Source organism: Streptomyces sp. NPDC029836 (assembly GCF_055574495.1).
Genome location: NZ_JBVHZI010000002.1, coordinates 54,792 through 110,001 on the forward strand (window position 1 = coordinate 54,792; position 55,210 = coordinate 110,001).

Genomic DNA, 55,210 nt, shown 5'->3' on the forward strand with positions numbered 1-55,210 from the left:
CACGCCGCCGGTGTGGACCTGGAAGGCCGCCCGGCGGACTGCTTTGGCCAGGGCCGGGTCGGGGTGGGCGGCGGCCAGCGCCACCAGGACCTGCACGGCGCGCGGTTCCCTCCCGCACGTCCCGGCCGTCGGCCGGTCACACGCCGCCGGTGTGGACCTGGAAGGCCGCCCGGCGGACTGCTTTGGCCAGGGCCGGGTCGGGGTGGGCGGCGGCCAGCGCCACCAGGACCTGCACGGTGCGGGGGTGCCCCACCGCGCGGACCTCGTCGAGCAGTCGGGGGACGGTCGTGCGGACGGCCGAGTCGAGGTGGCGGGCCAGCAGGTCCGCCTCGCCGTGGTCGGCGATGGCGGCCGCCGTGTCCACCCAGAGCCAGGTCGACTCCTCGGCGGTCAGGACGTCCTGGGCCTCGTCGGGGTCGACCCCGTCGTGCTCGGCGAGCCACAGCAGGACGTAGGGGCGCAGGGCGGGTTCGCGTACGGCGGCGCGGACCTCGCGCTCGGCGGGGGCGCCGACCACGCGCAGCGCCTCGAAGGCCAGGCCGCGCAGGAGGGCGTCCTCCCCCCGGGCCGCGTGCAGCAGCTCGCTGACGGCGTGGCCGACGGGCCGGGCGGCGAGCCAGGCCTGGTACTCGGCGCGGGCCGGTCCCGGGGTGAGCCGGGCGCAGCCGTGGAGCATGGCGGCGGCGGACTGCTCGATGTTCCCGGCCGGGCTCTGCGCGGCGACGCAGATCTGCTCCAGCTTGACCCAGACGGCCCAGCTGCCGAGCGGAGTGAGGGTGGCCCGGGCGGGGCCGAGGGTGACGGCGTCGACGGCGGCGAGGCCGCCGAGCGCCCAGCGCAGCAGCCGGGCGAGGGGCAGGGGCCGGGACTCGGCGGGGGCGGCCTCGCCGGCCGCTTCCCGGGATCCGGCGGGCTCCCCCGCGTACGGCACCTCGCAGCGCTCGTCGCGCAGTTCGGTGACGCGCTGGTCGAGGAGGTCCAGCAGGTCGGGGACGGTGACGGGACCGGCCGACAGCTGGAGGAGGGACAGCAGCTGGGGCATCGCCTCGACGACCTCGGCGACGGATCCGGGGGCGATGTCGGCGGGGGCGGGGTGGACGAGGGACCAGGCGTCGAAGAGGGCCACCCAGCCGCGCAGGACGGCGGTGTCGTCCCGGTCCCAGGCGCGCAGGCGCCAGCCGGGTCGGGCGTGGCCGCCGTGCACCTCGACGAGGCCGGAGAGTCGGGCGCGGTCCCAGCCGACCCGGATCTGGCCGTGCGTCAGGCCCAGTTCCGCGGCGGCCCGTTCCACGTCGGAGGCGGGCAGCGCGCCCGCTGTCGCGGGGCGTCCGCCGTCGCCCGCCCCGAGGTTCAGCTCGGCCCAGCGGGCGAGCCGTACCGCGTCGGCGAGGGAGGCGCGGGCCCGGTTCGCCAGGTCCGCCGTGGCGGGGGTTCCCGCCGGTGGCCGGGGGGCCGGCCGGGTTCGCCGGTCGGTCACCGCCTTGCGCGCCGTGGCGACGGAGCGCGGGGAGACGAGTCGGAGTCTGGAGTCGCGAGCCAACTGCTCATCAGGCTTTCGGGACGTCACGGATGCAGTCTCGCCCGTCACTGGCCGAAAGCCCAAACGGAACCGGTCGTTTCCACAGGTCAAGCGATGGATGAACCGGGACAATCCGCCCGACGGGTCTCGTCCGGCACCCCCCTCATGTGACCGACGCCCGGCCGACCGTCAGACGAGGGGGGTGAGGAAGCGGCGCAGCGCCTCCTCGTACCCGGCGGGGTCGACGTTCCACATCGCCCCGTGCGGGGCGCCCCGCACGGTGTGCAGGGTGACCAGGTCGGGGCGGGCGGCGGCCAGTCGCCGGGAGGGCTCCCAGGGGGCGAGGGTGTCGTCGGGCCCGTGGAGGATCAGTACGGGGACGCGCAGGGCCGCCGGGTCCGCGCCCGGGGGACGGCGGTCGGCGCGCAGGCCCGCCCGGCCCTCGGCGGCCCGAACCGCGAGGGGGAGCAGCGGGCCGGGGGTGCCGCGGGCGGCGGCGAGGGCGCGCAGGGTGGTGCGCCAGTCCAGGACGGGCGAGTCCAGCACCAGTCCGGAGATCCGGTCGGCCAGGGCGGAGCGTTCGACGGCGTGCAGGGCCATGGTGGCCCCGGTGGACCAGCCGTGCAGGACGACCCGTCGGGCTCCGTAGCGCAGGGCGTAGCGGATGGCGGCGTCCAGGTCCCGCCACTCCGATTCGCCGAGGTGGCCGAGGCCGTCCGGGGCGGCGGGGGCGCCGAGGTCGCCGCGGTAGGCGAGGTCGAGGACGGGGAGGTGGTGGCGGTGCAGGAACGGCATGACCACCATCGGGTGCTCCCGGCCGGCGCCGAGCCCGTGGACGGTGATGACCCAGGTGTCCCGGGCGGCGGGCACGAACCAGGCGGGCAGCGCCCCGAGCTCGCCCGGCACGTCCACGTCGGCGTGGTCGAGGCCCAGGGCGGTGCGCGGGTTGCCCAGGTGCACCTGGGGGGTGAGCGTGACCCGGGCGCGCGGGGCGAGGCTGCCGTGGGTGACGGCGAGGAGGCCGCGCACGACGACGTCCGGTTCGTGCGGGACGTCGGGCAGGACCGGGCCGACCACGGCGTGCACGCCGGGCGCGGACAGGCCCCAGGTGCCGGGGAGCAGGGAGGCGAGCGATCGGGTGAGCGTCACCCGGCCCTCGCTGGTGGAATGGACGCTCAGCCGGGGCCCGCCGGGCAGCGGGCGCCCGGGTTCGGGCCGCAGGGCGGCGTCGGCGGCGTACCGGCCGGCCGCGACCGCGGCTGCTCCGGCACCGATCAGGGTCGTCGTGACGGCCGCTGCCGTCGCTGTCGCGGTACGCACGCCTTCAGTCTCGGGGCGTACCGGCGGGCGGGCCACCGGAGGTGATCCTTTCGCGCCGTCGTCCGGCAGGACCGGAACGCGAACGGGACTCCACCGGAACCCGGTCGCGGCGGTGGCCGGAGCGGATCCGACGGGCGCCGGAGAGGGGGCCCCGGCGCGTGATCTGAGTCTCTTCACCGCCCCGCCGGGCATGGACCGCCGGCGGAAATCCTTCCGGAAGAGGCGTGTTCGCCCCGCTCTGACGTGCATGAATCGCTATATTCGCGGAGGAACCGGGAGGTAGGTCCCGATCGTGACCCGCACCGAGACACCGCACCGCCCAACTCAGTTCACCTTCCGTTCATCCAGGTTGCCTACGGTCGCCGAGCCAATGACGTCAAACAGAAGCCTGGGTAAATGGAGCACATAACGCTTCTCCTCGGGATCGTGATCATCACCGCTCTCGTGTTCGACTTCACGAACGGTTTCCACGACACGGCCAACGCGATGGCCACCACCATCTCGACCGGCGCCCTCAAGCCCAAGACCGCGGTCGCCATGTCCGCCGTGCTGAACCTCGTCGGCGCTTTCATGTCCGTGGAGGTCGCCAAGACGATCTCCAAGGGCCTGGTCAACGAGGAAGGCATTCAGCCGGAGGTGATCTACGCCGCCCTGGTCGGCGCGATCCTCTGGAACCTCGTCACCTGGCTGGTCGGACTGCCCTCCAGCTCCTCCCACGCCCTCATGGGTGGCCTCATCGGCGCCGCGGTCGCTTCCGCCGGCCTCGACGCGGTCAACGGCAGCGTCGTCGTGACGAAGGTGCTGATCCCCGCGATCGCCGCCCCGCTCGTCGCCGGTGTGGCCGCCATGCTGGCCGCGAAGCTGACGTACAAGCTGGGCAACCAGGTCGGCGAGAAGACCTCCGCCAAGGGGTACCGCGCCGGTCAGATCGCCTCGGCCGGTCTCGTCTCCCTCGCGCACGGCACCAACGACGCGCAGAAGACGATGGGCATCATCACCCTGGCGCTGATCGCCGGCAACGCCCTGCCCGCCGGCGCCAACCCGCCGGTCTGGGTCATCGTCTCCGCCGGTCTGGCCATCGCGATGGGCACCTACCTGGGCGGCTGGCGCATCATCCGCACCATGGGCAAGGGCCTCACCGACCTCCAGCCGCAGCAGGGCTTCGCCGCCCAGACCTCGGCCGCGAGCGTCATCCTGGCCTCCTCCACCCTCGGTTTCTCCCTCTCCACCACCCACGCCTGCTCCGGCGCCGTCATGGGTGCGGGCCTGGGACGCAAGGGCGGCGTGGTCCGCTGGTCCACCGCCACCCGCATGTTCATCGCCTGGGGCCTGACCCTGCCGGCCGCCGCGCTCGTCGCGTCCGTCGCCGAACTGGTCATGCGCACCGGTGACATCGGGATCGCCGCCGTCACGGTCTTCCTGGTCGCCTCCTGCTTCGCCATCTGGGTCATCTCCCGCCGTCAGGTCGTCGACCACACCAACGTCAACGAGCTGGAGACCCCCGGCGCGACGGACGAGCCCGGTGTCGTCACCACGGCCATGGCCGCCGTCACCGTCCCGCCGACCACCGCCGCGGCCGGTACCACCGCCGCCGTGACCGACGAGGACCTCAAGGCCACCATCCCGGCCTCGACCACGACCCCCGCGGCTCCGGCCGCGGCGGTCTGACCCCGAGAACGACAGAGGAATCAGCGGTATGAAGATCGACTGGGCATCACTGGGCTCCGTCTTCGGAGTCAGCCTCACCGCCACGGTCGCCCTCGTGGCCCTGTTCACCCTGGGCCTGGTGGGCCTGTCCAAGCACGAGGCCGCCACCGAGCGCGGTGGCGCCGCGGTCATGGCCCGCAGCGGTGCCTACGCCTGCTTCGCGCTCTGCGCGGCCGCCGTGTCGTACGGGATCTACCTGATCGTCGCCTGAGACGGTGCGTCCGAAGCTCCCTCCGGTCTCCGGGGGGAGCTTTCGCATGCCCCGGCGCACACCCCGCCCCGCCCCCCGTCCCGCACCCGCCCCAGGTCAACGGCAAGTTGACGGGCGTTCGCGGTGCGTGGTGGACTGCGCGAGCCAATACGGCGGCATGGAAGAGGAAGTCCGGTGCGAATCCGGCGCGGTCCCGCCACTGTCACCGGGGCGCACACACCGTGCGCGCCCCGGGAGCCAGGAACTCTCGCCGCCGGACACGTCGAACCAGGGCGCGGACCCTGAGTGAGGACATACCTGCCACCATGCGTGCCGATCGCGTCTTCGCGTACGGCGCCACGGCGGGCCTGATCGGCGACCGGATCCTCGGGGATCCGCGCCGAGGGCACCCCGTGGCCGCCTTCGGGAGAGCCGCCGCCGCCGTCGAACGCGCCCTGTGGCGCGACGACCGCGCCCGCGGCGTCCTCCACACCCTGGTGTGCGCCGGAGGCGCGACCGCCGTCGGCGCACTGGCCGCCCGCGCCGTGCGCGCGCGGCCCGCGGCCGCCCGCGTCGCCCTGACCGCCGCGGCCACCTGGGCCGTCGTCGGGGGCACCTCGCTGGGGCGGGAGGCCCGTGCCATCGGCGGGGCGCTCGCCGTCGGGGACACCGACGTCGCCCGCGAGCGGCTGCCCCACCTGTGCGGCCGCGACCCCCAGTCCCTGGACGGGCAGCAGATGGCCCGGGCCGTCGTGGAGTCCGTCGCCGAGAACACCTCCGACGCGGTCGTCGGGGCACTGGTGTGGGGAGCCGTCGCCGGGGTCCCCGGGCTGCTGGCCTTCCGCGCCGTGAACACCCTGGACGCCATGGTGGGCCACAAGTCGCCCCGCCACCTGCGCTACGGCTGGGCCTCCGCCCGCCTCGACGACGTGGCCGGCTGGCCCGGGGCCCGCTTGACCGCGCTCGCCGCCGTCGTGGCCGGTCCCGACCGGCGGGGAGCCGTCCGCGCCTGGCGCGCCGACGCCGCCGCCCACCCCAGCCCCAACGCCGGACCGGTGGAGGCCTCCTTCGCGGGGGCGCTCGGCGTCCGGCTCGGCGGAACCCTGTCCTACGGCGGCCGGACCGAGCACCGCGCCGTGCTCAACGGGGAGACCGGGCGGCCCGTGGAGGTCGCCGACATCGAACGGGCCGTGCGCCTGTCGCGGCGGGTGACCTGGCTGGCGCTGGGCGCCTGCGTCGCGGCCCGGCTGCTGGTGGCCCGTACCGGGCGGAAGGGGCGGCGCGGATGAGCGGCGCGAGGCGCGGCGGCGGAATGCTGGTCGCCGGCACCACATCGGACGCGGGCAAGAGCGTGGTCACGGCGGGCATCTGCCGGTGGCTGGTCCGCCAGGGGGTGAAGGTGGCCCCCTTCAAGGCGCAGAACATGTCGCTGAACTCGTTCGTGACCCGTGAGGGCGCCGAGATCGGCCGGGCCCAGGCCATGCAGGCCCAGGCGGCCCGGGTGGAGCCGACGGCCCTGATGAACCCGGTGCTGCTCAAGCCCGGCAGCGACCGCAGCAGCCAGGTCGTGCTGCTCGGCAAGCCGGTGGGCGAGATGAGCGCGCGCGGGTTCTTCGGCACGGCGGGCCCCGACCGGCTCCCCGGGTCGCCCGTGTCCGGCGGTCACCGGGAGCAGCTCCTCGGCGTCGTCACGGACTGCCTGGAGCAGCTGCGGGGCACGTATGACGCCGTGATCTGCGAGGGGGCGGGGAGTCCGGCCGAGATCAACCTGCGCCGGACCGACATCGTGAACATGGGCATCGCGCGGGCCGCGCGGTTCCCCGTCGTCGTGGTCGGCGACATCGACCGGGGCGGCGTGTTCGCGTCCTTCTTCGGGACCACCGCGCTGCTGTCCCCCGAGGACCAGTCGCTGATCGCCGGCTACCTGGTCAACAAGTTCCGGGGTGACGTATCCCTGCTGGAGCCCGGCCTGGAGATGCTGCGCGGGCTCACCGGGCGGGCGACGTACGGGGTGTTGCCGTTCCGGCACGGGCTGGGCATCGACGAGGAGGACGGGCTGCGGGTGTCGCTGCGCGGCACCGTGCGGGAGTCCGTGGTGGCCCCGCCGGTCGGTGAGGACGTGCTGCGGGTCGCGGTGTGCGCGGTGCCGCTCATGTCGAACTTCACCGACGTCGACGCCCTCGCCGCCGAACCGGGCGTGGTCGTACGGTTCGTGGACCGGGCCGAGGAGCTGGCCGACGCCGACCTGGTCGTCGTACCGGGCACGCGCGGCACCGTGAAGGCGCTCGCCTGGCTGCGGGAACGGGGGCTCGCCGACGCGCTGCTGCGGCGGGCCGCCGAGGGTCGGCCGGTGCTCGGCATCTGCGGCGGCTTCCAACTGCTCGGCGAGCACATCGAGGACGAGGTCGAGTCGAAGGCCGGCGCGGTGGACGGCCTCGGGCTGTTGCCCGTACGGGTCCGCTTCGCCCGGGAGAAGACCCTGGCCCGGCCGGTCGGCTCGGCGTTGGGCGAGCCCGTCGAGGGGTACGAGATCCACCACGGCGTGGCCGAGGTGCTGGGCGGGGATCCGTTCCTCGACGGCTGTCGCGTCGGCGCCGTGTGGGGCACCCACTGGCACGGCTCGCTGGAGTCGGACGGCTTCCGGCGGGCCTTCCTGCGCGAGGTGGCCGCGGCCGCCGGGCGCCGGTTCGTGCCCGCCCCGGACACCTCGTTCGGGCTGCTCCGCGAGGAACAGCTCGACCTGCTGGGCGACCTGATCGAGGAACACGCCGACACCGCCGAGCTGTTGCGGCTCGTCGAGTCGGGCGTCCCGGACGGGCTGCCGTTCCTGCCGCCGGGTGCGCCGTGACGGCCCCGCGCCGGGACCGGCCCCGGACGCACCGGGAACACAAGACCCCCATGGCCGACGGCCGGCGCGGCGCGACGGGCGACCGGCACAGTCCACTCGAAGGAGTGATCAGCGGATGAGCAGCACCCACTTCCCGTTCACGGCGGTGGTCGGGCAGGACGACCTGCGGTTGGCGCTCCTGCTGAACGCCGTCAGCCCGGCGGTCGGCGGCGTGCTCGTGCGCGGTGAGAAGGGGACCGCCAAGTCCACCGCCGTGCGCGCGCTCTCCGCGCTGCTGCCGCAGGTGGACGTCGTGCCCGGCTGCCGGTTCTCGTGCGCGCCCGCCGCCCCCGATGCGGCCTGCCCGGACGGCCCGCACGAGCCCGGACCCGGCAGCGCCCGTCCCGCGCGGATGGTGGAGCTTCCGGTCGGCGCCTCGGAGGACCGGCTCGTCGGCGCCCTCGACATCGAACGGGCCCTGTCCGAGGGCGTGAAGGCCTTCGAGCCGGGCCTGCTCGCCGACGCGCACCGGGGAATCCTCTACGTCGACGAGGTCAACCTCCTGCACGACCACCTCGTGGACGTTCTGCTGGACGCCGCCGCGATGGGCGCCTCGTACGTGGAGCGCGAGGGCGTCTCGGTGCGCCACGACGCCCGGTTCCTGCTCGTCGGCACCATGAACCCCGAGGAGGGCGAGCTGCGCCCGCAGCTCCTGGACCGGTTCGGGCTGACCGTGGAGGTCGCGGCGTCCCGCGAACCCGCCCTGCGCGTCGAGGTGGTCCGCCGCCGGCTCGCGTACGAGGACGATCCCGCGGGCTTCGCCGGCCGCTGGGCCGGGGACGAGCGCGAGGTCCGGGCCCGGGTGGTGGCCGCGCGGGCCCTGCTCCCGAAGGTGGTGCTGGACGACACGGCGCTGCTGCGGATCGCCGCCACCTGCGCCGGCTTCGAGGTCGACGGCATGCGCGCCGACATCGTGATGGCCCGTACGGCGACCGCCCTGGCGGCGTGGGCGGGGCGCACGGTCGTGCGCAAGGAGGACGTCCGGCAGGCGGCCCTGCTGGCGCTCCCGCACCGGCGCCGCCGCAACCCGTTCGACGCGCCCGGCCTGGACGAGGACATGCTCGACGAGATCCTGGACCGCTTCCCCAACGAGGAGCCGGACCAGGAGCCCGAGCCCGACCCGGAGCCCGGGGGCCCGGACGACGACGGCCCCGAGGGCGGTCCGGACGGCGGTCCCGACGGCGGGGGCGCTCCCCCGCAGGACGAGGGTCCGGGTCCGTCGCGGGAGCCTGCTCCGCCCGCGCCCGAGGACGCCGCGGACCCCGGGTCCCCCGACGCCGAGCCGGCGGAGCAGCAGCCGTCGGAGCCGCAGCCCGCGCGGGGCGACGCCGGCCCGGACGGGCCCGAGCAGGCCGCCGTACGGGCCTCCGAGCCGTTCCGCACCCGGATGCTCAGCGTGCCCGGCCTCGGCGAGGGCGGCGCGGCCGGGCGGCGCTCGCGCGCCCGTACCGCGCACGGCCGGACCACCGGCGCCCGGCGGCCCCGGGGGCAGCTGACGAAGCTGCACCTGGCGGCGACCGTGCAGGCCGCGGCCCCGCACCAGCGGACGCGCGGGCGCAGCGGCACCGGTCTGGTGGTCCGCAAGGACGACCTGCGGCAGGCGACCCGGGAGGGCCGCGAGGGCAACCTCGTGCTGTTCGTGGTCGACGCCTCCGGTTCGATGGCCGCCCGGCAGCGGATGAGCGCGGTCAAGGGTGCGGTCCTGTCGCTGCTGCTCGACGCCTACCAGCGCCGCGACAAGGTCGGTCTGGTCACCTTCCGGGGCGCGGCTGCCGATCTGGTGCTGCCTCCGACCTCCTCCGTGGACGCCGCGGCGACCCGGCTGGAGCGGCTGCCCACCGGGGGTCGTACCCCGCTGGCCGCCGGGCTGTTGAAGGCGCGTGAGGTGTTGCGGATCGAGCGGCTGCGCGATCCCTCGCGGCGACCGCTGCTCGTGGTCGTCACCGACGGCCGGGCCACCTCGTCCGGCGGCGTCGGCGGTTCGGTCGGGGGGACGCCCCGCGAGCTGTCCGAGCGGGCCGCGCTGCTGCTGCGCGCGGAGGGGGTCACCTCGGTCGTCGTGGACTGCGAGGCCGGCCCGGTCCGGCTGGGGCTGGCCGGGGTGCTGGCCGCGGACCTCGGTGGTCCGTCGGTCACCCTCGACGGGCTGCGGGCCGACGCGCTGGCCGGGCTCGTGAAGAACGTACGTACCTCGGTGGCGTCCAGCGCCGGGCACAGCAGCAACAGGAGGGTCGCGTAATGCCCCAGGGACAGCCGTCCGTCGTTCCGGACGACGGGCTCACGACGCGTCAGCGCCGCAACCGGCCGCTCGTCTTCGTCCACACCGGCCCGGGCAAGGGCAAGTCGACGGCCGCCTTCGGGCTGGCGCTGCGCGCCTGGAACCAGGGCTGGCCGATCGGGGTGTTCCAGTTCGTCAAGTCGGCGAAGTGGAAGGTCGGCGAGGAGAACGCGCTGAAGGCGCTCGGGGAGACCGGCAAGGGCGGCAGCGTCGTCTGGCACAAGATGGGCGAGGGCTGGTCCTGGGTCCAGCGCGACGCCCAGCTCGACAACGAGCAGGCGGCCAAGGAGGGGTGGGAGCAGGTCAAGCGCGATCTGGCCGCCGAGACCCACAAGCTGTACGTGCTCGACGAGTTCGCCTACCCGATGCACTGGGGTTGGATCGACGTCGAGGAGGTCATCGAGGTGCTGCGGAACCGGCCCGGGACCCAGCACGTGGTCATCACGGGCCGCAACGCCCCGGAGAAGCTGGTCGGGTTCGCGGACCTGGTCACCGAGATGACGAAGGTCAAGCACCCGATGGACACCGGTCAGAAGGGCCAGAGGGGCATCGAGTGGTGATGTCCGTGAACGTGCCCCGGCTGGTCATCGCCGCGCCGGCCTCCGGCAGCGGCAAGACCACCGTGGCGACGGGCCTGATGGCGGCCTTCGCGGAGCACGGCCTGGCCGTGTCCCCGCACAAGGCCGGGCCCGACTACATAGACCCGGGGTACCACGCGCTGGCCACCGGCCGGCCGGGCCGCAACCTCGACGCCTTCATGTGCGGGCCGGAGCTGGTGGCGCCGCTGTTCGCGCACGGTTCCGCCGGTTGTGACCTGGCCGTGGTCGAGGGCGTGATGGGGCTGTACGACGGGGCCGCGGGGCGGGGCGAGCTGGCTTCGACGGCGCAGGTCGCGAAGCTGCTGCGGGCGCCGGTGGTGCTGGTGGTGGACGCCTCCTCGCAGTCGCGTTCGGTGGCGGCGCTGGTCCACGGCTTCGCCTCCTTCGACCCGCTGGTCCGCCTCGGCGGGGTGATCCTCAACAAGGTGGGTTCCGACCGGCACGAGGTGATGCTGCGGGAGGCGCTGGAGGAGGCCGGGATGCCGGTCCTCGGCGTCCTGCGGCGCGCCCCCCAGGTGGCGACCCCGTCCCGGCACCTGGGCCTGGTCCCGGTCGCCGAGCGGCGTACGGACGCCCTGGCCGCGGTGGCGGCGCTGGCCGAGCAGGTCCGGGCGGGCTGCGACCTGGAGGCGCTGATGGCGCTGGCCCGGACGGCGCCGCCCTTGGAGTGCGAGCCCTGGTCGCCCGCGGCGGCCCTGGCCGAGGAGACCGGCGCCGCGGACGCGGCGGCTCCCGACGCGCTCGACGGGCGGCCCGTGGTGGCCGTCGCGGGCGGGGCGGCGTTCACGTTCTCGTACGCCGAGCACACGGAGTTGCTCACCGCGGCGGGCGCGCGCGTGGTCACCTTCGACCCGCTGCGGGACGAGGCGCTGCCGGACGGCACGGCCGGCCTGGTGATCGGGGGCGGTTTCCCCGAGGTGTACGCGCCGGAGCTGTCGGCCAACGAGCCGCTGAGGAAGGCCGTCGCCGCGTTCGCCGGGGCGGGCGGGCCGGTCGCCGCCGAGTGCGCCGGGCTGCTGTACCTGGCCCGGACCCTGGACGGGAAGCCGATGTGCGGGGTCCTGGACGCGGACGCCCGGATGTCGGAGCGGCTCACGCTGGGCTACCGCGAGGCGGTCGCGGTGTCGGACAGCGCCCTCGCCGCCGCCGGCACCCGGCTGCGCGGGCACGAGTTCCACCGGACGGTGATCGAGCCGGGCGCCGGCTCCGCCCCGGCATGGGGGTTCACCCATCCGGAGCGCCGCGTCGAGGGCTTCGTCCTGGACGGGGTGCACGCCAGCTACCTGCACACCCACTGGGCGGCCCGGCCGTCGGTGGCCCGCCGGTTCGCGGAAGCCGCGGCGCGGCGCCGGTGACCGGCAGGTGAGTTCACTCCGCGAGGCCCACGACGAGCCAGATCCCCGCCACCCCGCCCACCGTGCACATCAGTGTCGACAGGGCGGGGTGCTCGTGGTGCGCCTCGGGCAGGATCTCGGCCGCCGCGAGGTACAGCAGGACCCCGCCGAAGAAGCCGAGGTACGCCCCCAGAGGTTCCTCCGGAAGGGTGAACAGCAGGGTGGACGCGGCGCCCACGACGGGTGCGGCGGCGTCCGCGAAGAGCATCAGCACGGCCTTGCGGCGGGCGTTCCCGTACAGCCGGGTCAGCGTGTACGTGTTGAACCCGTCGGCGAAGTCGTGGGTGATGACGGCCAGTGCGACGGCGACGCCCATGCCGCCGCCGACCTGGAACGCGGCGCCCAGCGCCACCCCGTCGGCGAGGCTGTGGCCGACCATCGCGGCGGCCGCGGTGAGCCCGACCTGGGGGACCCGGGCGCCGTCCTCGGCGCCGTGCGCGGCCTGACGTACGGCCAGCAGGCGTTCCACGACGTGGCCGACGAGGAAGCCCGCGACGAACAGCAGCAGCGCGAGGGGCACGCCGAACACCTCGCTGCCCGCCGCGTGCATCGCCTCGGGGAGCAGGTCGAGGCCGACGACGCCGAGCATCAGCCCGCCGGCCAGGCCCAGCACGAGGTGGCGGCGGTCGGTGACGCGTTGCGCCGTCCAGCCGCCCGCCAGCGTCATCAGGAACGCGCCCAACGCCACGATCACCGCCATGTGCCCCTGCATACCGATTGCGGGGGGCGGGCGCACGTCCGGGCGCGGGTGGCGGATGACGCCGTGTTGACGTGGGAACCCGGTCGTCGGCGAGGGTCGACGGGCGTACGGACGGACGGCCGACGGGTGACCGCGGCCGTGACGAAGGAGGCAGGATCCCGGTGGGCGACTACGTGACGCGGCTGGTGGTCGGGGTCGGCGGACGCGCGGGGGTTTCCGTGGCGGAGGTCTGCGCGCTGATCGAGGAGACCTTGCGGGGGGCCGGACTCACCGCGGAGGCGGTGGCGGCGCTGGCGACCGTGGAGGCGAAGGCGGCGGAGCCGGGCCTCGTCGGTGCGGCGGAACGTTTCGGCGTGCCGTTGGTGGGCCACCCCGCCGCGGAACTCGCGCTGATCTCCGTACCGCACCCGTCGGGGGCCGTGCGCGAGGCCGTCGGGACCGGGTCCGTCGCGGAGGCGGCGGCGCTGGCGGGCGGCGGGGAACTCCTGGTGCCCAAGCGCCGGTCGATGGCGGCGACCTGCGCCGTGGCCACCCTCCGGGCGCACGACCTGCGCCACCACGGGGACGCGGAGGTGCTGGACGCGGACGACGCGCTGGTCGACCTGGCGGTCAACGTACGAGCGGACACGCCGCCGGCGTGGCTCAAGGAGCGGATCGCGGCCTGCCTCGGGGACCTCGCCGCGTACCCGGACGGCCGGACGGCCCGCGCGGCCGTGGCCCGACGGCACGGGCTGCCGGCGGAGCGGGTACTGCTGACGGCGGGGGCGGCGGAGGCGTTCGTACTGATCGCGCGCGCCTTGGACGCGGTGCGGCCCGTGGTGGTGCACCCGCAGTTCACCGAGCCGGAGGCGGCCCTGCGGGACGCCGGGCACCGGGTGGAACGGGTGGTGCTGCGGGCCGCCGACGGCTTCCGGCTGGACCCGGCGGCGGTGCCCGAGGACGCGGACCTCGTGGTGATCGGGAACCCGACCAACCCGACGTCCGTCCTGCATCCGGCGGCGACCCTGGCCGCGCTGGCCCGGCCGGGCCGGATCCTGGTGGTCGACGAGGCGTTCATGGACGCCGTCCCGGGCGAGCGGGAGGCCCTGGCCGGGCGGCTCGACGTGCCGGGTCTGGTGGTGTTGCGCAGCCTGACCAAGACGTGGGGGCTGGCGGGGCTGCGGATCGGCTACGTCCTGGCGGAGCCGGAGGTGATCGCGAAGCTGGCGGCCGCGCAGCCGCTGTGGCCGGTGTCGACCCCGGCGCTGGTCGCGGCCGAGGCCTGCCTGGAGCCGGCCGCGCTGGCCGAGGCGGAGGCGGCCGCCGGGCGGATCGCCGTGGACCGGGCGCACCTGCTGGCCGGGCTCGCCGAGTTCGACGAGGTCACCGTCGTCGGCGAGGCCGAGGGGCCGTTCGTGCTGATCCGGGTGGAGGGGGCGATGGAGGTGCGGACGCGGCTGCGCGCCCTCGGCTTCGCCGTCCGGCGCGGGGACACCTTCCCGGGCCTCGACGGATCCTGGCTGCGCCTGGCCGTCCGCGACCGCACCACGACGGGCCGCCTCCTCCAGGCCCTGGACCACGCGCTGGCCCTGGTCGGGCGGTAGCCGGGGGCCCGGAACCGGCTGCGGACCCTGGGGGCTCGGGCCGGGCGGCGGGGGTGGTGGGGGACGCCTACGATGGCGGCCTCGGCGGGTGTGGCGACAAGGTGCGACGACAAGGGGGGCGGCGGCCGTGAAGGCTTCCATACGGATAGGCGTGGTGCTGGCGGGGCTGGTGGTGGCGGGCGGCGCTACCGTGTACGCGGTGCCCGGCCTGCTGGACAGGGGCGGCGACGCCGCGACCGACCAGCGTTTCCAGGGTCGACCCGGCGAGACCGGATCCGACGCGCCGGAGGGCGGCGGCGGCTCCGGAAAGCCGTTCACGCTGGTGGCGACGGGCGACATCATCCCGTACCCGTCGATCATCCAGCGGTCGGCGACCGACGCGGGCAAGGCCGGCGAGTACGACTTCCGGAAGATACTCGCGGGGGTCAAGCCCCTGGTGTCCGCCGCCGACCTGGCGATCTGCCACCACGAGATACCGTACGGGCGGCCCGGCGGCCCCTACACCGGGTACCCCACCTTCAAGGCCCCCCACCAGCTGGCCGACGCCCTCAAGGACGCCGGGTACGACAGCTGCTCGACCGCCTCGAACCACACCCTGGACGACGGCTGGGACGGCCTCGTCCGCACCCTCGACCACCTCGACCGGGTCGGGATCCCCCACGTCGGTTCCGCCCGCAGCGCCGAGGAGGCCAAGGCCCCCGCCCTACTCTCGGCGGGCGGCGCGAAGGTCGCCCAGCTGTCGTACACGTACGGCACCAACGGCATCCCGCTGCCCGCGGGCAAGCCCTGGGCGGTCAACCTCATCGACCAGCAGCGGATCATCGCCGACGCCCGGGCGGCCCGGGCCGCCGGGGCGCACGTGGTGGTGCTCAGCATCCACTGGGGCACGGAGTGGCAGACCGCGCCCGACCAGCAGCAGCGCGATCTCGCGCAGGCGTTGACCGCCTCCCGTTCGGCCGACGGCCTCGCCGACATCGATCTGATCATCGGCACGCACAACCACGTGCCCCAGCCGTACGAGAAGATCAACGGCACCTGGGTGGTCTTCGGCATGGGCGACCAGGTCGCCAGCTTCGTACCGGCCGACAAGCTGCGCGGCAACCAGTCCTCGATCCCCCGCTTCACCTTCTCCCCCTCGGCTGCGCACAAGGGCCGCTGGGAGGTGGTGAAGGCCGAGTACCTCACCCAGTACTCGGACATGGGTCCCCCGTTCCGGGTGGTCTGCGCCTCCTGCGCGGCCTCCGACACCGCGCTCCCCGCGGCCAAGCGCGCGGAGTACGGGCGCATCGACCGCCAGGTCACCGAGGCCGTCACCTCGCGCGGGGCGAGCGCCCAGGGCCTGGAGCACGCGGGCCGCTGAGCCGGTCGCGGGAGGGGCTCCGCACCGCCCCGCCGCGGAACCCCGTAGCCACGGGTTACGAACCCTGCGGGGCCCTGCCGCGCCGGGTGACGACGAGCGCGCCCCCGCCGATGCCGAGCAGGAGCAGCGCGCCGCCCGCCACGTACGGGGTCACCGAACCGGCGCCGGTCTCGGCGAGGTTGGCCTGGGCGGCGGGCTTGCCGCCCGTCGCGGTCTGCGGCTTGACGTCGGCGACGGCCGCCGGCTTGGTCTCCGGCTTCGTCACCGGCTCGGCGCTCGGGGCGGGGCCCGCCGGGGCGGTGCAGTGCGCCTCGGCGAGCACGATCTCGCCGTTGACCTCCGCGACGTTCAACTTGGCCGGGTTGACCGCCACCTTGAGCCGCAGCGCGGTCGCGGCGGCCGTGGTGGAGGTGGTCCCGGTGGCGGACAGCTGAAGGGTGACCGCGCCGACTCCGGGCACGTCCACCACGGTGGGTCCGGCGGCGGACAGGGTGGTCCTCTTGCCCAGGGCGGTCACCGAGCCGAGGACGTTGGAGGTGGCCACGGGCTTCTTGCCGGCTTCGCAGACGGCCTTCGAGGTGACCTTCTCGACCTCGATGAGGGAGAGTCCGGGCAGCCCCGGGACGTGCACGCGGGCCTTGGCGAGGTTGGCCTCGGCCTCGGCCCGGTTCTTGTCGGCGCTCGCCTTGGAGGTGGCGACGTCCGCCTTGAGGATGCTGACCGGCTGCCCCTGCTCGACTCCGTCAAGGGTCACGGTGAGAGCCGTCTTCTGAGCCGTCGCGGGCGCGCTGACCTCGTTGAGCGAGGTCCGCACCGGTACGTTCACGGTCTTGTTGAGCAGGCTCACGTCCAGTCCGGCCCGTAGGACGACGGCGCCGGAACTGCCCTCGCGGCCACCGCCGGCGGCGCCCGTGGCGAGGGCGGGCGGAGCGGCGAGCAGGGCGACCGCTCCCGCGGCGAGCAGGGTGGCCGCGGGCATGCGGAAGGTGTTGCTGTTCAAGGTGGTGGAACCCCCGGGGAGATGGGAGCCGTCGCGCCGCCAATGGGGGACATTGCGCGCGCCGACGGCCTCGACCCTGGGAATTTTTACGCACTCCGAGTGAACGGGTGGAAACCTGGAGTGAGTTCACCCCAACGGGTGGTTTCCACGCACACATTCGATTCATTGCGCCCCGCGCGGCCCACGCGTTCCCTTTCGTCCCGCCCGCCGGGCCCCGCACCCCTTTGACAGGGCGTTTCAAACGACGGACGGGCCGTGACGTCACGGCCCGTCAACCCGGAGCGCGCGGGTACCGGGACTCGTCAGGCGCGGACCGTCCCGTTCACGATCACCCGCTCCGGCTGCGCCAACACCCGTACGTCGGCTCGCGGATCGGTGCCGTAGACCACGAGGTCCGCCGGCGCGCCCTCGGTCAGACCGGGTCTGCCGAGCCACTCGCGTGCCGCCCAAGCCGTCGCCGAGAGCGCGTCCCGGGCCGGGATCCCGGCCTTGACGAGTTCCATGACCTCGGCGGCGACCAGGCCGTGCGGCAAGGAACCCCCCGCGTCGGTGCCGACGTACACCGGGACGCCCGCGTCCCAGGCCGCCCGGACGGTGTCGTACCGCCGCTCGTGCAGCCGCCGCATGTGCGCCGACCAGCGGGGGAACTTGGCCTCGCCGCCCGCGGCCATCTTCGGGAACGTGGCGATGTTGACGAGGGTCGGCACGATGGCCACGCCGCGCTCCGCGAACAGCGGGATGGTGTCCTCGGTGAGCCCGGTGGCGTGTTCCACGCAGTCGATGCCCGCCTCGACGAGGTCCCGCAGGGAGTCCTCGGCGAAACAGTGCGCGGTGACCCGGGCGCCCAAGCGGTGGGCCTCGGCGATGGCCGCCTCGACCTCGGCGCGCGGCCAGCAGGCCGTCAGGTCGCCGACCTCGCGGTCGATCCAGTCCCCCACCAGCTTGACCCAGCCGTCGCCGCGCAGCGCCTCGCGGCCGACGTACGCGACGAGGTCGGCCGGTTCGATCTCGTGGGCGTAGTTGCGGATGTAGCGCCGGGTGCGGGCGATGTGCCGGCCGGCCCGGATGACCTTCGGGAGGTCGTCGCGGTCGTCGATCCAGCGGGTGTCGGAGGGGGAACCGGCGTCGCGGATGAGGAGGGTGCCGGCGTCCCGGTCGGTGAGGGCCTGCCGTTCGGCGGTCGGCGCGTCGACGGCGCCGTGTCCGTCCAGGCCCACGTGGCAGTGCGCGTCGACCAGGCCCGGCAGCGCCCAGCCCGTGACCGTGGTGACCTCGCGGGCGGTGCGCGGCCGCTCGTAGGAGATCCGGCCGCCGACGACCCAGAGTTCGTCGCGCACCTCGTGGGGCCCGACGAGCACGCGTCCCTTCACATGCATGACTGCGCCGTCATGCATGGCCATTGCATCGGTCATGTCGGCACTGTACGTGCGTGCTGGGTACGCTCGACCGGTAACCCCGGACGAAGAGAGCACCCCTGTGACGCACCCCCTCCTGGACCTTCCGCCGCTCACCGCCGAGCACTTCGCGTCGATCGAGCGGGGGGTCGCGCGGCTCCTCGACACCCGGCAGGACGTGGTGATCACCCAGGGCGAGGCGCTGCTCCCGCTGGAGGGCTGCATCCGGTCGGGGGCGCGGCCCGGCTCTACGGCGCTGAACATCGTCACCGGCCCGTACGGGACCACGTTCGGCAACTGGCTGCGCGACTGCGGGGCGAGCGTGGTGGACCTGGCGGTGCCGTTCGACACGGCGGTGACGGGCGCGCAGGTGGCCGAGGCGCTGGCCGCGCATCCGGAGATCGACTTCGTGTCGCTGGTGCACGCCGAGGCGGCCACCGGCAACACGAACCCGGTCGCCGAGATCGGCGAGGCCGTACGGGCCCACGGGGCGCTGTTCATGCTGGACGCGGTCGCTTCGGTGGGCGCCGAGCCGCTGCTGCCGGACGCGTGGGGCGTCGACCTGTGCGTGATCGGCGCGCAGAAGGCGATGGGCGGTCCGGCGGGCGTCTCGGCGGTGGCGGTGTCGGAGCGCGCGTGGACGCGGTTCGCGGAGAACCCGGCGGCTCCGCGCCGCTCGTACCTCTCGCTCCTGGACTGGAAGGACCGCTGGATCGACGGGGGCCGCACGACGCTGCTGCACGCGCCCGCGCAGTTGGAGATGTTGGCCCTGGAGGCCTGCCTGGAGCGGATCGGGGCGGAGGGCCTGGACGGGGTGCTGGCCCGGCACCAGGGCGCGGCCCGGGCGACGCGGGCGGGCGCCGCCGCGCTGGGCCTCTCCCCCTGGGTGCGGGAGGCCGCGCAGGCCGCTCCGGTGGCGACGACGCTGCGGGTGGCGGACGCCTCGTCACTGGTGGCGAAGGCCTTGGCGGCGGACCCGACGGTCCCGCTCGCGGCCGGCGGCGGGGCGCTGGCCTCGGAGATGATCCGGGTCAACCACTACGGCCCGGCGGCCTCGCCGGAAGCGGTCGACGCCTCGCTGCGCGCCTTGGCCGCGGCCCTCACCGCCGACCCGACCCCGGCCCTGACGGCCGCGGCGGCGGCCTGGCGGTAGGGGCGGGGCGGGCCGAAGGGGCGGGGGCGGGCGGTAGGGCGGGGGCGGGCCGAAGGGGTGGGGGTCGGGCGGTAGGAGCGGGGGCCCGGGGCACGCCTGACCGCGGACGCCGTCGCCGACGGGCCCGGGCCGCGGGTGGGGCAGCGGTCGGTGCGGGCTCGTGTCGGCGGTGGTGGTCAGCCGGCCAGTACGTCCAGCAGGCGGTCCACTTCCGCCTCCGTGTTGTAGAGGTGGAAGGAAGCCCGCAGGGCGCCCGCGCGGGCGGCGGTGGACACGCCGGCGGCGAGCAGTTCGGGCTGGCGGTGGGCCAGGCCGGGGACGGAGACGATCGGGGCGGTGCCCGGCACGGGTTCGTGGCCGAGGCGGGCCAGGCCGGCCCGGTAGCGGTCGGCCAGGGCGGTGTCGTGGGCGTGGACGACCTCGATGCCGATCCGCTCCAGCAGCGCCAACGAGGGCTCGGCGGCGTGGTAGGAGAGGAAGGCCGGTGACTCGTCGAAGCGGCGCGCGTCGTGGGCGAGTTCCGGCATCGGCCCGTAGGTGGCGTCCCACATGGACTCCGCCGCCACCCACCCGGCGTGCAGCGGCGTCAGGTCCCGCTGGGCCTCCTCGGACACCGTGAGGTACGAGGCGCCGCGCGTGCCGAGCAGCCATTTGTAGCCGGCGGTCACGGTGTACTCGTACGGCGCGGCGTCGAACGGCAGCCAGCCCGCCGCCTGGGTCGCGTCGACGAGCATGCGCGCTCCGTGGGCGCGCGTCGCCTCGCGGACGGCGGCGAGGTCGGCCGTTCGCCCGTCGGCGGACTGTACGGCGCTCAGAGCCACGAGGGTCGTCTCCGGACCGACGGCGGCGGCCATCGCTTCGAGGGGCGCGTAGCGGACCTTGAGGTCGCCGCGCAGGACGAAGGGGTTGATGACGGAGGCGAACTCGTTCTCGGGGCACAGGACTTCGGCGCCGGGTGCGAGCGAGGCGGCGACCAGCCCGACGTGGGTGGCGACTGCGGAGCCGACGGCGACCCGGGCCGGGGCGACGCCGACCAGTCGGGCGAAGGAGGACCGTACCCGGTTCACCCGGTCGAAGTCGCCGAAGCCGGCGGGCTCCGCGGCTCCGGCCGCGTCGGCCATGGCCCGTACCTCGGCGACGGCCGCCCGCGGGAGGATCCCGCAGGTGGCGGTGTTCAAGTAGGTGGTGGAATGCGCGAACTCGGCGCGGGACACGTCGGAGAGCGAATGATCCATGGCGTCAACTCTGCGCCAGGATCAACCCACAGTCCATTGCCTGGTTCTACGCGTCCGCCCCAAGGTTTCCTTATATGCAAGGGGGGCGGGCAGTCGGGGGCCCCGGCCGGCCCGCCTCCTCGTACCTCAGGACCGCTACCGCGGGACTCCTACCGCGGGACGGCGCAGGAACCGTCGGGCTCGCACGCGTCGGCCGCGGCCGGCTCGGTGACCTCGCGGCCGGCCCAGGCCTGCTCCAGGGCCCGGGTGAAGACCTCGGCCGGCTGCCCGCCGGAGATGCCGTAGCGGCGGTCCAGGACGAAGAACGGCACGGCGTTGGCGCCGAGTTCGGACGCCTCCCGCTCGTCGGCCCGCACCTCGTCGGCGTAGGCGGAGTCGTCGGCGAGGACCGTGCGGGCCTCGGCCTCGTCCAGTCCGGCCTCCACGGCGAGGGCCACCAGGACCTCGGGGTCGAACACGGAGCGTTCCTGGCCGAAGTTGGCGAGGTAGGCCAGGTCGAGCAGTTCCTCCTGCCGGCCGCGGGCGGCGGCCAGGTGCAGGAGGCGGTGGATGTCGAAGGTGTTGCCGTGGTCGCGGCCCTCGGTCAGGTACGTCAGCCCCTCGGCGCGGGCGGCGGAGGCCACCTGCTCCTCCATGCCGCGGGCCTCTTCGAGGGTCCGGCCGTACTTGCGGGCGAGCATCTCCACGACGGGGGCGGTGACGCCCTTGGCGGCGCCCGGGTCGAGCTCGAAGGACCGGAAGGCGACCTCCACCTCGTCACGGTGCGCGAACTCGGCCAGGCCCTTGGTGAAACGGGCCTTTCCGATGTAGCACCACGGGCAGGCGATGTCGCTCCAGATCTCGACGCGCATGTTCCTTCTTCTCTCCGGGTCCGGGGGTGAACGGTTTGAGCTTCAACCGTTCGCCGGGCCGTCTCATTCCCCGGACACCGACCCCGGAGGCACGCGCAGCCTGAGGGTGAGGTGGGAGCCGGAGCGGCCGGACTGCGGCTCCGGCCGCCAGCCGTGGGCCGCGTAGAAAGCCTGGGCGCGGAGGTTGGGCCCGAAGACCTCCAGGCGGACCTGTTCGATCCCGACCCGGCGCCAGGCGTCGAGGCAGGCCTCGTGGAGGGCGGCGCCGGTGCCCCGGCGCCAGTGGTCGGGGTCGACGTGGAGCTGGGTGAGGGTGGTCTCGCCGTCGGCGGTGCGGAACGCGGCGACTCCGGTGACCTTCCCGTCCCGCTCGGCGCACAGGACCTCGCCCTCCGGCGCGGTCCGGGCCACGGCGCGCGACCAGGCCTCGCGGGCCCGGGCGAGCGCGAGGTCGCCCGCGTAGGTCTCCTCCGGTACCCGGCCTTCGTAGTAGGTGGCCCGGGCCCGGACGTGCAGGGCGGCTATGGCGTGGACGTCTGCGGCGCGCGCGTTCCTGATCACGGCAGGGAAAACGCGTCGCGAAGCAGGTCGGTTCCCGACGCGTGGACGATACCGGTGGGTGCACCGCTGCCGCCCGCCCGGCGCCTGCCGCGGCGGCGACGCCACCCGGCGGGGCGGCGCTCCCGCAGTGGTGACGCCCCGGCGGGTGGTGCCGCCCGGCCGGGCGGCACCACCCGAAGCCGTGGCTGTACTCGGTCGGGCGGACGCGCGAGGGGCCGTCGGGCCCGGCGGGCTGCGCTCCCGGCCGGGGCGTCGTGCCCGAGGTGGTCATGCCCGAGGCGGTCACCCACGGGGCGGTCGTGACCGGGCTACTTCTTCACCCAGGCCGCCATCATCTTCTGGGCGATGGGCGCGGCCAGCTTGCCGCCGCCGATCTCGGTGCGGTCCGTGTCCGAGTTCTCGATCATCACGGCCACCGCGATCTGCTTGTCCCCGGCCTTGGCGTACGAGGTGAACCAGGCGAGCGGCGGGATGCTGTTGTTCACGCCGCGCTGGGCGGTGCCGGTCTTGCCGCCCACCTCGGCGCCCGCCACCTGGGCGGGCTTGCCGCCGCCCTCGGTGGCGACCGTGCGCATCGCGTCCGCGAGCATCGACGCCGTCTTGCCGCTCATGACCTCTTCGGACTTGGGGTCCTTGAAGCTCTCCAGGACGTTGCCGTCCGCGTCGGTCACCTCGGAGACCATGTGCGGGGCGACCAGCTTGCCGCCGTTCTGGATCGCGGCGGTCACCATGGCCATCTGCAGCGGGGTGGCCTGCACGTCGAACTGGCCGATGCCGGTCTGCGCGACCTGGTCGACGGACATCTTCTTCGACGGGTACTTGCTGGGCGGGTTCGTCCGGACCGGGGTGTCGATCTGGACGTTGAAGCCCAGCTTCTCCGCCATCGCGAGCATCTTGTCCTGGCCCAGCTTGGAGGCCAGTTCCGCGAAGACGTTGTTGCAGGACAGCTTGAGCGCGGTGCGTGCGGAAACGTTGTTGCAGGCCGCGTCCCCCGCCTCGCTGGGCAGGTTCGTGCGGGTGCCGGGGATCGTGTACGGGGCCTGGATCCCGGTCGGCTGGTCGATGCCGGTGATCAGACCGTTCTCGATCGCCGCGGCGAGGGTGACCAGCTTGAAGGTGGAGCCGGGGGCCTGCGGCTTGCGCAGGGCGACGTTCTCCATGGCCTTGCCCTTGTCGGCCGAGAGTTCCTGCCAGGCGGCCGAGTCGTTGGCACCGGCGATGCGCCCCGGGTCGAAGGACGGGTTGTTGACGACGGCGAGGATCGCACCGGTCGCCGGGTCGATCGCGACGGCCGAACCCTGCTTGCCGTTGAGGGCGTCGTACGCGGCTTTCTGGACGCCCTTGTCGATCGTGGTCAGGACGTTGCCCGGGTCGGCCCGCTTGTTGGTGAGCATGTCCATCACGGTCTTCAGCCGGGTGTCCGAGCCGTTCAGTATGTTCTTGTAGACACCCTCCAACATGCTCGTGCCGTAGGCCTGCGAGCTGTAGCCGGTGACCGGGGCGTAGAGGGGGCCGTCGACGTAGGTCCGCTTGTAGGCGAAGTCCTTGCCGCCCGTCTTCTCCGAGCCGGTGATCGCCTCCCCGCCCACGATGATGTTCCCCAACGGGTTCTCGTACTGCCCGATGAGGTTGCGCCGGTTGTGTTTGTCGTCTGCGAGGGCCTGGCCTTGGTACGCCTGCACCCAGGTGACCCGCACCAAAAGGGCCAGCACCAGAAGCAGACAGAAGACCGACGCACGCCTGATCGTCTTGTTCATCCCCCAAAAGGACGTACCAAGGGCCTCGGACGTTCCACTCTGCCCCGATTGTGGCGGGGTTCTCAGCCTTTCTTCATGATGAATCCCCCTTCGTACGCCGCGATGACCGCCTGGGTCCGGTCACGGGAGCCGGTCTTGGCGAGGACGGACGCCACGTGCGTCTTGACGGTCTGCGCTCCCACCCCGAGCCGCTCGCTCAGCTCGTGGTTGGACAGGCCGGTGGCCATCAGGCGCAGTACGTCGGCCTCCCGCTCCGTCAACCGGCCCGCCCAACCCGGAACGGCCGACGGGACGGTCGCCGCGTGCGCGGCGGCCAGGCTGCGGACGGCCGCCGGGAAGAGCAGCGAGTCCCCCCGGGCGACGAGCCGGACGGCGCCGATCAGCTCGTCCGGATCGGCCCGCTTGAGCAGGAACCCGGCGGCGCCCGCGCGCAGCGCGTCGTACACGTAGGCGTCGTTCTCGAAGGTGGTGACCACCACGATCCTGGGCGGCCGTTCCATGGTCCGCAAGATCTGTTCGGTGGCCCTGATCCCGTCGATCTCGGGCATCCGGACGTCCATCAGCACCACGTCGGGGGCCAGCGAGCGGACCTGCGCGACGGCCTCGGCGCCGGAGGCCGCCTCGCCGACGACCTCCAGGTCCGGTTCGGCCTCCAGGATGACCCGCAGGGCGGTGCGGACCATGCGCTCGTCGTCGGCGAGGACGATGCGCAGCGGGGCCCGGCTCATCGCGCGGCCCCGTCGAGCGGCAGGACGGCCCGCAGCCGCCAGCCGCCCTCGTACGGACCGGCCTCGATGAGGCCGCCGAGGAGCGCGGCGCGCTCGGCGGAGCCGCGCAGTCCGCGTCCGCCGCCCGTGCGCGGCTCCGCCTGCGCCGCCCCGTGCGGGGAGGGGAGGGCGGCCGGTGGATTGGTCATGGTGATCTCCAGTTCACGGTGTGCGTCGCGGACGCGGACGACGATCGACAGGACGACGGGGCCCGCGCCGTGGCGCAGGGCGTTGCTGAGGCCCTCCTGGACGATGCGGTACGCCTCCCGGGAGGTGATGGCGGGCAGGTGCGCCCAGTCGCAGATCGGCCCCGGGTCCTGGTGGGCGGTGACGGTGGTGCCGCCGGCCCGGGTACGGGCCAGCAGCCCGGCGAGGTCACGGGCCAGGGTGGGGGCGGGGACGGACTCGGCCCGGGCCGGGTCGCCGTCCCGCAGCAGGCCGAGGACCGCGTCCAGCTCGCCGACCGTGCGCCGGGTGGTGTCCTCGATCGCGGCGAGCGCCTCCCGGACGAAATCCGGATCGCGGTCGAGCACCCGGCGGGCCGCGCTCGCCTGGAGGGTGACGGCGCTCAGCGCGTGCCCGACGGCGTCGTGCAGTTCCCGGGCCAGCCGGTTGCGCACCGCCAGGTCGGCGGCCCGTTCCTCGGCGGCGGCCAGCCGGTCCGCCGCGGTCGGCCCGAGCAACAGGGGTGCGCACCGGGCCAGCAGCGCCCCCGACCAGGCGGCGCACAGGACGAGCCCGATCAGGGTTCCCGCCCCGAGCAGGGGCGCGGCGTGGGCCACGTCCCCGAGCCAGGACCAACTGCCTGCGGTCGATTCCCGCAGCCGCCGCGAGAACGGCATCAGCAACAGCAGCACCGCCATCGGCGGTATCGCGAGGCTGAGCCCGCTGACCAGCGCGCCGACCCCCAGGTGCAGGGTCCACCAGGCCGAGGCCCGCCACCGCGCGGCCCAGGACCGGGCCGGCCCGTCGGCCAGCCGCTCTCCCGACACCCCGCACAGGGCCCGTACGGCGGCCACCGACAGCGGCCGGACCGGCCCGAACAGCGCCGTGGCGGCGGCTGCCGGAAGCGCGATGGCGTAGGAGAGCAGGGCCTGCGGCAGGGAGCGCAACATCCGGCCCTCTCCGAAAGCCGTGCTGACGCCCACCTCGGCGAGGAGGAAATAGGGCATCAGCATGGCGCCACCGAGGATCAGGTGCACCCACCGCAGCCGAAACCACGCCCCCTGCGCTCCCCGAGGCCCCGAGCCGCTCGCACCCGCGCCCCGACCACCCCGCTCCCGCCGCCCGTCCGGACCGGCCGCCGCGGCTCGGTGCTCGTCCCTGCCATCCCCGGCCGTCCCGGTACGCTGCCCGTCCCTGCCGCCCCCGGCCGTCCCCGTGCGGTGCCCGCCCCCGCCGTCCCCGGTCATCGGTCCCTCCCCTATCAAGCCGCGCGGTTCGAGCCGAGGTACCGGACGAGGACCGCGGCGGCGAGCAAGCCGGTGAGTGTCTGGCCGGCAAGGGTCAACATGATCATGACGGTGGGCGGATCGGTCGGGCCGAAGTCCAGCCCCAGGTGCATGGTCAGCATCCAGCAGCCCCAGGCCGCGGCCGCGGAGCCGCCGACCCAGGTCAGGGCGAGCGGCCACCGCGCCCGGTGGCTCGCTCCCCTCGCCAGCAGCGCCGCGCCCACCCCGGCAGCCGACGCGCACACCCCGTGGACCGCCGACACCACGCCCGCCTCCGCGGAGTACTCCGCGATGCGCCCCGCGGACAGCCCGGCCGTCCCCCCGAAGGCCCAGTACAGGTACACCGCGCCGACCACGACACCGAGCGCCGCGGCGGCCCCCGCCACCACCCCCGTGGGTGAGGGGAGCCGCCGCCCCGGCGCACCCAGCCCTCGCCCACCCCAACGCTCCCGCGCATAGGGGACGAACAGCCCGGCCAGCGCGAGCCCTTGGACCGTGAAGCCGCCGTAGACCACGGTGAACACCCACGGGTCGAGGAAGGGCTCCCGCGCCGCCCTCACCGCCTCCCCCGCCCCGAACCCCAGCGCTCGGAGCAGCATCTGGCCCGGGAAACCGATGAGGATCGGGGTGAGCAGACCGGTCGCGACGAACACCGGGACCGTCAGCAGCCATCCCGGTACGCGCATGCCCCAGGGTCGGGTGAGCACCAGTACGAGCACGATCAGGCAGGCGTCCATGGCCAGGGTCGCGGTGTTCGCCACGACGACGACCGGCCCGGATTCCCGCAGCACACTGCCCTCGGGTATCCCGAAATGACTCCCCGCCACCCAGGCGGTTTTGAGGGCCAGGTAGGGCACGATCGCGGCCAGGGCGACGGCCCGCAGGATCCGCCGGCCGGCCCCAAGGGCGGGCACCGGTGGCCGTGTCGCGTGCGTGGGGAGAACAGCTCGTGTGGTCATGCGCCAACGATCCCGCCTCCCGCCGCCCCGCCACCTCCCCCACGAAGGTGAACCCCCTCCCCCACGTGGGGGAGACGAGCCCACCCGCCCCACCCCGACGCGGCGCCCGAGCCACCCCCGCCCCCTCACACGCGCTGCACCCCTCCCACGCGCCGAACCCTCCCACGCGCCGCCCCTCACATGCGCCGCGTCACCACCGACAGCCGGTCCCGGGCCTCGAAGAGCGCGGCCTTGATCACCTGCTCGTGACCCGCCGTCAGCCGGGCCACCGGCACCGAGCAACTCACCGCGTCCCGTGCCGGCGTGCGGTACGGCACCGCCACCCCGAAGCAGCGCAGTCCGAGCGTGTTCTCCTCGCGGTCCACCGCGTACCCCTGCTCCCGCACCAGCGCCAACTCCTCCACCAGCCGCTCCCGGTCGGTGATGGTGTGCTGCGTGACCGCCTCCAACCGCCGCGGCAGCAACCGGCGCACCTCCTCGTCGGTGTGCGTGGCCAGCAACGCCTTGCCCAGCGCCGTCGAGTGGACCGGCAGCCGCCGTCCGACCCGGGTGAAGGGCCGCAGGTAGTGCTGCGACTGACGGGTGGCGAGGTAGACCACGCTCGTCCCGTCCATCCGGGCCAGGTGGATGGTCTCGGTGGTGTCGTCGGAGAGCCGGTCCAGGCTGGGCCTGGCCGCCGCGACGACCTCGTCCCCGTCGATGTACGAGCTGCCGACCAGCAGGGCCCGGACGCCGATCCCGTACCGGGTGCCGGTGGCGTCCGTCTCCACCCACCCCAGGCTCACCAGGGTGCGCAGCAGCATGTAGAGGCTCGACTTCGGCAGGCCGAGGTCGTTCTGGATGTCGGCGAGGCTGTGCAGGCCCGGTCGCGCCGCGAAGTGTTCCAGCAGCAAGACGGTACGGACCGCCGACTTCACCGGCGTCGCCTGGCCGGCACCGGACCCACCCGGCCCCTCCGCGCCCCCGGCGCCCCCGGTGCCCCCGGTGCCCTCCCCGCGCCCCGCTCCCGCCGTGTCCTGCGCACCCTCCGCCGCGGCAGGGTCCTCCGTCTCGGCTGTGGTCATGCGCCACGTTCCCCTCTGGTCGGCTCTGATCGCCTCTTGTCACGCGGTGGACGCGGAAATAGGCTCCGCGGCAGAAGTGATCATTCATCCACCGGAACGGCGTTCAGAATACTGAACGATCCAGGAGGTAGCGGGCGATGGCAGCGACACCAGTCTGGAGTGTGGACCCCCGCACCGGGAAGCAGCGCGAACGGGTTGCGGTGGAAGCCACACCCCGCGCGGTGGACGACGCCGTGCGCGCGGCGCACGCCGGCCTCCGCGCCCTGGCCGACGCCGCCGTCCGCGCCGCCTTCCTGCGCGGCGCCGCCGACCTGCTCGACGGCGCCGCCGCCGACGTCGTCGGGGCCGCCGACGCCGAGACCGCGCTGGGCACCGCCCGGCTCACCGGCGAGCTGGCCCGTACCACCGGTCAGCTACGGGCGTTCGCCGACGCCGTCGACGAGGGGGCGTACCTCGACGTACGCATCGACCGGGCCGATCCTTCGCTCACCCCGCCCCGCCCCGAACTGCGCCGCTACAAGGTGCCGCTGGGCGTGGTCGCCGTCTTCGCCGCCTCCAACTTCCCGCTGGCCTTCTCCGTGCCCGGCGGGGACACCGCGAGCGCCCTGGCCGCCGGGTGCCCCGTCGTCGTCAAGGCGCACCCCGACCACCCCGCCACCTCCGAACTGTGCGCCTCGCTGCTGCGCCGGGCGGCGGTGGCGGCCGGGCTGCCCGCCGACGTGGTCGGCCTGGTCCACGGTTTCGACGCCGGTCCGGAGCTCGTCCGCCACCCGCTGGTCTCCGCCGCCGGGTTCACGGGCTCCCTCCGGGGCGGCCGGGCCCTGTTCGACGCGGCCGCGGCGCGCCCCGTACCGATCCCCTTCCACGGCGAACTGGGTTCCCTCAATCCCGTCGTCGTCACCGCGGCGGCCGCCGCGGAACGGGCCGAGGAGATCGGTGCCGGGCTCGCGGGGGCCGTCACCCTGGGCGTGGGCCAGTTCTGCGTCAAACCCGGACTGGTCCTGGTGCCCGGGGGCCCGGAGGGCGACCGGCTCACCGACGCGCTCGCCGAGGCCCTCGGGCAGAGCGCGCCGGGCGTACTGCTCGACCACCGGATGCGGGAGAACTTCCTCGCCGGGGTCCGCGACCGCGCCGCCCTGCCCGGGGTCACCGCCCCGGTGACCCCGGGCCCCGACGGCGACCACGCCGTCGTGGCGGGCTTCCTCGGCGTCGACGCCCGCACGCTGCTGGCGGGCGCGGAGCACGAGCTGCTGCTGGAGGAGTGCTTCGGCCCGGTCACCGTCGTCGTCCGGTACGCCGGGCAGCGCGAGGCGGTCGACGTGCTGGGGCGCCTCGGCGGGAACCTGAGCGCCACCCTCCAGCTGTCCCGCGCCGAGGGCGAGGGCGCGCCGGGTCCGGCCGCCGAGCTGATCGAGCGGGTCACCCGGCTCGCGGGCCGGATCGTGGTGAACGGTTGGCCCACCGGGGTGGCCGTGGCCCCGGCCCAGCACCACGGCGGCCCCTACCCGGCCGCCACCTCCCACTCCACCTCGGTCGGCGGCACCGCCATCGAGCGCTGGCTGCGCCCGGTGGCCTACCAGGCGGTCCCGGACGCCCTGCTGCCCCCGGAACTGCGCGAGGCCAACCCCCTCGGCGTCCCCCGCCGCGGGACCGGGGCCTGAACCGGAACCGGCACGACGGCCCGCCGGTCGGCCGGGAGCGGCCGCCGACCGGCCGCCGACCGGCCGGAAACCGCCCGCCGACCGGCCCGCAACGGCGGCCCTCGGCCCGCCCCATCCCGGCCCCCGGCCCCCGGCCCGGCGCCGGAAATTGCGTTGCCGCCCCGCCCGCGCCCCGGCAGGCTGCCCCTCATGCCGAAGCCACAGGGATTCACGTACGAGACGCACCGCGACGGCGCCGTCGTCATCACGCACCGGGGCCGTGACGCGGGCACCCTGCGCGGGGGTCGGGCCGCCAAGTTCCTGGCAGAGGTGGAGTCCGGTGACGCGCAGCTGGTGATGGCCCGCTGGACCGGCGCGTACAAGTTCGGCAACGAGCGCACGGCGAAGAACCACCCGCGCAACCGGCACTGAAATTGGCCCCGAGGGTAAGGGAACGGCAAAGCCCCTCCGGTCGTTCACCCGGCATGACCGCTATGACCCCTGGTTCCAACCTGCCGCTCAATACCGCCCGTGTGACGGTCGACGTGGCTGCCCCGGTGCGGCTCGACGTGTCGGGACTCCTCCTCACGGCGGACGGCAAGGTGCGTTCCGACGCCGATTTCATCTTCTACAACCAGCCCTCCGGCCCCGGTGTCACCTACCGGTCCGGCGGCGGGTCGGCGCCCGACTCCATCACGGTGGACACCGCCGCGGTGCCGCCGGGCATCGAGCGCATCGTGGTCACGGCCAGCCCCGACGCCGCCGGGCAGACCTTCCAGGGCGTCGAGCCCACCGCCACCGTGCGGGACGCGGTCGGTGGCGCGGTGATCGCCACCTTCACCCCGCCGCAGCTCGGCTCCGAGACGGCGCTCGTGGTCGTCGAGGTGTACCAGCGGGGCGGCGCGTGGAAGGTCCGCGCGGTAGGCCAGGGGTACGCCGACGGCCTCGCCGGCATCGCGACCGACTTCGGCGTCTCGGTGGAGGACGAGCCGGCCGCGGTGGCCGCTCCCGCGCCCGTCGCGCCGCCCGCTCCCCCGGCACCCCCGGCTCCCCCGACCCAGCACGCCCCCTCCCCCTGGCTCGGCGGTCCCACCACGCCCGCGGCCCCTCCCGTGCCGCAGGCCGCCCCGTCCGCCCCGCCGGTCGCCGCGCCGGGCGCCGGGAAGATCAACCTCGACAAGGGCCGGGTCAACCTCCAGAAGAACCAGACGGTGTCCCTCGTCAAGGGCGGCCGTCCGCTGTTGTCGCAGGTCAAGATGGGTCTGGGCTGGGAGCCCGCGTTCCGCGGCCGGGACATCGACCTCGACGCGTCCGTCATCGCGTACGGCCCGCAGCGCAACCACCTCGACAGCTGCTACTTCGGCAAGCTGTCCATTCTGAACGGCTCCATCAAGCACTCGGGCGACAACCTGACCGGCGAGGGCGCCGGGGACGACGAGGTCATCGTCGTGGACCTCGGCCGGCTCCCGGCCGACGCCACCGGTCTCGTCTTCACGGTCAACTCCTTCTCCGGACAGAAGTTCAGCGAGGTCGCCAAGGCCTACTGCCGGCTGATCGACGCGGCGAGCGGCGAAGAGCTGGTGCGCTTCGACCTGACCGGCGCCGAACCGCAAACCGGCGTCATGATGGCCAAGTTGATCAAGCAGTTCACCGGCGAATGGGAGATGACCGCCATCGGAGACTTTGTGAAGTCCCGCACAGTGCGCGGCATGGTGAAGCCCGGTTCGCAGGCACTCTGAGCAGGTGGGCGGGCACATGGCGCTACGGACGGCCGTACCGGGTGATCGACCACACCCGTAATACGGAAGTCTGCGCCGGTGCCCGCCCGTAGCCTTGACCCATGCAGAAGACACTCCGGCCCGCGGGTCCCGAGCGCCCGTCCGCCGCCGAGGCGAACGAGGCGATCCGGCACCTCGTCGAGACCAGGGTGGACGGCGAGTGGCCCTCGGACGCGTACGAGTTCCTGCTGGAGGAGTGGGCCACGGCCGCCCGCGCCGAGGGAACCGCGGCCCCGTAGCCGCCCCGACCCACGTCCGGCCCGCCGTCCCCGCCCACGCTCCGTTCGCCGTCCCGACCCACCCTCATCCGCCGCGCGGGCCCCGGGCCCGCGCCGCCACGATCCTCAGCGCCCGCGCCGCCACGGTCCGGTGACGGCCAGCATGATGCCCGGGTCCTGGATGTTCGCGTACAGGGTGCGGCCGTCCGGGGAGAAGCACACCCCGGTGAACTCCGCGTACTCGGGCTCCTCGGCCGATCCGATGTTCAGCTCGTTGCGCGCCAGCGGGTAGGTCCGGCCCGATTCGGTGGCGCCGAACAGGTGCTGGAGCCCGCTGCCGTCCTCGGCGATGACCAGCCCGCCGTACGGCGAGACGGTGATGTTGTCCGGGCCGTCGTACCCGCCCTCGACCGACGGGTCGGCGTTCACCCCGATGAGGACGGTCAGTCGCACCGTCCGCCGCTTGGGGTCGTAGAACCACACCTGGCCGTCGTGCGCGGCGCCCGGGCTCTCCTCCCGCGCGTACGAGGAGACGAAGTAGGCGCCGCCGTCGGCCCACCACATGCCCTCCAGCTTGCGCCCCCGGGTCACGGCGCCGTCGGTGAACTGCTTGCGGACCGGTACCGTCCGGGCGTCGCGATCGGCCACCGGCACCCAGTCGACCCCGTACACCGTGCCGATCCGCGTCGCGCGTGAGAGGTCGTCCACGAAACGGCCGGAGCTGTCGAAGCACTTGGCGGCGGCGAGGACGCCGGCGTCGGCGGCGAGCGTACGCAGCCTGCCGCGCCCGTGCCGGAAGCCGCGCGGCGGAGTCCAGCGGTAGAGCAGCCCGTTGGGCCCGGAGGCGTCCTCGGTGAGGTAGGCGTGGCCTTGGCGCGGGTCGATGACCACGGCCTCGTGGTCGTACCGGCCGAAGGCCTTGACCGGGCGCGGGTCGCGGTTGGCCCGACGGTCGTGGGGGTCGACCTCGAAGACGTAGCCGTGGTCCTTCGTCATGCCGTTCTTGCCTGCGAGGTCCGAGTTCTCCTCGCAGGTGAGCCAGGTGTCCCAGGGGGTTGAGCCGCCCGCGCAGTTGGTGGAGGTACCGGCGATGCCCACCCATTCGGCGACCTCGCCGCCGCGTCGGACCTCGACGACCGTGCAGCCGCCCGCGGCGGCCGGGTCGTAGACGAGGCCCTCGGTGAGCGGTACGGGATGCTTCCAGCCCGTACGGGGGCCCTTCAGCTCGTGGTTGTTGACGAGGAGGAGGGTGACCCCTCGGTGGCCGGCGAAGGCGGCCGTGCCGTCGTGGTTCGAGGGGGTGCTCTCGCCGGAGTCGAGGCGGGTGACACCGCTGTGGGTGATCACCCGGTAGCTGAACCCGGCGGGCAGCGCGAGCAGTCCGGCCGGGTCCGGCAGGAGCGGTCCGTAGCCGGGGCCGTGCGGCCGGCCCTGCTCGTCGGGTCGCGAACCGTCACCGGCCGCCAGCGCTCCGGGGGCGGTGGCGAGCGCGCTGACCGTGCCGGTCAGGGCGACGCCCGCCCCGGCGAGGGCGGTTCGGGCGGTGAAGTCTCTACGGCTGAGGGGCATCGGGTCTCCAGGGTGGGGAGGTGGCGTGCCTGACGTACGGTCGTCGGCGCACACGCTCCCGCCCGTACGTGAACGGCCGCTGAACTACCCAGAAATGCGGCACGTGCCCTTGGAAGGGCCCGCAATGGCGGACTCCGACCCGGGAAAGGCCTGTTGTGCATCCCCGGTCGGTGTCCCCATCGGCGTCTCCCATCGGAGTCCCCGATCGCGACCGCCCGGTGTCAGGGCTGCCGCGAGCGCGCCTTGAACGCGGCCTTGCGGGCCTCCTTCGAGGCCTTCTTGTCCGGGTGCAGCCGGCCCATGGCCTCCAGGACGTACGCCGTCGCGGGGTGCTCCACCCGCCAGACCTGGTCGAAGAAGCCCGTGTGGTGTTCCGTCAACGACTGCATGAGCAGCGGCAGTTCCTCGGTCTCGCCGTCCGCCGCCAGTTGCGCCGCGATCGTGTCGACCGTCAGCCAGAACACCATGGCCCCGTCCGGCGCCGGTACGTCGGCCACCCCGCGCTCCGCCAGCCAGACCCGGGCGAGTCCGCCGAGCTCCGGGTCGTCGAGCACGGCCCGGACCGCCTCCTCGGCCTCCGGTCCGGCGGCGGGGGCGAGGGCCTGCTGGCAGCGCAGCCGGCGCAGCGGGCCGCCCTCGTCCACCCCGCGGGCCGCGGCGAGCAGTTCGGTGACCGCCGCGGCCGACTCGCGCCCGGCCAGCCACTGCTCGATCTCGGCCTGGGCGGCGCTCTCCGGGTAGAAGGAGACCGCCTCGAGCAGGGTGTCCGCGCCCTTGTCGGCGAGGTCCCCGATCGCGGGGGCCTCCACTCCGGCCTCCAGCATGCGGGCGCGCACGCCGTACAGGCCGAGCGGCGTCAGCCGGACCATCCCGTACCGGGACACGTCCTCGTCATCGTCGTCCCAGCTCCCGGTGTCCGCGCCCGGCGCCTGCGCCCCGTCGCCGTCGGCCCCGGGGAAGTCCTCCGCCTCCACCATGAGGGCCTCGTCGACCGGCCGGAACTCGACCAGCCCGATCGGTTCCAGCTGCCGGAACTGGTCGTCGAGGCGCATCATCGCGTCCGACACCTGCTCCAGCACGGCGTCGCTGGGCTCGCCCATGTCGTCGGGCACGATCATCGACGCGGCGAGCACCGGCAGCGGCACCGGCGCCTCGCCCGCGCCGCCCTCGGCGACGCTGAGCAGGTACAGGTTGGCGAGGACGCCGTCGAGGAAGTCGGCCTCGCGCTGCGGGTTCCAGTCCAGCCGGTCGAAGTCGATCTCGCCGCCCGCGTCCATGGCGTCGACGAGGTCGTCCAGGTCGGGCACGGCCGCGTCCGCGAGGACGGTGTCCAGGGCCGCAAGCCACAGGTCGAGCACGTCGCCGGGGGCCCCGCCGGTCAACAGCGCGAGGTCCTCGCCCGGGGCGGCGGCGCCGTACTCGGGCTCCCCGCCCTCGGCGCCGGCGCCGTCACCGTTGTCCTCCTCGGGCTCGGTCACGTCGACCAGCCCGGTGTCCACGGCCACGCGCCAGGCCTGACTCGCGTGGACGGGTCCGTCCTCGTCGGCGGCGTCGAGGCCGAGCACGGCCGCGGCCTCGGGCAGTTGGTCGGCGACGAGTTCACCGCCGACGTCGACGCGGGTGTCGGGCCCGGCCCAGCGGGCCAGCCGGACGGCGCGGGCGAACAGCGGGGCGACGAGGGCGTCGCGGGCCAGCTCCGCATCGGAGTGCAGCCGTACCGGCGGCAGCGTGGGGTGCGGCTCTGCGGACATGGGGTGGTTCTCCTCGGACACGACGGGACGGTGGGGCGGGTGACGCGGTGGGGCGGTGACGCGGTGGGGCGGGTGACTCGACCGGACGACGGGACGGTGACGCGCTGACGCGGCGCGACGGTGGGGCGGGTGACTCGACGGGGCGGCGGCCCGACGGGACGCCCTCGCGCGGGCGAGCCCCCCGCGGGGAACCCGGCCCCAAAGCCGGTGCCGGGTCGTCAGGCCTCGTACGGCGACCCAGCGTAGACGCAATCCGGGCAGCTTCGGGGGGCCATCGCCTTTGGTTCATCCCACAGTCAGCTGCCGTATCCCCTGGAGGCCTTGACAACGTCGATGGTCACCCAGGAAATTGACGCGCGTAGATGTATCGGGACCCTCAGGGTTCACCCTCCACCTCCTCCACACACCGGAGTTCCCGCCCATGCGCTCCTCGCATCCCCGTTCCGCCGCCGTCGCGGCCCTCGTCGCCACCGCGCTGGCCACCGGCCTGCTCGTCGGTACCGCCGACGCGGCCGAAGGCGCCGTGTCCGCCGATCCGATACGCATTCACGACATCCAGGGCACGACCCGGATATCCCCGCTCAACGGCAAGGCCGTCGCCGACGTCGAGGGCATCGTCACGGGCGTGCGCACGTACGGTTCGCGCGGCTTCTGGATCCAGTCCGCCGACGCCGACGACGACGCCGCGACCAGCGAGGGCGTCTTCGTCTTCACCAGTTCGGTCCCGACCGTCGCGGTCGGCGACGCGGTCAAGGTCTCGGGCACGGTCGGCGAGTACGTCCCCGGTGGCGTCAACTCCGGCAACCAGTCGGCCACCCAGATCTCGAAGCCGACGGTCACCGTGGTCTCCTCGGGCAACGCGCTGCCCCAGGCCACCGCCATCAACGAGTACACGGTCCCCGCCGAGTACGCCCCGGCCGGCGACACCGCCGCCGGTGGCAGCATCAACGGCCTGGCCCTGGAGCCCTCGCGCTACGCGCTCGACTTCTACGAGTCGCTGGAGGGTATGAACGTCAAGATCGGCACCTCCCGTGTCGTCGGCGCCACCGACCCGTACTCCGAGCTGTGGGTCACGGTGAAGGGCTGGGAGAACGCCGCCAAGCGCGGCGGGACGGTCTACGGCTCGTACGAGTCCCAGAACACCGGCCGCCTCCAGATCCAGCAGCTCGCGCCCGTCGCACAGCAGCCCTTCCCGGTCGCCAACGTCGGCGACAAGCTGACCGGCACCACCGAGGGCCCCCTGGACTTCAACCAGTTCGGCGGCTACACGCTGGTGGCCCGCACCCTGGGCACCGTGAAGGCGGGCACCCTCGCCCCCGAGAAGACCAAGGCGCAGGCGGCGAACGAGCTCGCGGTGGCCACGTACAACGTGGAGAACCTCGACCCGAGCGACCCGCAGGAGAAGTTCGACGCGCTGGCCAAGGCGGTCGTGGAGAACCTGGCCTCCCCGGACATCCTGGCCCTGGAGGAGATCCAGGACGACAACGGCGCCAAGAACGACGGCGTCGTCTCGGCCGAGCAGACGCTGACGAAGTTCACGGCGGCGATCGCGGCGGCCGGCGGCCCGGCCTACCAGTGGCGGACCGTCGACCCGGAGAACAACAAGGACGGCGGCGAGCCCGGCGGCAACATCCGCCAGGTGTTCCTCTTCAACCCGGCGCGGGTCTCCTTCACCGAGCGCGCCCCGGGCGACGCGGTGACGGCGACCGGCGTGACCTCGGTGAACGGCAAGGCCGCGCTGACCCGCTCCCCCGGTCGCGTCGATCCGGCGAACCCGGCGTGGGCCGACAGCCGCAAGCCGCTCGCGGGCGAGTTCTCCTTCAAGGGCAAGCCGGTCATCGTGATCGCCAACCACTTCGGCTCGAAGGGCGGCGACGAGGGCCTGACCTCGCACCACCAGCCGCCGGTGCGCTCCTCGGAGGCCAAGCGACTGCTCCAGGCCCAGGCGGTGAACGGTTTCGTCAAGGACGTCCTGGCGGTCCAGAAGAACGCCAACGTGCTCGTCCTCGGTGACATCAACGACTTCGAGTTCTCGGCCACGACCGAGGCGCTCGCCGACGGCGGCGCGCTGTACCCGGCGATCAAGTCGCTGCCGAAGGCGGAACGGTACTCCTACGTGTACCAGGGCAACGCGCAGGTGCTGGACCAGATCCTGACCAGCCCGGCGATCAAGACCTTCACGTACGACAGCGTCCACATCAACGCGGAGTTCGCGGCGCAGAACAGCGACCACGACCCGCAGGTGCTGCGCTTCCGCCCGTAACACCCGCGGACCGCGGGGGGCCCGGGCGCCGTCCCGCCCGGGCCCCCCGCCCCGTTTCCGGCCGCGGCCGGGGCCGTCGGGTCGGGGCGGTTGCGCGGGCACGACCGGACAAGTAGGGACTTTCGACCCTGGCGTGACGCTCGCCACATCTCTCCCGAATGGGCCGGTTGTGGTGGTTGAGTATCCGCACGCCCGATCTTTGACCCGTGTTCGTACCGGCTCGTCCCGCTCGCACCCCGCGGAGGACCGCGTGTTCCCCTCCATCTCGCCCGCCCAGGAAATCGGCCTCGCGGTGCTGTTCGTGGCCGCGCTGGTCTGGATCGTCGGCCTCGGCCACATGCTGTGGGACAGCCGTTTCCACCACCCCGAGCCGGCCGCGTACGAGGGCCTGCCGATCATCCCGGCCCAACGCGGCCCCCAGGGGCACCCGATGGAGTCGGTGGAGTTGACGGAGGCCGAGCAGCAGGCCTTCGCGGGCCTGATCCGCACGATCGCGCCGCGCTGACACCGAAGCGCCGGAGCACCGCAAAAGCACCGGGCCACGCGCGACGGCGCCCCCCACCCGTCGGGTGGGGGGCGCCGTTCGTACCGGCCCGCGCGGGTCAGTTGTGGCTGTGCAGGACCTCGTTGAGGCCGCCCCAGGCCGCCTTGTACGGGCGGGCCTCGACGGCGCCGGTGACCGAGTTGCGGCGGAAGAGGATGTTGTCGGCGCCGGAGAGCTCCAGGGCCTTGACGATCTGGCCGTCCGGCAGGGTGACGCGGGTGCCCGCGGTCACGTACAGGCCCGCCTCGACGACGCACTCGTCGCCCAGCGCGATGCCGATGCCCGCCTCGGCGCCGACCAGGGTGCGCTCGCCGATCGAGATGATCTGCTTGCCGCCGCCAGAGAGGGTGCCCATCGTGGACGCGCCGCCGCCGATGTCGGAGCCGTCGCCGACGACGACGCCCGCGGAGATGCGGCCCTCGACCATGGACGTGCCGAGGGTGCCGGCGTTGAAGTTGACGAAGCCCTCGTGCATGACGGTGGTGCCCTCGGCGAGGTGCGCGCCGAGGCGGACCCGGTCCGCGTCGGCGATGCGCACGCCCTTGGGGGCGACGTAGTCGGTCATCCGGGGGAACTTGTCGATCGAGGTGACCTGGAGGTGCAGGCCCTCGGCGCGGGCGTTCAGGCGGACGGTCTCGACCTGGTCGACGGCGACCGGGCCCAGCGAGGTCCAGGCGACGTTGGTCAGCAGGCCGAAGACGCCGTCCAGGTTCTGGCCGTGCGGCTTGACCAGGCGGTGGCTCAGCAGGTGCAGGCGCAGGTACGCGTCGTGCGCGTCGAGCGGCTTGTCGTCCAGGGAGGCGATGACGGTGCGGACGGCTACGACCTCGACGCCGCGGACGGCGTCCGAGCGGATGGCCTTGGCCGCGGCGGCGCCGAGGAGTTCCACGGCCTGCTCGGCGGTGAGGCGCTCGGTTCCGGCCGGGCCCGGCTCGGCGGACAGCTCGGGGGCGGGGAACCAGGTGTCGAGGACGGTGCCGTCGGCGGTGAGGGTGGCAAGTCCGGCGGCGACGGCGCCGGTGGTACGCGTAGCAGTCATGCCCGAAACCTAACCGGCGACGGCCCGCGGTCGCGAACCGGTCTCATGTGACGGTCGCGCGGCGCGTCGGGCCTGTCGCAGCGAGAGGGCGATGACGGCCGCGCCCGCCCCGGCAGCCAGCGCCGCGCACAGCGGCCACAACAGCCCCGGGGCAGCCGTGTAGAGCACTCCGCCCGCGACGGGCCCGATGACGACCCCGCTGACCGAGACCCCCGCGTACAGGCTCTGGAACCGGCCGATGACGTGGTCGGGGGCCTGGTCGGCGACGTAGGCGGTGGCGGTGGTCTTGTAGAGGATCTCGCCGAAACTCAGCAGCACCATCATCGTGACGGCGCTCACCGGCCCGGCGCCCCCGATGAGTGCCGCGTACCCGGCCCCGACGAGGACGAGGCCGGTTCCGATGACCGCGAGCGGCGGCCGGTGGCGCAGGGCCACGGCGGCGGGCAGTTCCAAGAGCAGGACGACGGCCCCGTTCAGGGCGATGACCAGGCCGAACGCGCGGACGTCGAGGCCGTGGTCGGCAAGGAAGACGGGGAAGGTGAAGTACTGCTGCCGGTAGACCACGTCCACCACCAGGATCGCCGCGAGCAACGCCGGCACGGCGGGGCGGGCCCGTAGCTCCGCGAGGACGCCGCGGCCCGGCCCCCCGTCCGGGGCCGCGGCGCCCTCGCGGGCGGCGCCCCGGGCGGGTACGGCCCGGGCGGTCCACAGGGCGAAGAAGAGGGTGCCGAGGCCGTCGCCGACGAAGAGCCACTCGTACGAGAGGCCGCTCGCGACCAGGGCGCCCAGGGGCGGCCCGAGGGTGAAGCCACCATTGGCCGCGCACCGTACGACGGCGAACGCCTGTCGGCGGTTCCCGTCGGGGACGGTGACGGCCACCAGGGCCGCGTTGGCCGCGCGGACCACACCGGAGGCGTACTGCGCCAGCGGCAGGGCCGCGTACAGCAACGGGGTGGTGAGCAGCGGGAAGGCCATCAGGGTCAGGCCGCCGAGGGTGGAGGCGGCGAGCAGGACGCGGCGGTGGCCGAAGCGGTCGCCGTACCAGCCGCCGGTGAAGTTGCCGGCGACCAGGCCGATGCCCCCGATGCCGGTGACGACGCCCGCCTCGGCGGCGCCGAGGCCGCGCGGGCCGGTCAGGTAGAGGAAGACGAAGACGAACGTGAAGCTGACGACGGCGTTGACGAACACCCCCGCGGCCAGCAGCCACACGACCCTCGGTACGTCCTTGAACCCCTTCAGCACACCGCGCCCCCGTCCTTCAACCCTTGTAAGTTCCCTTTGGGAACGGACTATGACAGCATGACAGCCTGGGGTCAACGGACGAAGGAGTATCCATGGCCCAGCGCACGCACCTCGGCGAGGCGGACTGTTCCATCGCGCAGGCCCTCGACGTCGTGGGCGACTGGTGGACGCTGCTGATCGTGCGCGACACCGCGCGCGGCCTGCACCGCTTCGACGAGCTCCAGCGCGAACTCGGCATGTCCCGCAAGGTGCTCACCGAGCGGCTGAAGATGCTGGTCGAGGCCGGGGTGCTGACGCGCGAGCCGTACCAGGAACGCCCGGTGCGGCACGAGTACCGGCTGACCCCGCGCGGGCGGGGGCTGCTGCCCGTCCTGGTGGCCCTCCAGGACTGGGGTGACACCTGGGTCCTGGGAGAGGGAGAGATGACGGCCACTGCGGGGGAATCCTCGAAGGAAGCGGTACGGGTCCACGCGCTGCGCGGCACCCGGTTGCCCGAATTGCTGCTGCCGGACCGGTTCGGCGAGCTCCGCGACCCGGTCGCGGACACGCCCTTCACCGTCCTGTACTGCTTCCCGGGCGCGTACGCCCGGGCGGAGTCCTACCCGCCCGGCTGGGCGGGGATCCCCGGGGCGCCGGGCTGCACCCTGGAGTCGTGCACGTTCCGCGACCAGCTCGCGGAGTTCACCGCGGCCGGCGCCACCGTGCACGGGGTCTCGACCCAACGCCCCGACGAGCAGAAGGAGTTCGCGGAGAAGGAGCAGCTGCGCTTCCCACTCCTGTCGGACGCGGGGCTCGATCTGGTGACGGCGCTGCGGCTGCCGACGTTCCGCGCGGCGGGGATGACCCGGATCAAGCGGCTGACGCTGGTGGTGGACCGGGACCGGACGGTGCGCGAGGTGTTCTACCCGGTCCGGGACATCGAGGCGAGCGTGGCGGCGGCCCTGACCGCGGTCCGCGGAGCGGCCTGAGCCTTCGGGCCGGGGACCTCAGGCCCCGCCCAGCACCCGGGAGAGGACCTCGCGGGCGTACGTCTCGTCGTACGGGACGTCGGTCAGCAGGACCTGGAGGCAGATCCCGTCGAACACCGCCACCAGTGCCCGCGCGGTCACCGGATCGGTGTGTTCCGCCAGGGTGGCCGCGAACGCCTCGCACCACTGCGCCGCGATCGGCCGCAGCACGGGCCGGCGCAGGGCGGCGAGGTAGAGCTCGTACTCCAGCTCCGCCCGCCCCCGGTCGGCCGTGAGCAGCTCGCCGAGCAGGCGGGCGAGCGCGCCCGCGAGGTCCCCGTCCCGTACGTCGGGCACCAGGACGAACCCGGCGTTCGCCTGCCGCAGGGCGGCGACCAACAGGTCGTCCAGGGTCTTGAAGTGATAGGTCGTCGAGCCAAGCGGTACGTCCGCCTCGGCCGCCGCGCTGCGGTGGCTCAGCCCGGCGATGCCCCGGTCCGCCACGACGCGGATCGCGGCGTCGATGATGCGCTGCCGGCGGTCCGGGTCGTAGCGGCGCGTTGCGGTGGGCATCAGTGCGCCGCCCCGCCGAGGTTCAGCAGGACGACGCCGCCGATGATCAGCCCGATCCCGGCGATCTTCGCAGCGGTGGCCGCCTCCCCCATGAACACCATGCCGATCGCGGCGATGGCCGCGGTGCCGACACCCGCCCAGATCGCGTACGCGGTACCCACCGACATGGACTTCAGTGTCTGGGCGAGCAGGGTGAACGCGATGAGGTAACCCAGCACCGTGCCCAGGGAGGGCCACAGCCGGGTGAATCCGTCGCTGTACTTCATGGCGGTGGTGCCGGCCACCTCGGCGGCGATCGCCGCGGCAAGCAGTACGTAGGGCATGCGTACAAGAGTACACATCGATGCGTACGGCCGTACATATGGACACTCGCGCCCGAGCGCGAGGTGGACCCCGGTCAGCGCAGGGTGAACCAGGCGGACCGGGACTTCTTCCACTCCGGGTGGTCCAGGTCCTTGGCCTCGGTCCCGTCCCCGTACAGGTCGGCGGCGCCGCTGTCGGTGATCAGCTGGACGCGGGCGCCGCGCCACCGCAGGTCGGGAACGTTCACCACGGCCTCCCAGCCGCCCGGGTCGCCGGTCGGCAGGTCGGCGCGCTTCTTCGGGGCGTGGCCCGCGATCCCGTCCCACTGGTAGAGGGCGTACGGGTCGGAGTTGTCGTCGGCCGCCCAGGAACCGGCCAGGATCAGGTACTGGTCGGCGGCGTTCTTGCGGATGTCGCGCACCGCGAGCCCGCCCAGGTCCATCTCGATCGGCCGGCCGAACACGGCCTCGGCGCCCTCCGCCACGACCTTGTCGATGTTGGTGACGGGCACGACCAGTGCCTTGCCGCCGGGTACCGCCGGGGCCAGCGGCGCCCGGAAGCCAAGGTAGGCGGTGGTCCTGGAGCCCGGGGCGAACTCCAGCCCCTCGACGTTGAACCCGTCGATCTGCTTGGGCACCTCACCGGCGGCCGTCCCGGCGGCGAAGCCGTAGCGGTTGCCGTTCGCCGCGTCCCAGGCGACCAGGTCCTCGCGCAGGCCCTTGTGGGCGGCGCGGAAGGTGATCTCGGTCGCCGCGCCGGAACCCGTGATCCGGGTGGTGAACACCGTGTTCCGTTCGGCCTTGTACTTGCCGTCCTTGTTGTTGCCGAGCGAGCCCGTCCAGTAGACGGTGTCTCCGACCCGGGCGGCGCCCTCGATGTCGGCCTCCTTCTTCCAGCCCAGGGCCGGGCCGAGGTCCCAGCTCTTCACGGGCCCGCCCGAGCGGGCGCGGTCGTACAGCCGCAGCACGTTGGACTCGTCGTCGGCGACCAGGGCGTGCCCGCCGCCCACGTCCACCGCCGCCGAGGCGTCCGAGGAGCCGGTGAGGTAGCGGGTGCCGGCCGCGTCCGCGGTCCGCGCCGAGGCGGCGTAGGAGAGGGTCGCGGTGGCGGTCTTCCCGCCGCGCCCGGTGACCTCCAGGGTCAGGTCGGTGTAGCCCTGTCCCCGGGCGCTCACCGTGAGCCGGCGCTCGCCGTTCCGCTCGCGCACCTGCCGTACGTCGCCGACGCGCGCGACGGCCGGGTTGCTGGAGGAGACGACCCGCAGCCGCAGGAAGCCGGCCGGGATGCCCTGCTGCTCCACGTCCACCGTGACGGCCGGGTCGCCGAAGGCGCCCACCGCGCCGCTCAGGTGCGTCGCGGACAGCGCGATCGTCGGGGCGGCCCAATCCCGCGCGGGCCCGCTCGCGGCGTGCGCGGACGCGGGCGCGGTGAGCCCGGCGAGGAGCAGGGCCGCGGCGCCGGCGGCTCCGGCGGTACCCCGGCGGCGTCCCGGTGCAAGGCGAAGGGTCACAGGTGTTCCTCTCGTGTGCGGCGTCACCGAGTGACGGCCGTCGAGAAGGTTCGGCGACTGCGGCGAACTCCCGGTGCACGGCGCCCGTCCGCCCGGAGAACGCTGCCCCGGAGAACGTCGCCCCGCCCGCGGGCCCCCCGCCCGGAGAACAGGAAGGACCCCCGGCACGACCGTGCCGGGGGCCCCTCCGGTGTCCGTCGCTCAGACGTTGAAGCCGAGCGCGCGCAGCTGCTCACGGCCGTCGTCCGTGATCTTGTCCGGGCCCCACGGCGGCATCCAGACCCAGTTGATGCGGAGCTCGTTGACGATGCCCTCCGTCGCCGACTTCGCCTGGTCCTCGATGACGTCGGTCAGCGGGCAGGCCGCCGAGGTCAACGTCATGTCGAGGGTCGCGATGTTCGCGTCGTCGACGTGGATGCCGTAGATCAGGCCCAGGTTGACGACGTCGATGCCCAGCTCGGGGTCGACCACGTCGTAGAGGGCCTCACGGACCTCTTCCTCGCTGGCCGGCTTGATCGACGCCTCGGGCGTCGCGTTCTCGGTCATGCCGTCTTCCTCTCCGCGTCGCCCAGTGCCTGGGCGGTCGCGTCCTTCCACGCCATCCAGCTCAGCAGAGCACACTTCACGCGCGCCGGATACTTGGAGACGCCGACGAACGCGACCGCGTCCTCCAGCACCTCCTCCATGGCCTCGTCGGGCTCGATCTGGCCCTTGGACTGCATCAGCTCCAGGAACACGGCCTGGATCTTCTGCGCGTCCGCCAGCTCCTTGCCGACGAGCAGCTCGTTCAGTACGGAGGCGCTCGCCTGGCTGATGGAACAGCCCTGGCCCTCGTAGGAGACGTCGGTGAGCGTCTGCCCGTCGTACTTCACGCGCAGCGTGATCTCGTCCCCACACGTCGGATTGACGTGGTGCACCTCGGCGTCGCCGTCGCGCAGGCCACGCCCGTGCGGGTGCTTGTAGTGGTCCAGGATCAGTTCCTGGTACATCGAATCCAGCTTCACAGCGTCCTCGTCAGCCTCTTGTCGTCCGACTCGTCGTCATCCGAAGAAGTTCCGTACGTGCTCCAGCCCGTCGATCAGCGCGTCGACCTCGGCGGGAGAGGAGTACAGGTAGAAAGACGCCCGCGTCGTCGCGGGAATTCCGTACCGCAGGCAGACCGGACGCGCGCAGTGGTGTCCCACGCGGACGGCGATGCCCTGCTCGTCGAGCACCTGGCCGACGTCGTGCGGGTGGATGTCCCCGAGCGTGAAGGAGATCGCGGCGCCGCGGTCCTCGGCCGTGGTGGGGCCGATGATCCGCAGGTCGGGCACCTCCAGGAGGCGCTTGACCGCGTACTCCGTGATCGCGTGCTCGTGCGCGGCGATCTTGTCCATGCCGATCGCGGTCAGGTAGTCCACGGCCGCACCGAGGCCGACGGCCTGGGCGATCGGGGGCGTACCCGCCTCGAACTTGTGGGGCGCCGGGGCGTACGTCGACGAGTGCATCGACACGGTCTCGATCATCTCGCCGCCACCGAGGAACGGGGGCAGGTCCTCCAGCAGCTCCTGGCGGCCCCACAGGACGCCGATGCCGGTCGGGCCGCACATCTTGTGGCCGGTGAAGGCGACGAAGTCGGCGCCGAGGGCCTGCACGTCCAGCGGCATGTGCGGAGCGGCCTGCGAGGCGTCGATCAGCACCAGCGCGCCGACCTCCTGCGCGCGCCGGACGATCGCGTCGACCGGGTTGACCGTGCCCATGATGTTGGAGACCAGCGTGAAGGAGACGATCTTCGTCTTCTCCGTGATGACCTCTTCGATGTTGGACAGGTCGAGCCGGCCGTCGTCGGTGAGGCCGAACCACTTCAGCTTCGCGCCGGTGCGCTGCGAGAGCAGCTGCCACGGGACGATGTTGGAGTGGTGCTCCATCTCCGTGATGGCGATCTCGGTGTCCTGGTCGACCCGGTAGGGCTCGTCGGCCCAGCCGAGCATGTTCGCGACGAGGTTGAGCGACTCCGAGGCGTTCTTGGTGAAGATCACCTCGTTGCGGCTCGGTGCGTTGATGAAGGCGGCGACCTTGTCGCGAGCGCCCTCGTACAGCGCCGTGGCCTCCTCGGCGAGCACGTGCACGCCGCGGTGGACGTTGGCGTTGTGCTGCTCGTAGTACTCGTTCAGCGCGTCGAGCACCTGGCGCGGCTTCTGCGAAGTCGCCGCGTTGTCCAGGTAAACGATCTTCTTCCCATCGTGGACCACACGATCCAGAAGGGGGAAGTCCTTGCGGATCGCCTCGATGTCGAGGAGGCCAGGCAGCTGTGTCACGCGGTCGCGCCACCCTTCGTGCTGTACGACTCGTAGCCTTCGGCCTCCAGCTTGTCGGCGAGCTCGGCGCCGCCGGACTCGACGATGCGGCCCTCGGAGAAGACGTGGACGAAGTCGGGCTTGATGTAGCGGAGGATCCGCGTGTAGTGCGTGATCAGCAGGGTGCCGACCTCGCCCGTGTCGCGGACGCGGTTGACGCCCTCGGAGACCTGGCGCAGGGCGTCGACGTCGAGGCCGGAGTCGGTCTCGTCGAGGATCGCGATCTTCGGCTTCAGGAGCTCCAGCTGGAGGATCTCGTGGCGCTTCTTCTCGCCGCCGGAGAAGCCCTCGTTGACGTTGCGCTCGGCGAAGGCCGGGTCCATCTGGAGCTGCTCCATCGCGGACTTGACCTCCTTCACCCAGGTACGCAGCTTCGGCGCCTCGCCGCGGATGGCGGTGGCCGAGGTGCGCAGGAAGTTGGAGACCGAGACGCCGGGGATCTCGACCGGGTACTGCATGGCGAGGAAGACGCCGGCGCGGGCGCGCTCGTCGACGGACATCTCCAGGACGTCTTCGCCGTCGAGGGTCACGGTGCCACTGGTGATCGTGTACTTCGGGTGGCCCGCGAGCGCGTACGCGAGGGTGGACTTGCCGGAGCCGTTCGGACCCATGATGGCGTGCGTCTCACCCTGCTTGATGGTGAGGTTGACGCCCTTGAGGATCTCGCGGGCGGCGTTCTCGGCCTCGACGGAGACGTGCAGGTCGTGGATTTCAAGCGTTGCCATGGATACCTCAGGACTCCTGGGTGAGGGAGGCGCGTACGTCGACAAGGACGTTGCCCCCTTCGATCTTTACGGGGTATACGGGTACGGGGCGCGTCGCGGGCAGACCGGACGGCTTTCCGGTGCGCAGGTCGAAGGCCGACCCGTGCAACCAGCACTCGATCATGCAGTCCTCGACCTCGCCCTCCGAGAGCGAGACGTTCGCGTGCGAGCAGATGTCGTTGATCGCGAACACCTCGCCCCCGGTGGAGACGATGGACACCGGCGTGCCGTCGAGCTCGACCCGCTTGGGGGCGTCCTCTTCCAGCTCGCTCAGCGCACAGGCCTTGACGTAGGTCATCAGACGGACGCCTGCAGCTCGGTTTCGATCTTCGCGAGCAGGCGCTCCTCGATGTCGGGGACACCGATCTGCTGGACGAGCTCGCCGAAGAAGCCGCGCACGACCAGGCGGCGGGCCGTGTCGGCCGGGATGCCGCGGGACTGGAGGTAGAAGAGCTGCTCGTCGTCGAAGCGGCCGGTCGCGGAGGCGTGGCCGGCGCCGACGATCTCGCCGGTCTCGATCTCCAGGTTCGGCACCGAGTCGACCCGCGCGCCGTCCGTCAGGACGAGGTTGCGGTTCATCTCGTAGGTGTCGGTGCCCTCGGCGGTCTTCTCGATGAGCACGTCACCGATCCAGACCGCGTGGGCGTCCTGACCCTGGAGCGCACCCTTGTAGACGACGTTCGACTTGCAGTGCGGGGCCTTGTGGTCGACCAGGAGGCGGTGCTCCTGGTGCTGACCGGCGTCCGTGAAGTACAGGCCGAAGAGCTCGGCCTCGCCGCCGGGGCCCGCGTAGTTCACGCGGGGGTGCAGGCGGACGAGGTCGCCGCCGAAGGTGACCACGATCGACTTGAACGTCGCTTCGCGGCCGATCAGCGCGTTGTGCTGGGAGACGTGGACGGCGGTGTCGTCCCAGTCCTGCACCGATACGACGGTCAGCTTCGCGCCGTCGCCGACGAGGAAGTCGACGTTGGCGGCGCGCACGCCGTCACCGGTGTGGTCGATGACGATGACGGCCTCGGCGAAGGCCTGGACGTCGAACACGGTGTGGCCGAAGGTGGTGCCGCCCTCGCCGTGCAGCGAAACGCGCACGGGCTCGGTGAGCACCAGCTCCTTGGGCACGGTGACGACCGTGGCCTTGGCGAAGGACGAGAACGCCTGGGCGGCGACCCGGTCCACGGGGGCGCCGGCCTTGCCGATGCGGGCGTCGCCACGCTCGACGGATTCGATCGTGACGCCCTCGGGCGCGTCGATCTGTGCCTTCATGGTGCCGTTGGCGACCGCGGTGCCGTCGTGCAGGCCCTTGAGGCGGGCGAGCGGGGTGAACCGCCACTCCTCCTCGCGGCCGTGCGGAACCGGGAAGTCGGCCACGTCGAAGGACGGGGGCGCGCTCATCCGGGTGGCGACGGTGGACTCGGCGGCCACCGCGATCGCGCCGGCGGTGGTGGAACCGGCCGGAATGTTCTGAGCCTCAGCCATGGCTGTCTTCGTGCTCTCTTTCCTACGTCAAAGAATGTCTGCGGGCGGTCGGGCGGTCGGGACTAACCGACCGACCCCTCCATCTGCAGCTCGATAAGCCGGTTCAGCTCCAGGGCGTACTCCATCGGCAGCTCGCGCGCGATCGGCTCGACGAAGCCGCGCACGATCATGGCCATGGCCTCGAACTCGGTCAGACCGCGGCTCATCAGGTAGAAGAGCTGGTCGTCGGAGACCTTGGAGACGGTCGCCTCGTGGCCCATCGACACGTCGTCCTCGCGGACGTCCACGTACGGGTACGTGTCCGAGCGGGAGATGGTGTCGACCAGCAGCGCGTCGCAGAGCACGTTCGACTTGGAGCCGTGGGCGCCCTCGCCGATCTCCACCAGACCTCGGTAGGAGGTACGGCCACCGCCGCGCGCCACCGACTTGGAGACGATGTTGGAGGAGGTGTACGGCGCCATGTGGACCATCTTGGAGCCGGCGTCCTGGTGCTGGCCCTCGCCCGCGAAGGCGATGGACAGGGTCTCGCCCTTGGCGTGCTCGCCCATCAGGTAGACCGCCGGGTACTTCATGGTGACCTTGGAACCGATGTTGCCGTCGACCCACTCCATGGTCGCGCCCTCGTACGCCACGGCGCGCTTGGTGACCAGGTTGTAGACGTTGTTCGACCAGTTCTGGATCGTCGTGTAGCGGCAGCGGCCGCCCTTCTTCACGATGATCTCGACCACGGCGCTGTGCAGCGAGTCCGAGGAGTAGATCGGGGCGGTGCAGCCCTCGACGTAGTGGACGTAGGCGTCCTCGTCGACGATGATCAGCGTCCGCTCGAACTGGCCCATGTTCTCCGTGTTGATACGGAAGTAGGCCTGGAGCGGAATGTCGACCTTCACGCCCTTGGGGACGTAGATGAAGGAGCCGCCGGACCACACCGCGGTGTTCAGCGACGCGAATTTGTTGTCGCCGACCGGGATGACCGTGCCGAAGTACTCCTGGAAGAGCTCCGGGTGCTCCTTGAGCGCGGTGTCCGTGTCGAGGAAGATGACGCCCTGCTCCTCCAGGTCCTCGCGGATCTGGTGGTAGACGACCTCGGACTCGTACTGGGCCGCGACACCCGCGACGAGGCGCTGCTTCTCGGCCTCGGGGATGCCGAGCTTGTCGTACGTGTTCTTGATGTCCTCGGGCAGGTCCTCCCAGGAAGCGGCCTGCTTCTCGGTGGAACGCACGAAGTACTTGATGTTGTCGAAGTCGATGCCCGAGAGGTCGGAACCCCAGTTGGGCATGGGCTTCTTGCCGAACAGCTTGAGGCCCTTGAGGCGGAGGTTCAGCATCCACTCCGGCTCGGACTTCTTCGCCGAGATGTCTCGGACGACGTCCTCGGACAGGCCCCGCTTGGCAGCGGCGCCGGCCGCGTCGGAGTCGGCCCAGCCGTATTCGTAGGTGCCCAGGCCATCGAGCTCAGGGTGAGCAGTCTCCGTGGTCATGCGGGGTTCCTCCCGGCCGTACTTGAAGATACTGATGTGTCGGTCTGTGTGGCGCTTCGCGGAATGAACGTCGTGCACACCCCGTCGCCGTGGGCGATCGTGGCGAGGCGCTGCACATGCGTCCCGAGCAGGCGGGAGAAGACCTCGGTCTCCGCCTCGCAGAGCTGCGGGAACTGCTCGGCAACGTGTGCGACCGGGCAGTGGTGCTGACAGAGCTGTTCACCGCTGTGCGGACCGGGAGCGCTCTTCGCCGTAGCAGCGTACCCGTCCCCGGTCAACGCCTTGGCGAGGGCCTCGGCGCGGTCCGCGGGGGCGGCCGCCTCGACGGCTTCCCGGTAGGGCTCCGCCTGCGCCTCCATCCGCGCCCTGGCGAAGGCGGCGACGGCCGCCTCCCCCGGCTCCCCGCCGCCGGCGGCCCGCGCGATCCAGCGCAGGGCGTCCGCGGCGAGCGCGTCGTAGGACTGGTCGAAGGCGTCGCGGCCGCAGTCGGTGAGCGCGAAGACCTTGGCGGGTCGACCCCGGGTGCGCGCACCGTACACACGCTGCTCACGGGGTTCGACCACGTCGTCGGCGACGAGCGCGTCGAGGTGGCGTCGCACGGCGGCCTGGGTGAGGCCCAGACGCTGGGCGAGGTCGGCGACGGTGGACGGACCGTGGTCCAGGATGGAGCGCGCGACCCGGTTGCGGGTTGACCGCTCCCCGGTCACGAGTTCCCCCTGGGGGGTCTCGATCATCCGTTCGCCGTATTTCACAACGCCATTGTTGCGTAATTAACCGAGCGACGACAAGCCGTGATGGACGCCACTCCTGGTGGCATCCATCACTAAGGGTTACCTAATTTCTCTACGGAGAGTTAATCGGACCCCAGGGATCCGCGCTCTCGGTGAGCACCACCGGTGAACCAATAAACGGCTCCCACCAGCAAGCCTCCGCCCACGATGTTCCCCGGAACGGTGAACATCAGGTTCCGGAGAAGCTCACCGAAACCGACTGGGCCATCCAGGATCGCCAAGCTGAAAAGAGCCGTGTTCGCGACGCAGTGTTCGAATCCGACGGCCACGAAAACGGCCACGGGCAGCCACAGGACGAAGATCTTCGCCGCGTCCCCGCGGGCCCGGGTGAACATCCAGATCGCCAGGCAGACGAGCATGTTGCAGAGCACCGCGCGCCAGAACAGCTGACCCCCGCCCAGTTCCGTCTTCGCGTGGACCATCCCGGTCAGCATCGCCCGCGCGGACGGCGAGGACGTCACCCCGGAGGCGTGCACCATCGCCCCGAACGCGAACGCGCCGGCGAGGTTCCCCGCCAGCGACAGCCCCCAGGACGCGCACAGGTCCCGCGGCGGATGTCCCAGGTCGTGGGCCTTGTGCGCGGCCTGCCCGGAGGTGGCCTCGACGTTCTGAGCGATGCTGTTCACCACTCAACGCCAGGGCGCCGGCCCGCCCCCGAGCGCCCGAAAAGGTCACCGACCGCAGGGCCCCCGACCCCGGCGCCCCCAGGACCGAGGACCCGGCCGCGCTCCGTAGACTCGACCCCCATGAGCAACGACCCCGCCGTGGAGATCCGCGGACTGGTGAAGCGGTACGGCCCCAAAACAGCGGTGGACGGCCTGGACCTCACCGTTCCCGGCGCCTCGGTCACCGCGGTCCTCGGCCCCAACGGCGCGGGCAAGACGACGACCGTGGAGACCTGCGAGGGCTACGTCCGCCCCGACGCGGGCACCGTCCGCGTCCTCGGCCTCGACCCCGTCACCCGCGCGGAGGCCCTGCGCCCCCGGATCGGCGTCATGCTCCAGTCCGGCGGGGTCTACTCCGGCGCCCGCGCCGTCGAGATGCTCCGCCACGTGTCCCGGCTGTACGCGCACCCCCTCGACGTCGACGTCCTGGTCGAGCGCCTCGGCCTCGGCGGCTGCGGCCGCACCCCCTACCGGCGCCTGTCCGGAGGCCAGCAGCAGCGCCTCGCGCTCGCGATGGCCGTGGTGGGCCGCCCCGAGCTGGTCTTCCTGGACGAGCCGACCGCCGGCCTCGACCCCCAGGCCCGCCGCGCGACCTGGGAACTCGTACGGGAACTGCGGGCCGACGGGGTCACCGTCGTCCTCACCACCCACCACATGGACGAGGCCGAGCAGCTCGCCGACGAGGTCGCCATCGTGGACGCGGGCCGGGTCATCGCCCACGGCAGCCCCGAACAGCTGTGCCGGGGCGGCGCCGAGAACACCCTGCGCTTCACCGGCCGCCCCTCCCTCGACCTGGCCTCGCTGCTCAAGGCCCTGCCCGACGGCACCCGGGCCGCCGAGCTGACGGCCGGCTCCTACCGGGTCACCGGCGACGTGGACCCCCAGCTGCTGGCCACCGTCGCCTCCTGGTGCGCCCAGCACGGGGTGATGCCGAGCAGCCTCTCGGTGGAACGGCACACCCTCGAAGACGTCTTCCTGGAACTGACCGGCAAGGAGCTGCGCTGATGACCCCGATCGACACGGATCCCCGCCGGGGGTCCGGGGGTCGCCCCCCGGGACAGCACGGCCTGGAACCGACCGGCAAGGAGCCGCGTTCATGAGCGTCGGTACGTTCACCCCCCGGCCGGGAGCCGCGCCGGTGTCCCGGATGATCCTGGCGCAGACCGCGCTGGAGACCCGGATGCTGCTGCGCAACGGCGAACAGCTGCTGCTCACCGTGATCATCCCGGCGCTGTTGCTGACCCTCTTCTCCTCGGTGGACATCATCACTGTGCCCATTCGAGGGGGCGGCGCCGAGAAGTCCGTCGACTTCCTGGCCCCCGGCATCCTCGCCCTCGCCGTGATGTCCACCGCCTTCACCGGCCAGGCCATCGCCACCGGCTTCGACCGCCGCTACGGGATCCTCAAGCGGCTCGGCGCCTCCCCGCTGCCCCGCTGGGCCCTGATGGCCGCCAAGACCCTGTCGGTGCTGGTCACCGAGGTGCTCCAGATCGCGCTGCTGACGGTGATCGCCTTCGCCCTGGGCTGGTCCCCGCACGGCAACCCGCTCGCGGTGGCCGCCCTGGTCCTGCTGGGCACGGCCGCCTTCTCCGGCCTCGGCCTGCTGATGGCCGGCACCCTCAAGGCCGAGGCGACGCTGGCCGCCGCGAACCTGGTGTTCCTGCTGCTGCTCGTCGGCGGCGGCGTGATCGTCCCGCTCGACAAGTTCCCCGGAGCCGTCCAGTCCGTCCTCGAACTGCTCCCCATCTCCGCCCTCTCCGACGGGCTGCGCGAGGTGCTCCAGCACGGGGCCGCGCTGCCCTGGACGGATGCCGCGGTGCTGGCCGGCTGGGCCGTCCTCGGTCTCGGCGCGGCCGCCCGCACCTTCCGCTGGGAGTGAATCCCTTCCCCTGGACGTTGGCCTGGCAGGAGGATGAGCGCCTCCACACATCAGCGACGCACGGCGGGGCGACGCACGACCAGGATGCCGGGGGCGGGCATGGCGCAGCGGGAAGCCGTTCTGCGGCTGGACGAACAGTGGGCGCGGATCCGGTCCGGCGCCGCGCAGGCGGACCCCGCCGAGAGCGAGCGGCTGCTGGGCGAACTCATCGGCGCGCTCCGCGAGCCCGCCCGGACGGACGCCGAGTGCGCCGCCCGGCTCGGGCTGCGCCTCGGTGACCTCGCCGCGCGCCGCTTCGCGGCCGGCGACCGGGCCGGGGCCCTGGCCGCCATCGAGGAGGGGCTGCACCACGGACAGCAGGCCGCCGAACACGCGCCGGAGTACGCCCGGTGGTACGCCCGGGGTCTGATCAACCAGGGCGTCTGGCTGGCCTGGCCGCTGAGCGACGCGGACCGCCTGCCGCGCCACCCGCTCGGCACCGGCTCCGAGTACGGCCCCAGCGCGATGGAACGGGCGGCCGGCGAACGCGCCCGCGACCTGACCCGGGCCGCCGTCGAGGTGTGGGCCGGCCTCGACCAGCACGACCCGGTCAACCGTCGGGGGCTCGCCCAGGCCAAGGTCTTCCTCGGCGACCGGCTCGCCGAGCTGGGCTTCGCCGCGGACGCGGTCGCCTGGGCGGTGGACGCCGAGGCCGGGTTCCGCAGCCTGCTGCTCGCCGCGCCCGGCCCGGAGGAGACGCAGGAGGCCGAGGAGGCCCTGGACCACGTCGGGCGGCAACTGGAACTGCGGCTGCGTTTCCTCGCCTTCGACTCCCTCGCCGGGCTGCGCGCCGACGGGCTGCTGCCCGAACGGCTGTTGCCGCAGGCCGTGGTGGCCGCCCGGATCCAGGGGGTGCCCGCCCCCGAGATCGCCGCCCGGCTGGGGCTGGAGGCCGACCAGGTCTCCACGATGCTGGAGGTCACGCCTTGGCGGGCCGTGTGGCGCGTCGACGTGCGCGGCGCCGACGGACTGTGGAACGTACAGGGACATCCCTGGCGCGACGGGGCAGACGTGCGCAATCGGACGGCGGAGGACGTAGCGGGTGAACTGGTCCGCGGCTTCCGGGAGTCGCCGGACTACCCCGGCGACAGCGGCCTCTGGTGCGTGCGCGTGTGGTGGCACGCCGAGGGCGACCCGGCCGGCGCCCGGTTCCGCCTGGTCGTCGGCCCGGACGCGACGGCACCCACCCCCTCGTGAAACTTTGCACAAGGCGCGGCCTACGATAGGTCCGTGCTCAATCCCTTCGCCTACCTCGCCGCCCGCTGGACCCCCTCACCCCGGATCGTCCAGCGAGCCGCGCTCGCCGCCCTCGTCATGACCGTCGTCATCGTCATCACCGGCGGGGCGGTGCGGCTGACCGGATCCGGTCTCGGCTGCGACACCTGGCCCAAGTGCACCGACGACAGCCTGATCACCACTCAGGCCCAGGGCATCCACGGCGCCATCGAGTTCGGCAACCGGATGCTGACCTACGTGGTCAGCGCCGCCGTCGGCTGGTGCATCCTGGCCGCCCGGTGCGCCAAGCCGTGGCGCCGGTCCCTGACCAAGCTCGGCTGGGCCCAGTTCTGGGTCGTGTGCGGCAACGCCGTGCTCGGCGGGATCACCGTCCACACCAAGCTCAACCCGTGGAGCGTGGCCGGGCACTTCCTGCTCGCCACCGCGCTGATCACCGTGACGACGCTCACCTGGCAGCGCGCCCGCGAGGGTGACGGCGCCCCCAAGCCCCGGGTGCCCGCTCCGGTGCGCGGGCTCTCCTGGGTCCTGGTCACCACCACGTTCGTCCTGATCGCCGCGGGCACCGTGGTGACCGGGTCCGGTCCGCACGCCGGCGACAGCAGCGAGGTCCCGCGCATGCCGTTCGACTGGGCCACCACCGCCCACGTCCACGCCATCGCCGCCTGGCTGGTCTGCGCGCTCGCCGTCGCGATGTGGCTGGTGCTGCGCGTCGTGGACGCCCCCACCGACACCCGGGCCCGGGCCCGCGACCTGCTGGTCGTGCTGCTCGCCCAGGGCGCCATCGGCTACGTGCAGTTCTTCACGGAGCTGCCCGAGGTGCTCGTCGCCGCCCACATGTTCGGCTCCTGTCTGGTGTGGATCGCGGTCCTGCGGGTGGCCCTCTCCCTGCGCGAGCGCCCCGCCGTCCACACGGAGGTCCCCGTTCAGGGCGACCCGCGGCTCTCGACCGTCTGACGGTTCCCGGTGCGGCGGGCGGGGCGGTTCAGCCCCGCTCGTCCAACCGGTAGACCCGCCGGGCGTTGCCCGCCGCGAGCATCCCCGCGACCCGGTCCGCGTCCCGCCTCGACCAGGACCCGTCGGCGGCCCAGCCGCCCAGGACCCGGCCCAACGCCTCGCGGAACACCAGGGCGCCCACCGCGTGCAGCTCGGGAAGCTCTCGACCCCCGCTGGAGAACAGCAACTTCCCGAACGGCGCGAGTTCCAGCAGCTCCGCCAGTACGGCCGCCGTCCGGGCCCCCGTACGCGCCGGGCCCGGGCCGAGGTCGACGTACACGTGCGGATGGGCCGCCGCGAGCCGGGCCGCCTGCCGGTGGTGCGGGTAGCTGCCCAGCAGGACCAGCCGCGTACCCGGCCCCGCGGCGGCCCGGACGAACCCGGTCAGCGGCTCCGGAGCGGCTCCACCGACGTGCAGTTGCAGCGGCAGCCCCGAAGCGACCGCGC

51 protein-coding genes and 1 riboswitch (1 of these 52 running past the window's edge) are annotated in these 55,210 nt (G+C 73.3%); of the genes, 21 read left to right on the plus strand and 30 right to left on the minus strand.

From position 1 onward, the window contains the following. Positions 1–136: 136 nt before the first annotated feature. Positions 137–1,477 carry a hypothetical protein gene (locus ACZ4XJ_RS06040; protein ID WP_362878195.1) on the minus strand — a complete coding sequence of 447 codons (1,341 nt, stop codon included), beginning with the start codon at positions 1,475–1,477 and terminating at the stop codon, positions 137–139. Between the two features lie 231 nt (positions 1,478–1,708). Beyond that, the gene (locus tag ACZ4XJ_RS06045; RefSeq protein WP_468495486.1) at positions 1,709–2,839 is read right to left on the minus strand and encodes an alpha/beta hydrolase; all 1,131 of its coding nucleotides are present in this window, start codon (positions 2,837–2,839) and stop codon (positions 1,709–1,711) included. A gap of 396 nt (positions 2,840–3,235) precedes the next feature. Here ACZ4XJ_RS06045 and ACZ4XJ_RS06050 point away from each other — a divergent pair, with 396 nt between their 5' ends. From ACZ4XJ_RS06050 to ACZ4XJ_RS06080, 7 genes are all read left to right on the plus strand, one after another. Then, a complete protein-coding gene (locus ACZ4XJ_RS06050) occupies positions 3,236–4,507 on the plus strand; it encodes an inorganic phosphate transporter (protein ID WP_362878115.1) in 1,272 nt (423 codons plus the stop codon). 28 nt (positions 4,508–4,535) lie between these two features. Then, positions 4,536–4,757 carry a hypothetical protein gene (locus tag ACZ4XJ_RS06055; RefSeq protein WP_383994207.1) on the plus strand — a complete coding sequence of 74 codons (222 nt, stop codon included), beginning with the start codon at positions 4,536–4,538 and terminating at the stop codon, positions 4,755–4,757. Positions 4,758–4,871: 114 nt separating this feature from the next. Continuing rightward, positions 4,872–5,026, plus strand: a riboswitch (cobalamin riboswitch). A 36-nt stretch (positions 5,027–5,062) separates the two neighbouring features. Next, positions 5,063–6,025: a cobalamin biosynthesis protein gene (locus ACZ4XJ_RS06060; protein WP_468495487.1), complete on the plus strand. Its 963-nt coding sequence runs from the start codon at positions 5,063–5,065 to the stop codon at positions 6,023–6,025. Beyond that, on the plus strand, positions 6,022–7,584 hold the full coding sequence (locus ACZ4XJ_RS06065) for a cobyric acid synthase (RefSeq protein WP_362878118.1): 1,563 nt from the start codon (positions 6,022–6,024) through the stop codon (positions 7,582–7,584). The genes ACZ4XJ_RS06060 and ACZ4XJ_RS06065 overlap by 4 nt, the downstream gene beginning before the upstream one ends. A gap of 115 nt (positions 7,585–7,699) precedes the next feature. After that, entirely contained in the window at positions 7,700–9,862 is a 2,163-nt protein-coding gene (locus tag ACZ4XJ_RS06070) for a putative cobaltochelatase (RefSeq protein ID WP_468495488.1), read from the plus strand. Continuing rightward, a complete protein-coding gene (gene cobO / locus ACZ4XJ_RS06075; RefSeq protein ID WP_468495489.1) occupies positions 9,862–10,461 on the plus strand; it encodes a cob(I)yrinic acid a,c-diamide adenosyltransferase in 600 nt (199 codons plus the stop codon). The genes ACZ4XJ_RS06070 and cobO overlap by 1 nt, the downstream gene beginning before the upstream one ends. After that, positions 10,461–11,855, plus strand: a complete 1,395-nt coding sequence (locus ACZ4XJ_RS06080; protein WP_362878121.1) for a cobyrinate a,c-diamide synthase — start codon at positions 10,461–10,463, stop codon at positions 11,853–11,855. The genes cobO and ACZ4XJ_RS06080 overlap by 1 nt, the downstream gene beginning before the upstream one ends. 13 nt (positions 11,856–11,868) lie before the next feature. Here the strand turns inward: ACZ4XJ_RS06080 and ACZ4XJ_RS06085 are convergent, their stop codons facing one another. Continuing rightward, positions 11,869–12,594, minus strand: a complete 726-nt coding sequence (locus tag ACZ4XJ_RS06085) for a ZIP family metal transporter (protein ID WP_362878122.1) — start codon at positions 12,592–12,594, stop codon at positions 11,869–11,871. Positions 12,595–12,767: 173 nt separating this feature from the next. On the opposite strand from ACZ4XJ_RS06085, the gene cobC reads away from it, so the two are divergent. Beyond that, positions 12,768–14,177, plus strand: a complete 1,410-nt coding sequence (gene cobC / locus ACZ4XJ_RS06090; RefSeq protein WP_362878197.1) for an Rv2231c family pyridoxal phosphate-dependent protein CobC — start codon at positions 12,768–12,770, stop codon at positions 14,175–14,177. A gap of 127 nt (positions 14,178–14,304) precedes the next feature. Next, a complete protein-coding gene (locus ACZ4XJ_RS06095) occupies positions 14,305–15,537 on the plus strand; it encodes a CapA family protein (protein ID WP_362878123.1) in 1,233 nt (410 codons plus the stop codon). A 55-nt stretch (positions 15,538–15,592) separates the two neighbouring features. Here ACZ4XJ_RS06095 and ACZ4XJ_RS06100 read toward each other — a convergent pair whose 3' ends face one another. Together ACZ4XJ_RS06100 and ACZ4XJ_RS06105 are read right to left on the minus strand one after the other, a co-directional pair. After that, positions 15,593–16,537: an SCO1860 family LAETG-anchored protein gene (locus ACZ4XJ_RS06100; protein WP_468495490.1), complete on the minus strand. Its 945-nt coding sequence runs from the start codon at positions 16,535–16,537 to the stop codon at positions 15,593–15,595. A 302-nt stretch (positions 16,538–16,839) separates the two neighbouring features. Then, complete coding sequence (locus ACZ4XJ_RS06105) at positions 16,840–17,931, minus strand: amidohydrolase family protein (protein WP_468495917.1); 1,092 nt, start codon at positions 17,929–17,931, stop codon at positions 16,840–16,842. 82 nt (positions 17,932–18,013) lie between these two features. On the opposite strand from ACZ4XJ_RS06105, the gene ACZ4XJ_RS06110 reads away from it, so the two are divergent. Continuing rightward, positions 18,014–19,084 carry a pyridoxal-phosphate-dependent aminotransferase family protein gene (locus ACZ4XJ_RS06110; RefSeq protein ID WP_468495491.1) on the plus strand — a complete coding sequence of 357 codons (1,071 nt, stop codon included), beginning with the start codon at positions 18,014–18,016 and terminating at the stop codon, positions 19,082–19,084. Between the two features lie 176 nt (positions 19,085–19,260). Here ACZ4XJ_RS06110 and ACZ4XJ_RS06115 read toward each other — a convergent pair whose 3' ends face one another. The 8 genes from ACZ4XJ_RS06115 to ACZ4XJ_RS06150 form a co-directional block, all read right to left on the minus strand. After that, on the minus strand, positions 19,261–20,319 hold the full coding sequence (locus ACZ4XJ_RS06115; protein ID WP_362878126.1) for an aminotransferase class V-fold PLP-dependent enzyme: 1,059 nt from the start codon (positions 20,317–20,319) through the stop codon (positions 19,261–19,263). Positions 20,320–20,468: 149 nt separating this feature from the next. Beyond that, the gene (locus ACZ4XJ_RS06120) at positions 20,469–21,170 is read right to left on the minus strand and encodes a DsbA family oxidoreductase (protein ID WP_362878127.1); all 702 of its coding nucleotides are present in this window, start codon (positions 21,168–21,170) and stop codon (positions 20,469–20,471) included. A gap of 63 nt (positions 21,171–21,233) precedes the next feature. Further along, complete coding sequence (locus ACZ4XJ_RS06125; RefSeq protein WP_362878128.1) at positions 21,234–21,731, minus strand: GNAT family N-acetyltransferase; 498 nt, start codon at positions 21,729–21,731, stop codon at positions 21,234–21,236. Positions 21,732–22,039: 308 nt separating this feature from the next. Beyond that, on the minus strand, positions 22,040–23,488 hold the full coding sequence (locus tag ACZ4XJ_RS06130) for a peptidoglycan D,D-transpeptidase FtsI family protein (protein WP_362878130.1): 1,449 nt from the start codon (positions 23,486–23,488) through the stop codon (positions 22,040–22,042). A 62-nt stretch (positions 23,489–23,550) separates the two neighbouring features. Further along, positions 23,551–24,216, minus strand: coding sequence for a response regulator transcription factor (locus tag ACZ4XJ_RS06135; RefSeq protein ID WP_362878131.1), 666 nt, complete (start codon positions 24,214–24,216; stop codon positions 23,551–23,553). Further along, complete coding sequence (locus ACZ4XJ_RS06140; protein WP_468495918.1) at positions 24,213–25,433, minus strand: sensor histidine kinase; 1,221 nt, start codon at positions 25,431–25,433, stop codon at positions 24,213–24,215. The genes ACZ4XJ_RS06135 and ACZ4XJ_RS06140 overlap by 4 nt, the downstream gene beginning before the upstream one ends. A 248-nt stretch (positions 25,434–25,681) precedes the next feature. Then, positions 25,682–26,620, minus strand: coding sequence for a hypothetical protein (locus tag ACZ4XJ_RS06145; protein WP_468495492.1), 939 nt, complete (start codon positions 26,618–26,620; stop codon positions 25,682–25,684). Between the two features lie 221 nt (positions 26,621–26,841). Next, positions 26,842–27,729: an IclR family transcriptional regulator gene (locus ACZ4XJ_RS06150; protein WP_468495493.1), complete on the minus strand. Its 888-nt coding sequence runs from the start codon at positions 27,727–27,729 to the stop codon at positions 26,842–26,844. 137 nt (positions 27,730–27,866) lie between these two features. Here ACZ4XJ_RS06150 and ACZ4XJ_RS06155 point away from each other — a divergent pair, with 137 nt between their 5' ends. The 4 genes from ACZ4XJ_RS06155 (at position 27,867) to ACZ4XJ_RS06170 (ending at position 31,386) form a co-directional block, all read left to right on the plus strand. Next, positions 27,867–29,390, plus strand: coding sequence for an aldehyde dehydrogenase (NADP(+)) (locus ACZ4XJ_RS06155; RefSeq protein ID WP_468495494.1), 1,524 nt, complete (start codon positions 27,867–27,869; stop codon positions 29,388–29,390). A gap of 189 nt (positions 29,391–29,579) precedes the next feature. Beyond that, positions 29,580–29,801, plus strand: a complete 222-nt coding sequence (locus tag ACZ4XJ_RS06160; RefSeq protein ID WP_362878138.1) for a hypothetical protein — start codon at positions 29,580–29,582, stop codon at positions 29,799–29,801. Positions 29,802–29,863: 62 nt separating this feature from the next. Then, positions 29,864–31,108, plus strand: a complete 1,245-nt coding sequence (locus tag ACZ4XJ_RS06165; protein WP_468495495.1) for a TerD family protein — start codon at positions 29,864–29,866, stop codon at positions 31,106–31,108. Positions 31,109–31,209: 101 nt separating this feature from the next. Next, entirely contained in the window at positions 31,210–31,386 is a 177-nt protein-coding gene (locus ACZ4XJ_RS06170) for a hypothetical protein (RefSeq protein WP_362878141.1), read from the plus strand. 105 nt (positions 31,387–31,491) lie between these two features. Here ACZ4XJ_RS06170 and ACZ4XJ_RS06175 read toward each other — a convergent pair whose 3' ends face one another. Then, entirely contained in the window at positions 31,492–32,934 is a 1,443-nt protein-coding gene (locus ACZ4XJ_RS06175; protein ID WP_468495496.1) for an alkaline phosphatase PhoX, read from the minus strand. Positions 32,935–33,155: 221 nt separating this feature from the next. Beyond that, positions 33,156–34,685, minus strand: a complete 1,530-nt coding sequence (locus ACZ4XJ_RS06180) for a hypothetical protein (protein WP_468495497.1) — start codon at positions 34,683–34,685, stop codon at positions 33,156–33,158. Between the two features lie 421 nt (positions 34,686–35,106). Between ACZ4XJ_RS06180 and ACZ4XJ_RS06185 the strand changes: the two genes are divergently transcribed. Further along, positions 35,107–36,948 (plus strand): endonuclease/exonuclease/phosphatase family protein, encoded by a 1,842-nt coding sequence (locus tag ACZ4XJ_RS06185; protein WP_468495498.1) that lies wholly within the window; start codon positions 35,107–35,109, stop codon positions 36,946–36,948. A gap of 250 nt (positions 36,949–37,198) precedes the next feature. Continuing rightward, on the plus strand, positions 37,199–37,453 hold the full coding sequence (locus tag ACZ4XJ_RS06190) for a hypothetical protein (RefSeq protein WP_362878149.1): 255 nt from the start codon (positions 37,199–37,201) through the stop codon (positions 37,451–37,453). A gap of 97 nt (positions 37,454–37,550) precedes the next feature. Here ACZ4XJ_RS06190 and dapD read toward each other — a convergent pair whose 3' ends face one another. Together dapD and ACZ4XJ_RS06200 are read right to left on the minus strand one after the other, a co-directional pair. Beyond that, positions 37,551–38,531, minus strand: a complete 981-nt coding sequence (gene dapD, locus ACZ4XJ_RS06195; protein WP_362878151.1) for a 2,3,4,5-tetrahydropyridine-2,6-dicarboxylate N-succinyltransferase — start codon at positions 38,529–38,531, stop codon at positions 37,551–37,553. 9 nt (positions 38,532–38,540) lie between these two features. Next, positions 38,541–39,770 (minus strand): MFS transporter, encoded by a 1,230-nt coding sequence (locus ACZ4XJ_RS06200; RefSeq protein WP_468495919.1) that lies wholly within the window; start codon positions 39,768–39,770, stop codon positions 38,541–38,543. A 95-nt stretch (positions 39,771–39,865) separates the two neighbouring features. Between ACZ4XJ_RS06200 and ACZ4XJ_RS06205 the strand changes: the two genes are divergently transcribed. Next, positions 39,866–40,741 carry a winged helix-turn-helix transcriptional regulator gene (locus tag ACZ4XJ_RS06205; RefSeq protein ID WP_362878153.1) on the plus strand — a complete coding sequence of 292 codons (876 nt, stop codon included), beginning with the start codon at positions 39,866–39,868 and terminating at the stop codon, positions 40,739–40,741. Between the two features lie 18 nt (positions 40,742–40,759). On the opposite strand, the gene ACZ4XJ_RS06210 is transcribed toward ACZ4XJ_RS06205, so the two are convergent. The 12 genes from ACZ4XJ_RS06210 to ACZ4XJ_RS06265 form a co-directional block, all read right to left on the minus strand. Next, the gene (locus ACZ4XJ_RS06210) at positions 40,760–41,293 is read right to left on the minus strand and encodes a TetR/AcrR family transcriptional regulator (protein WP_362878154.1); all 534 of its coding nucleotides are present in this window, start codon (positions 41,291–41,293) and stop codon (positions 40,760–40,762) included. Then, entirely contained in the window at positions 41,293–41,616 is a 324-nt protein-coding gene (locus ACZ4XJ_RS06215) for a DMT family transporter (protein ID WP_362878156.1), read from the minus strand. The genes ACZ4XJ_RS06210 and ACZ4XJ_RS06215 overlap by 1 nt, the downstream gene beginning before the upstream one ends. Positions 41,617–41,690: 74 nt before the next feature. Continuing rightward, the gene (locus ACZ4XJ_RS06220; RefSeq protein ID WP_468495499.1) at positions 41,691–43,106 is read right to left on the minus strand and encodes a DUF3616 domain-containing protein; all 1,416 of its coding nucleotides are present in this window, start codon (positions 43,104–43,106) and stop codon (positions 41,691–41,693) included. A 201-nt stretch (positions 43,107–43,307) separates the two neighbouring features. Beyond that, positions 43,308–43,652, minus strand: coding sequence for a metal-sulfur cluster assembly factor (locus ACZ4XJ_RS06225; RefSeq protein ID WP_053681645.1), 345 nt, complete (start codon positions 43,650–43,652; stop codon positions 43,308–43,310). Further along, complete coding sequence (sufU, locus tag ACZ4XJ_RS06230; RefSeq protein ID WP_362878157.1) at positions 43,649–44,110, minus strand: Fe-S cluster assembly sulfur transfer protein SufU; 462 nt, start codon at positions 44,108–44,110, stop codon at positions 43,649–43,651. Before sufU ends, ACZ4XJ_RS06225 begins: the two co-directional genes overlap by 4 nt. A gap of 36 nt (positions 44,111–44,146) precedes the next feature. After that, complete coding sequence (locus ACZ4XJ_RS06235; RefSeq protein ID WP_362878159.1) at positions 44,147–45,403, minus strand: cysteine desulfurase; 1,257 nt, start codon at positions 45,401–45,403, stop codon at positions 44,147–44,149. Beyond that, positions 45,400–46,167 (minus strand): Fe-S cluster assembly ATPase SufC, encoded by a 768-nt coding sequence (gene sufC / locus ACZ4XJ_RS06240; RefSeq protein WP_362878160.1) that lies wholly within the window; start codon positions 46,165–46,167, stop codon positions 45,400–45,402. Before sufC ends, ACZ4XJ_RS06235 begins: the two co-directional genes overlap by 4 nt. Positions 46,168–46,174: 7 nt before the next feature. Beyond that, positions 46,175–46,504 (minus strand): bifunctional 3-phenylpropionate/cinnamic acid dioxygenase ferredoxin subunit, encoded by a 330-nt coding sequence (locus ACZ4XJ_RS06245; RefSeq protein ID WP_362878162.1) that lies wholly within the window; start codon positions 46,502–46,504, stop codon positions 46,175–46,177. Then, positions 46,504–47,682 carry a Fe-S cluster assembly protein SufD gene (sufD, locus tag ACZ4XJ_RS06250; protein ID WP_468495500.1) on the minus strand — a complete coding sequence of 393 codons (1,179 nt, stop codon included), beginning with the start codon at positions 47,680–47,682 and terminating at the stop codon, positions 46,504–46,506. The genes ACZ4XJ_RS06245 and sufD overlap by 1 nt, the downstream gene beginning before the upstream one ends. A 62-nt stretch (positions 47,683–47,744) precedes the next feature. Further along, complete coding sequence (gene sufB / locus ACZ4XJ_RS06255) at positions 47,745–49,160, minus strand: Fe-S cluster assembly protein SufB (RefSeq protein WP_362878166.1); 1,416 nt, start codon at positions 49,158–49,160, stop codon at positions 47,745–47,747. Beyond that, complete coding sequence (locus ACZ4XJ_RS06260; protein WP_468495501.1) at positions 49,157–49,894, minus strand: helix-turn-helix transcriptional regulator; 738 nt, start codon at positions 49,892–49,894, stop codon at positions 49,157–49,159. Before ACZ4XJ_RS06260 ends, sufB begins: the two co-directional genes overlap by 4 nt. A gap of 119 nt (positions 49,895–50,013) precedes the next feature. Further along, positions 50,014–50,577, minus strand: a complete 564-nt coding sequence (locus ACZ4XJ_RS06265; RefSeq protein ID WP_468495502.1) for a formate/nitrite transporter family protein — start codon at positions 50,575–50,577, stop codon at positions 50,014–50,016. Between the two features lie 120 nt (positions 50,578–50,697). Between ACZ4XJ_RS06265 and ACZ4XJ_RS06270 the strand changes: the two genes are divergently transcribed. From ACZ4XJ_RS06270 to ACZ4XJ_RS06285, 4 genes are all read left to right on the plus strand, one after another. Further along, positions 50,698–51,621 (plus strand): ABC transporter ATP-binding protein, encoded by a 924-nt coding sequence (locus ACZ4XJ_RS06270; RefSeq protein WP_362878170.1) that lies wholly within the window; start codon positions 50,698–50,700, stop codon positions 51,619–51,621. Between the two features lie 91 nt (positions 51,622–51,712). Beyond that, complete coding sequence (locus ACZ4XJ_RS06275; RefSeq protein ID WP_362878172.1) at positions 51,713–52,495, plus strand: ABC transporter permease; 783 nt, start codon at positions 51,713–51,715, stop codon at positions 52,493–52,495. A 99-nt stretch (positions 52,496–52,594) separates the two neighbouring features. Continuing rightward, the gene (locus ACZ4XJ_RS06280; protein ID WP_468495503.1) at positions 52,595–53,731 is read left to right on the plus strand and encodes a hypothetical protein; all 1,137 of its coding nucleotides are present in this window, start codon (positions 52,595–52,597) and stop codon (positions 53,729–53,731) included. Positions 53,732–53,764: 33 nt separating this feature from the next. Continuing rightward, a complete protein-coding gene (locus tag ACZ4XJ_RS06285) occupies positions 53,765–54,724 on the plus strand; it encodes a COX15/CtaA family protein (RefSeq protein ID WP_362878176.1) in 960 nt (319 codons plus the stop codon). A gap of 28 nt (positions 54,725–54,752) precedes the next feature. Here ACZ4XJ_RS06285 and ACZ4XJ_RS06290 read toward each other — a convergent pair whose 3' ends face one another. Next, positions 54,753–55,210, minus strand: the 3' portion of a protein-coding gene (locus ACZ4XJ_RS06290) for an amidohydrolase family protein (protein WP_468495504.1). 628 nt of this gene lie beyond the right edge of the window; the window shows 458 of its 1,086 coding nt (coding positions 629–1,086); its start codon lies beyond the right edge, outside the window; the stop codon is at positions 54,753–54,755.

What these genes read in the sequence shown, in the direction of transcription:
- ACZ4XJ_RS06210 (WP_362878154.1), bottom strand. Translation starts at nt 41,293, where the DNA reads ATGCCCACCGCAACGCGCCGCTACGACCCGGACCGCCGGCAGCGCATC.
- ACZ4XJ_RS06050 (WP_362878115.1), top strand. Translation starts at nt 3,236, where the DNA reads ATGGAGCACATAACGCTTCTCCTCGGGATCGTGATCATCACCGCTCTC.
- sufC (WP_362878160.1), bottom strand. Translation starts at nt 46,167, where the DNA reads ATGGCAACGCTTGAAATCCACGACCTGCACGTCTCCGTCGAGGCCGAG.
- ACZ4XJ_RS06155 (WP_468495494.1), top strand. Translation starts at nt 27,867, where the DNA reads ATGGCAGCGACACCAGTCTGGAGTGTGGACCCCCGCACCGGGAAGCAG.
- ACZ4XJ_RS06260 (WP_468495501.1), bottom strand. Translation starts at nt 49,894, where the DNA reads ATGATCGAGACCCCCCAGGGGGAACTCGTGACCGGGGAGCGGTCAACC.
- ACZ4XJ_RS06085 (WP_362878122.1), bottom strand. Translation starts at nt 12,594, where the DNA reads ATGGCGGTGATCGTGGCGTTGGGCGCGTTCCTGATGACGCTGGCGGGC.
- ACZ4XJ_RS06180 (WP_468495497.1), bottom strand. Translation starts at nt 34,685, where the DNA reads ATGTCCGCAGAGCCGCACCCCACGCTGCCGCCGGTACGGCTGCACTCC.
- cobO (WP_468495489.1), top strand. Translation starts at nt 9,862, where the DNA reads ATGCCCCAGGGACAGCCGTCCGTCGTTCCGGACGACGGGCTCACGACG.
- ACZ4XJ_RS06175 (WP_468495496.1), bottom strand. Translation starts at nt 32,934, where the DNA reads ATGCCCCTCAGCCGTAGAGACTTCACCGCCCGAACCGCCCTCGCCGGG.
- ACZ4XJ_RS06165 (WP_468495495.1), top strand. Translation starts at nt 29,864, where the DNA reads ATGACCCCTGGTTCCAACCTGCCGCTCAATACCGCCCGTGTGACGGTC.
- ACZ4XJ_RS06080 (WP_362878121.1), top strand. Translation starts at nt 10,461, where the DNA reads ATGTCCGTGAACGTGCCCCGGCTGGTCATCGCCGCGCCGGCCTCCGGC.
- ACZ4XJ_RS06160 (WP_362878138.1), top strand. Translation starts at nt 29,580, where the DNA reads ATGCCGAAGCCACAGGGATTCACGTACGAGACGCACCGCGACGGCGCC.
- ACZ4XJ_RS06055 (WP_383994207.1), top strand. Translation starts at nt 4,536, where the DNA reads ATGAAGATCGACTGGGCATCACTGGGCTCCGTCTTCGGAGTCAGCCTC.
- ACZ4XJ_RS06205 (WP_362878153.1), top strand. Translation starts at nt 39,866, where the DNA reads ATGGCCCAGCGCACGCACCTCGGCGAGGCGGACTGTTCCATCGCGCAG.
- ACZ4XJ_RS06120 (WP_362878127.1), bottom strand. Translation starts at nt 21,170, where the DNA reads ATGCGCGTCGAGATCTGGAGCGACATCGCCTGCCCGTGGTGCTACATC.
- ACZ4XJ_RS06275 (WP_362878172.1), top strand. Translation starts at nt 51,713, where the DNA reads ATGAGCGTCGGTACGTTCACCCCCCGGCCGGGAGCCGCGCCGGTGTCC.
- ACZ4XJ_RS06150 (WP_468495493.1), bottom strand. Translation starts at nt 27,729, where the DNA reads ATGACCACAGCCGAGACGGAGGACCCTGCCGCGGCGGAGGGTGCGCAG.
- ACZ4XJ_RS06060 (WP_468495487.1), top strand. Translation starts at nt 5,063, where the DNA reads ATGCGTGCCGATCGCGTCTTCGCGTACGGCGCCACGGCGGGCCTGATC.
- ACZ4XJ_RS06225 (WP_053681645.1), bottom strand. Translation starts at nt 43,652, where the DNA reads ATGACCGAGAACGCGACGCCCGAGGCGTCGATCAAGCCGGCCAGCGAG.
- ACZ4XJ_RS06070 (WP_468495488.1), top strand. Translation starts at nt 7,700, where the DNA reads ATGAGCAGCACCCACTTCCCGTTCACGGCGGTGGTCGGGCAGGACGAC.
- ACZ4XJ_RS06065 (WP_362878118.1), top strand. Translation starts at nt 6,022, where the DNA reads ATGAGCGGCGCGAGGCGCGGCGGCGGAATGCTGGTCGCCGGCACCACA.
- ACZ4XJ_RS06135 (WP_362878131.1), bottom strand. Translation starts at nt 24,216, where the DNA reads ATGAGCCGGGCCCCGCTGCGCATCGTCCTCGCCGACGACGAGCGCATG.
- ACZ4XJ_RS06115 (WP_362878126.1), bottom strand. Translation starts at nt 20,319, where the DNA reads ATGGATCATTCGCTCTCCGACGTGTCCCGCGCCGAGTTCGCGCATTCC.
- ACZ4XJ_RS06105 (WP_468495917.1), bottom strand. Translation starts at nt 17,931, where the DNA reads ATGCATGACGGCGCAGTCATGCATGTGAAGGGACGCGTGCTCGTCGGG.
- dapD (WP_362878151.1), bottom strand. Translation starts at nt 38,531, where the DNA reads ATGACTGCTACGCGTACCACCGGCGCCGTCGCCGCCGGACTTGCCACC.
- sufD (WP_468495500.1), bottom strand. Translation starts at nt 47,682, where the DNA reads ATGGCTGAGGCTCAGAACATTCCGGCCGGTTCCACCACCGCCGGCGCG.
- ACZ4XJ_RS06245 (WP_362878162.1), bottom strand. Translation starts at nt 46,504, where the DNA reads ATGACCTACGTCAAGGCCTGTGCGCTGAGCGAGCTGGAAGAGGACGCC.
- ACZ4XJ_RS06130 (WP_362878130.1), bottom strand. Translation starts at nt 23,488, where the DNA reads ATGAACAAGACGATCAGGCGTGCGTCGGTCTTCTGTCTGCTTCTGGTG.
- sufB (WP_362878166.1), bottom strand. Translation starts at nt 49,160, where the DNA reads ATGACCACGGAGACTGCTCACCCTGAGCTCGATGGCCTGGGCACCTAC.
- ACZ4XJ_RS06215 (WP_362878156.1), bottom strand. Translation starts at nt 41,616, where the DNA reads ATGCCCTACGTACTGCTTGCCGCGGCGATCGCCGCCGAGGTGGCCGGC.
- ACZ4XJ_RS06140 (WP_468495918.1), bottom strand. Translation starts at nt 25,433, where the DNA reads ATGCTGATGCCCTATTTCCTCCTCGCCGAGGTGGGCGTCAGCACGGCT.
- ACZ4XJ_RS06185 (WP_468495498.1), top strand. Translation starts at nt 35,107, where the DNA reads ATGCGCTCCTCGCATCCCCGTTCCGCCGCCGTCGCGGCCCTCGTCGCC.
- ACZ4XJ_RS06170 (WP_362878141.1), top strand. Translation starts at nt 31,210, where the DNA reads ATGCAGAAGACACTCCGGCCCGCGGGTCCCGAGCGCCCGTCCGCCGCC.
- ACZ4XJ_RS06270 (WP_362878170.1), top strand. Translation starts at nt 50,698, where the DNA reads ATGAGCAACGACCCCGCCGTGGAGATCCGCGGACTGGTGAAGCGGTAC.
- ACZ4XJ_RS06280 (WP_468495503.1), top strand. Translation starts at nt 52,595, where the DNA reads ATGGCGCAGCGGGAAGCCGTTCTGCGGCTGGACGAACAGTGGGCGCGG.